General features: G+C 68.3%; 46 protein-coding genes and 1 pseudogene (1 of these 47 running past the window's edge). 29 read left to right on the forward strand and 18 right to left on the reverse strand.

Going from position 1 to position 46,320, the window contains the following annotated elements; translation table 11 throughout:
* Positions 1-831, forward strand: partial view of an LLM class flavin-dependent oxidoreductase gene (locus tag ACFU5M_RS10360; protein WP_379046966.1) — the 3' portion only. Its footprint begins 162 nt before the window's first position; only the last 831 of its 993 coding nucleotides appear in the window; the start codon falls outside the window, past its left edge; the stop codon is at positions 829-831.
* A gap of 6 nt (positions 832-837) precedes the next feature.
* On the opposite strand, the gene ACFU5M_RS10365 is transcribed toward ACFU5M_RS10360, so the two are convergent.
* Positions 838-1,665, reverse strand: coding sequence for an NADPH-dependent oxidoreductase (locus ACFU5M_RS10365; RefSeq protein ID WP_379046969.1), 828 nt, complete (start codon positions 1,663-1,665; stop codon positions 838-840).
* Between the two features lie 110 nt (positions 1,666-1,775).
* Here ACFU5M_RS10365 and ACFU5M_RS10370 point away from each other — a divergent pair, with 110 nt between their 5' ends.
* Entirely contained in the window at positions 1,776-2,531 is a 756-nt protein-coding gene (locus ACFU5M_RS10370; protein WP_379046972.1) for a siderophore-interacting protein, read from the forward strand.
* Positions 2,532-2,535: 4 nt separating this feature from the next.
* On the opposite strand, the gene ACFU5M_RS10375 is transcribed toward ACFU5M_RS10370, so the two are convergent.
* The 3 genes from ACFU5M_RS10375 to ACFU5M_RS10385 all read right to left on the reverse strand — a co-directional run bounded on the left by ACFU5M_RS10375 (position 2,536) and on the right by ACFU5M_RS10385 (position 5,605).
* Positions 2,536-3,267: an HD domain-containing protein gene (locus tag ACFU5M_RS10375; RefSeq protein ID WP_379046975.1), complete on the reverse strand. Its 732-nt coding sequence runs from the start codon at positions 3,265-3,267 to the stop codon at positions 2,536-2,538.
* Positions 3,268-3,297: 30 nt separating this feature from the next.
* On the reverse strand, positions 3,298-4,242 hold the full coding sequence (locus ACFU5M_RS10380; protein WP_379046978.1) for a GlxA family transcriptional regulator: 945 nt from the start codon (positions 4,240-4,242) through the stop codon (positions 3,298-3,300).
* Positions 4,243-4,366: 124 nt separating this feature from the next.
* On the reverse strand, positions 4,367-5,605 hold the full coding sequence (locus ACFU5M_RS10385) for a NupC/NupG family nucleoside CNT transporter (protein ID WP_379046981.1): 1,239 nt from the start codon (positions 5,603-5,605) through the stop codon (positions 4,367-4,369).
* Between the two features lie 297 nt (positions 5,606-5,902).
* On the opposite strand from ACFU5M_RS10385, the gene ACFU5M_RS10390 reads away from it, so the two are divergent.
* Positions 5,903-7,369, forward strand: coding sequence for an APC family permease (locus ACFU5M_RS10390; RefSeq protein WP_379046984.1), 1,467 nt, complete (start codon positions 5,903-5,905; stop codon positions 7,367-7,369).
* Positions 7,370-7,510: 141 nt separating this feature from the next.
* Here the strand turns inward: ACFU5M_RS10390 and ACFU5M_RS10395 are convergent, their stop codons facing one another.
* Genes ACFU5M_RS10395 through ACFU5M_RS10405 form a run of 3 tightly spaced genes read right to left on the reverse strand, consistent with a single transcriptional unit; the run spans position 7,511 to position 10,243 of the window.
* A complete protein-coding gene (locus ACFU5M_RS10395) occupies positions 7,511-8,560 on the reverse strand; it encodes an ABC transporter substrate-binding protein (RefSeq protein ID WP_379046987.1) in 1,050 nt (349 codons plus the stop codon).
* Positions 8,561-8,562: 2 nt separating this feature from the next.
* Positions 8,563-9,447: an ABC transporter permease gene (locus ACFU5M_RS10400; protein ID WP_379046990.1), complete on the reverse strand. Its 885-nt coding sequence runs from the start codon at positions 9,445-9,447 to the stop codon at positions 8,563-8,565.
* Positions 9,437-10,243: an ABC transporter ATP-binding protein gene (locus tag ACFU5M_RS10405; protein WP_379046993.1), complete on the reverse strand. Its 807-nt coding sequence runs from the start codon at positions 10,241-10,243 to the stop codon at positions 9,437-9,439. The genes ACFU5M_RS10400 and ACFU5M_RS10405 overlap by 11 nt, the downstream gene beginning before the upstream one ends.
* Positions 10,244-10,399: 156 nt before the next feature.
* On the opposite strand from ACFU5M_RS10405, the gene ACFU5M_RS10410 reads away from it, so the two are divergent.
* The 7 genes from ACFU5M_RS10410 to ACFU5M_RS10440 all read left to right on the forward strand — a co-directional run bounded on the left by ACFU5M_RS10410 (position 10,400) and on the right by ACFU5M_RS10440 (position 18,651).
* A complete protein-coding gene (locus tag ACFU5M_RS10410) occupies positions 10,400-12,088 on the forward strand; it encodes an ATP-binding protein (RefSeq protein WP_379046996.1) in 1,689 nt (562 codons plus the stop codon).
* Positions 12,070-12,741, forward strand: coding sequence for a response regulator (locus tag ACFU5M_RS10415; protein ID WP_379046999.1), 672 nt, complete (start codon positions 12,070-12,072; stop codon positions 12,739-12,741). Before ACFU5M_RS10410 ends, ACFU5M_RS10415 begins: the two co-directional genes overlap by 19 nt.
* 173 nt (positions 12,742-12,914) lie before the next feature.
* Positions 12,915-13,967, forward strand: coding sequence for a Gfo/Idh/MocA family oxidoreductase (locus ACFU5M_RS10420; protein WP_379047002.1), 1,053 nt, complete (start codon positions 12,915-12,917; stop codon positions 13,965-13,967).
* Between the two features lie 85 nt (positions 13,968-14,052).
* Positions 14,053-14,943, forward strand: coding sequence for a bile acid:sodium symporter family protein (locus ACFU5M_RS10425; protein ID WP_379047005.1), 891 nt, complete (start codon positions 14,053-14,055; stop codon positions 14,941-14,943).
* Between the two features lie 88 nt (positions 14,944-15,031).
* A complete protein-coding gene (locus tag ACFU5M_RS10430) occupies positions 15,032-16,702 on the forward strand; it encodes a serine/threonine-protein kinase (RefSeq protein WP_379047008.1) in 1,671 nt (556 codons plus the stop codon).
* Positions 16,703-16,786: 84 nt separating this feature from the next.
* Positions 16,787-17,581 carry a M50 family metallopeptidase gene (locus ACFU5M_RS10435; RefSeq protein WP_379047011.1) on the forward strand — a complete coding sequence of 265 codons (795 nt, stop codon included), beginning with the start codon at positions 16,787-16,789 and terminating at the stop codon, positions 17,579-17,581.
* A gap of 146 nt (positions 17,582-17,727) precedes the next feature.
* Positions 17,728-18,651 (forward strand): DUF5995 family protein, encoded by a 924-nt coding sequence (locus ACFU5M_RS10440; RefSeq protein ID WP_379047014.1) that lies wholly within the window; start codon positions 17,728-17,730, stop codon positions 18,649-18,651.
* Positions 18,652-18,675: 24 nt separating this feature from the next.
* Here ACFU5M_RS10440 and ACFU5M_RS10445 read toward each other — a convergent pair whose 3' ends face one another.
* On the reverse strand, positions 18,676-19,149 hold the full coding sequence (locus ACFU5M_RS10445; protein ID WP_379047108.1) for a gluconokinase: 474 nt from the start codon (positions 19,147-19,149) through the stop codon (positions 18,676-18,678).
* A gap of 762 nt (positions 19,150-19,911) precedes the next feature.
* Here ACFU5M_RS10445 and ACFU5M_RS10450 point away from each other — a divergent pair.
* Entirely contained in the window at positions 19,912-20,832 is a 921-nt protein-coding gene (locus ACFU5M_RS10450) for an LLM class F420-dependent oxidoreductase (RefSeq protein ID WP_379047017.1), read from the forward strand.
* A gap of 40 nt (positions 20,833-20,872) precedes the next feature.
* Here ACFU5M_RS10450 and ACFU5M_RS10455 read toward each other — a convergent pair whose 3' ends face one another.
* The gene (locus tag ACFU5M_RS10455) at positions 20,873-22,894 is read right to left on the reverse strand and encodes a CocE/NonD family hydrolase (protein WP_379047021.1); all 2,022 of its coding nucleotides are present in this window, start codon (positions 22,892-22,894) and stop codon (positions 20,873-20,875) included.
* A 196-nt stretch (positions 22,895-23,090) separates the two neighbouring features.
* Here ACFU5M_RS10455 and ACFU5M_RS10460 point away from each other — a divergent pair, with 196 nt between their 5' ends.
* The 5 genes from ACFU5M_RS10460 to ACFU5M_RS10480 all read left to right on the forward strand — a co-directional run bounded on the left by ACFU5M_RS10460 (position 23,091) and on the right by ACFU5M_RS10480 (position 27,181).
* Positions 23,091-23,990, forward strand: a complete 900-nt coding sequence (locus tag ACFU5M_RS10460; RefSeq protein WP_379047024.1) for a dienelactone hydrolase family protein — start codon at positions 23,091-23,093, stop codon at positions 23,988-23,990.
* Positions 23,990-25,189 (forward strand): PQQ-dependent sugar dehydrogenase, encoded by a 1,200-nt coding sequence (locus ACFU5M_RS10465; RefSeq protein WP_379047027.1) that lies wholly within the window; start codon positions 23,990-23,992, stop codon positions 25,187-25,189. Before ACFU5M_RS10460 ends, ACFU5M_RS10465 begins: the two co-directional genes overlap by 1 nt.
* 117 nt (positions 25,190-25,306) lie before the next feature.
* Positions 25,307-25,753, forward strand: a complete 447-nt coding sequence (locus ACFU5M_RS10470; RefSeq protein ID WP_379047030.1) for a MarR family winged helix-turn-helix transcriptional regulator — start codon at positions 25,307-25,309, stop codon at positions 25,751-25,753.
* Positions 25,754-25,755: 2 nt separating this feature from the next.
* Positions 25,756-26,178: an organic hydroperoxide resistance protein gene (locus tag ACFU5M_RS10475; protein ID WP_379047033.1), complete on the forward strand. Its 423-nt coding sequence runs from the start codon at positions 25,756-25,758 to the stop codon at positions 26,176-26,178.
* 16 nt (positions 26,179-26,194) lie between these two features.
* The gene (locus tag ACFU5M_RS10480) at positions 26,195-27,181 is read left to right on the forward strand and encodes a zinc-binding dehydrogenase (protein WP_379047036.1); all 987 of its coding nucleotides are present in this window, start codon (positions 26,195-26,197) and stop codon (positions 27,179-27,181) included.
* Here the strand turns inward: ACFU5M_RS10480 and ACFU5M_RS10485 are convergent.
* Both ACFU5M_RS10485 and ACFU5M_RS10490 read right to left on the reverse strand, forming a co-directional pair.
* Positions 27,169-28,728, reverse strand: a complete 1,560-nt coding sequence (locus ACFU5M_RS10485) for a phytoene desaturase family protein (protein WP_379047039.1) — start codon at positions 28,726-28,728, stop codon at positions 27,169-27,171. The genes ACFU5M_RS10480 and ACFU5M_RS10485 overlap by 13 nt on opposite strands.
* A 103-nt stretch (positions 28,729-28,831) precedes the next feature.
* Positions 28,832-29,413 (reverse strand): TetR/AcrR family transcriptional regulator, encoded by a 582-nt coding sequence (locus ACFU5M_RS10490; RefSeq protein WP_379047042.1) that lies wholly within the window; start codon positions 29,411-29,413, stop codon positions 28,832-28,834.
* A gap of 157 nt (positions 29,414-29,570) precedes the next feature.
* On the opposite strand from ACFU5M_RS10490, the gene ACFU5M_RS10495 reads away from it, so the two are divergent.
* A complete protein-coding gene (locus tag ACFU5M_RS10495; protein WP_379047046.1) occupies positions 29,571-30,242 on the forward strand; it encodes an alpha/beta fold hydrolase in 672 nt (223 codons plus the stop codon).
* A gap of 36 nt (positions 30,243-30,278) precedes the next feature.
* Here the strand turns inward: ACFU5M_RS10495 and ACFU5M_RS10500 are convergent, their stop codons facing one another.
* From ACFU5M_RS10500 to ACFU5M_RS10510, 3 genes and pseudogenes are all read right to left on the reverse strand, one after another.
* Positions 30,279-31,223, reverse strand: a complete 945-nt coding sequence (locus ACFU5M_RS10500; RefSeq protein ID WP_379047111.1) for a transcriptional regulator — start codon at positions 31,221-31,223, stop codon at positions 30,279-30,281.
* 27 nt (positions 31,224-31,250) lie between these two features.
* A pseudogene (locus ACFU5M_RS10505) lies at positions 31,251-31,448 on the reverse strand (helix-turn-helix domain-containing protein); the annotation flags it as partial.
* Positions 31,449-31,450: 2 nt separating this feature from the next.
* A complete protein-coding gene (locus ACFU5M_RS10510; protein WP_379047049.1) occupies positions 31,451-32,416 on the reverse strand; it encodes a hypothetical protein in 966 nt (321 codons plus the stop codon).
* Positions 32,417-32,902: 486 nt separating this feature from the next.
* Here ACFU5M_RS10510 and ACFU5M_RS10515 point away from each other — a divergent pair, with 486 nt between their 5' ends.
* From ACFU5M_RS10515 to ACFU5M_RS10530, 4 genes are all read left to right on the forward strand, one after another.
* Positions 32,903-33,391 carry a DNA-directed RNA polymerase subunit beta gene (locus ACFU5M_RS10515; RefSeq protein ID WP_379047052.1) on the forward strand — a complete coding sequence of 163 codons (489 nt, stop codon included), beginning with the start codon at positions 32,903-32,905 and terminating at the stop codon, positions 33,389-33,391.
* A gap of 104 nt (positions 33,392-33,495) precedes the next feature.
* Positions 33,496-33,810, forward strand: a complete 315-nt coding sequence (locus ACFU5M_RS10520) for a hypothetical protein (protein ID WP_379047055.1) — start codon at positions 33,496-33,498, stop codon at positions 33,808-33,810.
* A 320-nt stretch (positions 33,811-34,130) separates the two neighbouring features.
* Complete coding sequence (locus ACFU5M_RS10525) at positions 34,131-34,421, forward strand: hypothetical protein (protein ID WP_379047058.1); 291 nt, start codon at positions 34,131-34,133, stop codon at positions 34,419-34,421.
* 324 nt (positions 34,422-34,745) lie between these two features.
* Positions 34,746-35,276 carry a class IV adenylate cyclase gene (locus ACFU5M_RS10530; RefSeq protein WP_379047061.1) on the forward strand — a complete coding sequence of 177 codons (531 nt, stop codon included), beginning with the start codon at positions 34,746-34,748 and terminating at the stop codon, positions 35,274-35,276.
* Positions 35,277-35,662: 386 nt separating this feature from the next.
* Here ACFU5M_RS10530 and ACFU5M_RS10535 read toward each other — a convergent pair whose 3' ends face one another.
* Together ACFU5M_RS10535 and ACFU5M_RS10540 are read right to left on the reverse strand one after the other, a co-directional pair.
* Complete coding sequence (locus ACFU5M_RS10535; RefSeq protein WP_379047064.1) at positions 35,663-36,358, reverse strand: hypothetical protein; 696 nt, start codon at positions 36,356-36,358, stop codon at positions 35,663-35,665.
* A gap of 82 nt (positions 36,359-36,440) precedes the next feature.
* Positions 36,441-37,373, reverse strand: coding sequence for a PDR/VanB family oxidoreductase (locus tag ACFU5M_RS10540; RefSeq protein ID WP_379047067.1), 933 nt, complete (start codon positions 37,371-37,373; stop codon positions 36,441-36,443).
* A 146-nt stretch (positions 37,374-37,519) separates the two neighbouring features.
* Here ACFU5M_RS10540 and ACFU5M_RS10545 point away from each other — a divergent pair, with 146 nt between their 5' ends.
* Genes ACFU5M_RS10545 through ACFU5M_RS10580 form a run of 8 tightly spaced genes read left to right on the forward strand, consistent with a single transcriptional unit; the run spans position 37,520 to position 45,266 of the window.
* Positions 37,520-38,680 carry an acyl-CoA dehydrogenase family protein gene (locus ACFU5M_RS10545; RefSeq protein ID WP_379047070.1) on the forward strand — a complete coding sequence of 387 codons (1,161 nt, stop codon included), beginning with the start codon at positions 37,520-37,522 and terminating at the stop codon, positions 38,678-38,680.
* 10 nt (positions 38,681-38,690) lie between these two features.
* A complete protein-coding gene (locus ACFU5M_RS10550; RefSeq protein ID WP_379047073.1) occupies positions 38,691-39,215 on the forward strand; it encodes a YiiD C-terminal domain-containing protein in 525 nt (174 codons plus the stop codon).
* A complete protein-coding gene (locus ACFU5M_RS10555) occupies positions 39,212-40,105 on the forward strand; it encodes an alpha/beta fold hydrolase (protein ID WP_379047076.1) in 894 nt (297 codons plus the stop codon). Before ACFU5M_RS10550 ends, ACFU5M_RS10555 begins: the two co-directional genes overlap by 4 nt.
* Positions 40,106-40,114: 9 nt before the next feature.
* The gene (locus tag ACFU5M_RS10560; RefSeq protein ID WP_379047079.1) at positions 40,115-41,248 is read left to right on the forward strand and encodes an ABC transporter ATP-binding protein; all 1,134 of its coding nucleotides are present in this window, start codon (positions 40,115-40,117) and stop codon (positions 41,246-41,248) included.
* A gap of 33 nt (positions 41,249-41,281) precedes the next feature.
* Positions 41,282-42,655, forward strand: coding sequence for an ABC transporter substrate-binding protein (locus ACFU5M_RS10565; RefSeq protein ID WP_379047082.1), 1,374 nt, complete (start codon positions 41,282-41,284; stop codon positions 42,653-42,655).
* Complete coding sequence (locus ACFU5M_RS10570) at positions 42,652-43,509, forward strand: metallophosphoesterase (protein ID WP_379047085.1); 858 nt, start codon at positions 42,652-42,654, stop codon at positions 43,507-43,509. Before ACFU5M_RS10565 ends, ACFU5M_RS10570 begins: the two co-directional genes overlap by 4 nt.
* A gap of 4 nt (positions 43,510-43,513) precedes the next feature.
* Complete coding sequence (locus ACFU5M_RS10575; RefSeq protein WP_379047088.1) at positions 43,514-44,464, forward strand: carbohydrate ABC transporter permease; 951 nt, start codon at positions 43,514-43,516, stop codon at positions 44,462-44,464.
* On the forward strand, positions 44,454-45,266 hold the full coding sequence (locus ACFU5M_RS10580; RefSeq protein WP_379047091.1) for a carbohydrate ABC transporter permease: 813 nt from the start codon (positions 44,454-44,456) through the stop codon (positions 45,264-45,266). The genes ACFU5M_RS10575 and ACFU5M_RS10580 overlap by 11 nt, the downstream gene beginning before the upstream one ends.
* A 16-nt stretch (positions 45,267-45,282) precedes the next feature.
* Here the strand turns inward: ACFU5M_RS10580 and ACFU5M_RS10585 are convergent, their stop codons facing one another.
* Together ACFU5M_RS10585 and ACFU5M_RS10590 are read right to left on the reverse strand one after the other, a co-directional pair.
* A complete protein-coding gene (locus ACFU5M_RS10585) occupies positions 45,283-45,759 on the reverse strand; it encodes a DUF3237 domain-containing protein (RefSeq protein ID WP_379047094.1) in 477 nt (158 codons plus the stop codon).
* A 2-nt stretch (positions 45,760-45,761) separates the two neighbouring features.
* The gene (locus ACFU5M_RS10590; RefSeq protein WP_379047097.1) at positions 45,762-46,208 is read right to left on the reverse strand and encodes an ester cyclase; all 447 of its coding nucleotides are present in this window, start codon (positions 46,206-46,208) and stop codon (positions 45,762-45,764) included.
* Positions 46,209-46,320 lie beyond the last annotated feature (112 nt).

Here is a 46,320-nt window from a genome sequence, read left to right on the forward strand (position 1 = left end):
AGCTCGGCGCCGAGCGTGCTGCTGGCCCACTTGGCCGCCGCGACCTCGACCATCCGGGTCGGCTCCGGCGGGGTGATGCTGCCCAACCACGCGCCGCTCGTGGTCGCCGAGCAGTTCGGCACCCTGCACGCGCTGCATCCCGGCCGGATCGACCTGGGCATCGGACGCGCGCCGGGCACCGACCAGGCGACCGCCCGCGCGCTGCGGCGGAGCGCGGACGGACTGTCGGCGGAATCGTTTCCCCAGGAACTGGCCGCTTTGCTGGGCTTCTTCCGCGGCGCCGATCCCGGCGGCATCGCCGCGACGCCGGGTCGCGGTGAGGAACCGGAGATCTGGCTGCTGGGTTCCAGCGGCTACAGCGCCCAGGTGGCCGCGGTGCTCGGGCTCTCGTTCGCCTTCGCGCATCACATCAGCCCCGACAGCACCGAGCAGGCGCTCGCGCTCTACCGCGAGCATTTCCGGCCTTCGGAGCGCCTGGAGCGCCCGCACGCGATGGTGGCGGTCGCGGCGATCTGCGCCGACACCGACGAGCGCGCCGAGGCCCTCGCCGGTCCGCGCGACCTGGCCTTCCTGAATCTGGTGCGCGGCACGCCGCAGGCGCTGGCCACGCCGGAGGAAGCGGCCGCGTTCCGCCCGTCGGAGCACGAGCGAACGTTCATCCGGCAGCGCCGGGCCGGGCAACTGCTCGGCTCGCCGGAGACGGTGCGCGGCCAGCTCGTAGACCTGCTGGAGCGCACGCGGGCCGACGAGCTGATGATCAACACGCTGGTCTACGACATCGATGACCGCGCCCGATCGTTCGAGCTGCTCACCGAGAAGGTCACCGCGTGAGGCGGGTCAGTGCAACCGGAAGCCGTGGTTGGTCAGCGATTCGCGCAGCCGGTGCCTGCCGTTGAGCGCCGCCGCCGAGGCCAGCCGGGCCAGCACACGGTCGGTCCAGGAATGCGCGAGCTGTTGCTCCGCGTAGAAGTCCGCGATCCGGGTCTCGTACTCGGCCACGTGCGCCCGCTGCGCGTCCAGATCGTAGGTCTCCCGGTGCAGGACGGCCTCCTGCGGCAGGCGCGGCTTCACCCGTGCGTCCTCGGCCGGGTCGGGGTGGCCGACCACCAAGCCGAAGACGGCGAAGACCTGCGGCGGCAGGCCCAGCTCGGCGGCGACTTCTTCCGGCTTGTTGCGCAGCGCGCCGATGTAGACGGTGCCGAGTCCGAGCGATTCCGCCGCCACGACCGCGTTCTGCGCCGCGAGCGCGGCGTCGATGAAGCCGACGTAGCTCGATTCGAGGTAGTCCGCGCCCTCCAGCGGCGCGCTCCGGTCTTCGGCGAGCTGGCGCAGGCGGGCGAAATCAGCCGTCCAGACCAGCAGCACCGGCGCTTGCACGATGTGGGCCTGGTCGCCCGCGAGCGCCGCCAAACGTGCCTTGCGCTGCGGGTCGCGCACCGCGATGACGCTCCAGACCTGCAGATTCGAGGAGGTCGGCGCGGACTGCGCCGCGGAGATCAGCAGCCGCAGCGTGGCATCGGGCACCTGGTCGGACAGGTAGCGGCGCACCGAGCGATGTTCGTGCAGCACTTGCAGGACCTGGTTCCACTGCGCGGGCTCGACCGGTCGAGGGTCGCGGTAGCGCTGCTGCACGGCGTGGGTCGGTGTCGGCACGGACTGCGTCATGGGCATCATCCTTTCGTCCGCGCGGCGCGCCGTCAGCGGTTGGCCGCACCCTGAGCCGAACACGAGTAGGGTAAGTAAGGCAATCCTAATAACATTTATCGGAGGTTCTCTTGGCACGTCCCCGCACCACCCTCACGGTGCAGCGCACGGAATGGCTGACCCCGCACCTGATCCGGGTGCACCTCGGCGGCCCCGGCTTCGCCGCGTTCCGGCCCAGCGAGTTCACCGACTCGTATGTGAAGTTCATCTTCCCGCAGGACGGGGACGAGGTGGTCCGCACATACACCGTCCGATCCGTGGACACCGTCGCCGGGGAGATCGCGGCGGACTTCGTCTACCACGGCGCGGAGGGCATCGCGGGTCCGTGGGCGGCCGCGGTCGAGCCCGGCGAAACCATCGACCTGTATGGCCCCGGCGGCGCATACTCTCCGCGCCCGGACGCCGACTGGCATCTGCTGGCCGGTGACGAGGCGGCACTGCCCGCCATCGCCGCAGCGCTCGAGGCTATGCCCGGTGCGGCGACCGGGCTGGCGTTCGTCGAGGTCGCCGGTCCGGACGACGAGTTGCCGTTGAAGAAGCCGGACGGCATCGAGCTGACCTGGCTGCACCGCGGCGTCCGGCCACCCGGCGAAGTGCTCGCCGAAACCGTCCGTGCGGCGCCGTGGGCGCCCGGACAGGTTCAGGTGTTCATCCACGGCGAAGCGCAGGCGGTCATGCAGGATCTGCGCCGCTATGTCCGCAAGGAGCGCGGCGTTCCGGCCGAGTGGGCGTCGTCGATCTCCGGGTACTGGCGCCGCGGCCGCACCGAGGAGGGCTTCCGGCAATGGAAGGCCGAACTGCGGGCGGCCGAGGAAGCCACCGGCTGAACCGTCAGTCGCCCCACCCGCTCATCGCCACGATGGCGTCCCAGGTGAGCGTCGGGAGTTCGGGGTGGCGCTGCTGGACGATCACACCGGCGAGGCTCGCGGGTGGCGCTTTCCGCGGATTCGCCAAGGCCTGGGTTTCGATCGCCGCGCCGAGCGCGCGGCTACCGCCCAGCCGCGGATACGCGGCGTGCACCAGGTCGGCGAAGCCGGGCGGTAGGTCGGCGGGCGCGCCGCCCACGTCGACGCCGATCCCGTCCACCGCGATCCAGGTTTCCGGCGGCCTGCGGCGGCGCCAGACCGGCGAGTCGGTGAACCCGGTGGTGTGCGCGGCGATGGCGTCCCAGATCGTGTCCACCCTGGCGTCGGTGACGCCGTTGTCCTCGAGGAATCGCGCGGCGCGATCGGCGCCGTCGACCTCGAACCTCTGGTCGTCGCCCGCGTTGTCGGCCAAACCGAGGTCGTGCAGTGCGCAGATGAGATACATGGTCTCCTCGTCGTAGTCGGCGCCGGGCCGCAGCCCTTGTCGCTCGGCGACCGCACGTCCGAAGAGGAAGCCACGCACGCTGTGGTTGCGCAGCATCGGGGAGAGTTCGGCGGCGATGAGTTGATTCGCTCTCTCCGCCAATGAGGTAGACGGAAAGTTCACTTGAAAATTCTGTGCCGCAGCCGGTTTCGACGCGACGTAAGCGCTCGCGGCAATGCCCGCGCCCAGCGCGGAACGACGAGACATGGACATGGTCGTACTCCTGGTGAGTGAAGGGTGCGATCAGCTCGCGGACGCGCGAAAGCGCCTGCGATAGTCGCTCGGCGAGGTGCCGAGCAGGTCGAGGAAGGTGCGGCGCATCGTCTCCTCGGACCCGAATCCGCTGCGCCGGGCGACCGCCGTCATCGGTTCGTCGCCGGATTCGAGCAGCGCCTGCGCGGCTTCCAGCCGGGCCTGCTTGACGTAACGCCCTGGTGTCATGCCGATCTCCTGCCGGAACAAGCGGCTGAGATGGCGTTCGCTCAGTGCGGCGCGGGCGGCCATGGCCGCCAGGCTGTGGTCGGCGCACAGGTCGGCGATCACCGCGTCGACCACCTGGCGCAGACCGTCGGCGCGCGGCGTCGGAATGCTCGTGCGCACGCTGAACTGCGACTGGCCGCCGGGCCGGTGCAGGAACACGACGAGATGTTTCGCCAGCGTGCGCGCGAGTTCGGCACCGTGCTCCTCCTCCACCAGCGCCAGTGCCATATCGATACCCGCGGTGACGCCCGCCGAGGTGGTGATCGGGCCGTCGCGCAGATAGATGGCGTCGGCGTCGACCCGCACGAGCGGAAACCGCTGAGCCAGTGCGGCACACGCCAGCCAATGCGTGGTGGCGCGCCGCCCGTCCAGCAATCCGGCCTCGGCCAGCACGAACGCGCCGGTACACACCGAGGCCACCCGACGCGCCGCGCCGCCGACCGCGCGCACCGCGTCCACCAGCGCGGCCGGAACGTCGTCCTCCGGCGGATATCCCGGCACCAGCAGGGTGTCGACCGAGCCGGTCAGCTCGCCCAGCGCACCGTCGACACCGAGCGGTACCCCGACGTCGGTGCGCACCGGAGTTCCGTCGGGCGAGGCGAAGCGAATCCGGCGCCCGGCCCAGTGCAGCACCTGCACCGGTCCGGCGACGTCGAGCATCAGCACCCCGTCCGATACCGCGACCACGACGTCACCGCTTGCCTTCATGAACCCAGTCTCGAGCCGCCGGGCCGAGTCCGCAAGGACACGTAACCCACAGATCCGGCCAGACGTACCGCGAAGGCGCAGACGCGAAAGAATCGGGACGGACGACGGTCTCGGTGCTGTGGCCCTAGGCCAGGAAGCCCACGATGGTGGCGGACAGGAAGCTGACCAAAGTGGCGCCGTAGAGCAGGCGAAGTCCGTTGCGGGCGATGACACTGCCCTGTTTCTCGCTGAGGCTGCGGACCGCGCCGGTGACGATGGCGATGGTGGAGAAATTCGCGAACGACACCAGGTAGGTGGACACGATCGCGACAGTGCGGTCGGACAGCTCCCCGTGTTGCCGGTTCAACTCCTGCATGGCGACCACTTCGTTGGACACCAGCTTGGTGCCCATGAATCGGCCCGCGGCCGCCGCCTCGTCCCACGGAACGCCGGTCAGCCACGCGCCGGGGGCGAAGATGTGCCCCATCAGATCCTGGAACGTGGTGCCGTGGAAGAGCGCGGCGAAGATCCCGTTGATCATGGCCAGCAGAGCGATGAATCCGATCAGCATCGCCGCGACGGTGAAGGCGACCTTGAAACCCACCAGGATGTACTCGGTGAGCATCTCGAAGAACGATTGCGCCTTGCGGCTGTCGGCGATCTCCTCGCCGAGCAGCCTGGCATCGTCGGCGGCGGTGACCACGTAGGGGTTGATCAGCGAGCACACCACGAAAGCGCCCAGCATGTTCAGCATGATGGCCGCGATCACGTATTTCGGGTCGATGAGCAGCATGTAGGCGCCGAGGATGCCCGCCGACACCGTCGACATCGCCGAGGCCGCCAGGGTGTACATCCGCTGCGGCGGGATGTCGTCGAGCATGGCGCGCAGCGAGATGAACACCTCGGATTGACCGAGGATGGCGGAGGCGACCGCGTTGAAGGATTCGATCTTGCCGAAGCCGCTCACCCACGCCAGCAGCAGGCCGAGGTACTTGATGATGAACGGCAGCACCCGCAGGTGCTGCAAGATGCCGATCAGCGCGGAGACGAGCACGATCGGCATCAGCACCGCGAACAGGAATGCGGGTCCGCTGCTGCCGACGCTGGGCAGGTCGCCGAACACGAACCGCGTGCCCTGGGCGGCATAGCCGAGGATGTGGGCGAAGGTGTCGCTGACCGCGCGGATCACGGTGGCCCCGATCCCGGTTCTCAGCAGTAGGAAACCGAGCGCGATCTGCACGATCAGCAGGACAGCGATTCGCGGCAGCCGTCCGGCGGCGGCACGGCGGTCGGTACTGGGCAACCATGCCAGCAGCAGGAAGCACATCAGCCCGACGAACCCGATCAGATAATGCACGCGCACCCCGGCCGCCGTGGCGTACATGAAGTTGTGGGACCACCTCTCATGTCGGTCTATGGTGCGGTGTCTCCACAGTTGAGAAGCACATCGGCTTCCTACGTCCGCCCGATCCGCCCAGGTATCACCCGCGAATCGGGTGTCGGCACCACTTCGCCGGGTAACAGGTGTAGCGGAATTTAGTCGCGCGAAGGAGCAGTGACATCGCGCAGGTGAGGAGGGATGATCATGGTGCAGACCGGTCGCCACAATTTCTGATCCCGATGAGCTTCCCGATCGACTCCAGGGTCGGTGCACCCCTTTGATCGAAGGTGAGGTGGCGCAGTGGCGCGAGCTTCGGCACAGACCCCCGCCGGCGAGGATTCCGTCCAGCTCGGTGGCTACCAGCAGGAGTTGAGCCGGACACTCGGCTCCTTCCAAGTGTTCGCGATCTCGTTCGCGTTCATCTCGGTGGCGGTCGGCATCTTCGCGACCTACGACGATGTGTTGCAGAACGCGGGTCCGGTGGGGATCTGGCTCTGGATCATCGCGGCGGTGGGGCAGGCTCTGGTGGCGTTGGTGGTGGCGCAGTTCGCGGCTCGCATCCCGCTCAGCGGCTCTTCCTACCAGTGGGCCTCGCGACTGGCCAACCCGAAGGTCGGCTGGTGGTTCGGCTGGGTGACCTTCTGCTATCTGGCGATCGCCGTGGTGGCGGTCGACAACGCGCTGGCGAGTCAGGCCTTCATGCCACTGGCGGGCATCGAGCCGGATGAAGGCACCGCCCGGATGATCACGCTCGTGGTGCTGTTCATCCAGGCCGTGCTGGCCATCGCGTCGACGCGCATCGTCAGCGTGATAAACACCAGCGCGGTGGGGCTCGAACTCGGGCTCGTGGTGGTGCTGGCGATCGCGCTCGTCGTCGCGGTGGTGATCACGGGTAACGGCGACCCAGGCAACCTCGCCTCGCGCGGTATCACCGAGAACGCTCCCGATTACTTCGTCGTGGGCGGTGGATTGATGCTCGCGATGCTCATGGGCCTGGGCACGCTGGTCGGCTTCGACGCGGCCGCAAACCTCGCCGAGGAAGCCGAGGACCCGCATCGCAGCGTCCCGCGCGCGATCGTGGGATCGGTCGTGGCCGCCGGGTTGCTGGGGCTGCTGTTCCTGATCGCGCTCACCGTCGCCATCGACGACATTCCCCGGATCACCGCCAGTGGCTCGCCGGTCGCGGCGATCATGCGCGATCAGTTCGGTCCGGTGATGGAACGGACACTGCTGGCGGCGATCACGTTCGCGTTCTTCGGCGCCGGAATGGTGGTGCTGGCCGCGTGCTCACGGCTGGTATTCGCGATGTCGCGCGACGCGCGCTTCCCCGCCCACCGGCTGATGCGCCGGGTCGACCCGCGCACGCATACGCCGGTCCCGGCGACGATCCTGATCTTCCTCTTGGGCGTGGTCCTGATGATCGCCCTGCCCGGTGACGCATTGCTGGAGCTGATCACGGCCTCGACGATCCTCCCTGCCCTCATCTACGCCTCGACGGTCGTCCTCTACCTGGCGGTGCGCCGACGATTGGACCGCAGGAAAGGAGCGTTCGACCTCGGGCGCTTCGAGTTGCCGGTCGCCGTCGGCGCGCTGGTGTGGTCTGCCGTCGCACTGTTCGTCCTGGTGACGCCCGAGGATGCGGTGATCCCGGTGGTGATCGTGGCCGCATTGCTTCTCGTGGGCGGTCTGTTCTTCCTCGCCCTGCTGAAATTCGACCGGCAGGCGCTCGAGACCGAACCCGGCGACGTGAGCGTCTTCGAGCATTGACCCCGCAGCGGCGAGCGTATGGCTGCCGCTTCTCCTGTCCCCTGCTGATCCGGCCGGACAGCCCACCGACGGGCGGCCGGCCGCGAGCCGCCCGAGAACGTCTGGGTCCCGGGCGGCTCGGACGTGGCGACGACTCGCGCGCTACTGTCGCGGCGTGCGCAACGCCTCCTCCACGAACTGCGTGGTGTAGGTCTCGGACAGGTCGATGCGGTCGCGCACGGGACGCACGTTCTTCGAGTACTTGCCGAGAATATTCAGCACGTTCTGTGCGCCTTCGGGTTTCATCAAGCCGTCACCGTTGAACATGCCGATGGAGTCGCGGATCGACTGGACGTAGAGGTCCTTGCCCGCGCTCGCGTACTGCGGCGGCATCTTCGCGGCGATCTCCTCGGGCGTATGCGTCCGAATCCATTGCAGCGTCTGCACGAACGCGGCGGCGAGTTTGCGCACGATGTCCGGGTGGGCGTCGATCGTCGCGCAGTTCATGTACAGCGACGTCGCCGGGTACAGTCCGCCGAGCGCGGCCCTGGTACCCGCCTCGGTGCGCATGTCGACCAGGATCCGCGCCTCGCCGGAGTTCACCATCTGCGCCACGGTGGGATCGGTGGTCATGCCCGCGTCGATGCCGTCGTGGTTCATGCCCGCGATGAAGGTCTGTCCGGCACCGACTTTCACCCGGGTGTACTCGGCGGTGGTCATACCCTCCTGGCCGGTGAGTGCCTGGGTGAGGAAGTCGGTCGAGGAACCGAGCGAGGTCACGCCCAGTTTCCTGCCGCGCAGGTCGGCGACCGAAGTGATGTCCGTGTCCGCCTTCGACACCAGTTCCACCTCACCCGGCACATCGGACATCTGCACCACCGAGCGGATGCACTGGTCCTTGGCCTGCAAGTCGATGGTGTGGTCGTAGAACCCCACCACACCCTGCACATCGCCGGTGAGCAACGCGGTCTCGGCGGTGGCGCCGGACTGCTCGCCGAGCAGTTGCACGTCGATGTCGTTGCGCTCGAAGAAGCCGAGTTGCCGGGTGAGCACAGCGGGCAGGTAGATCACCTTCTCCAGTCCGCCCACCATGATGGTGATCTGCGGCCGGCCGTCGGCCATCGGAATGGTGCGCGAGTCCCGGCATCCGGTGGCCGTCAGCAGTGCGGCGATCGCGACGGCGACGAGCGCCAGTTGTTTGCGATACCTCATGATCAGATCCCGTGGTTCGACGTGGTTTGCGAGGGCCGCCATTTCAGCAACCGGTTCTCCGCCGTGCCGATCCCCCACTCGGCGATCAACGCGATCACGGTGATCACGATCATGCCCGCGTAGATGCCCGCCGAGTCGAACGTGCCTTGCGCGTTGCTGATCAACAGGCCGATACCTTTGCTAGCGCCGGCGTATTCGCCCACGACCGCACCGATCAGCGCGAAGCCGAAGGCGGTGTGCAGGCTGGACAAGATCCAGGTGGTCGCGCTCGGCAGGACGATCGACAACAGCACCTGCCTGCGGCTCGCGCCGAGGATGCGGGCGTTGTCGATCACGTTGCCGTCGACCTCACGCGCACCGGTGAACGCGTTGAAGAACACCGCGAAGAACACCAGCACCACCACCGTGGCGACCTTCGAGCTCAACCCGAGGCCGAACCAGATGATGAACAGCGAGGCCAGCACGATGCGCGGAACGGCATTGAGCGCCTTGATGAACGGCGCGAGCACTTCGGCCCAGTACCGGCTGCGGCCGAGCAGCACGCCCAGCACGACGCCCGCCACCGTGCCGATCACGAAGCCGAGCACGGCCTCCTGCACGGTGGTGTAGATCTGCAGCCAGATCGAGCCGAATTGGGTTCCTTCGGTGAACCATTCGACCAGTCGCGCCCAGATCAGCGAGGGCTTGGAGTAGAAGAACGGATCGATCCAGAGCGTGGCGGTGAGTTCCCACGCGCCCAGCCACAGCGCCACCAGCGCGGCGCGCAGGCCCCAGGTACGGATCCGTGCGCGACGCGCGGTGGTCCGCACCCTGGCCAGGATCTGCTCCTCGGTCTCGTTCTCCACCACGGGCGCGGCGGTGTCGGGCGCCAGTACGTCATGCGACACGGGAGGCTCCCTTCGCGCGGGCCGCTTCGACCTGATCGCGCAGCGTCTGCCAGATCTCTTGGTAGATGTCGCGGAACTCGGTCGTCAGCCGCACTTCTTCGACACTGCGCGGCCGCGCCAAGCCGACGGTGAAGTCACCGCAGACGGTGGCGGGGCTCGCGGTCATGACGACCACCCGGTCGGCGAGCACGATCGCCTCCTCCAGATCGTGCGTGACGAAGATGACCGCCGCGTTGGTCCCCGCCCATACCCGCAGCAGCTCGTCCTGCATGAGCTGGCGGGTCTGCACGTCCAGCGCGCTGAACGGCTCGTCCATCAGCAGGATCTCCGGCTCGTTGACCAGTGTCTGCGCCAGCGCGACGCGCTTGCGCATGCCGCCGGACAGCTGGTGCGGGTAGTAGCTCTCGAACCCGGTCAGGCCGACCTTGCGCACCCACCCCGCCGCCTTCGCGCGCGCCTCGGCTTTCGACGCGCCACGCAGGCGCGGGCCGAGCGCGACGTTGTCCAGCACGCTCTTCCACGGCAGTACCGCGTCCTGCTGGAACATGTAACCGATGCCGTCCGGGATGCCGTCGACGTCCTTGCCGCGCACCAGCGTCCGTCCGGCCGAGGCCGGTTCCAGCCCGGACACCAGCGACAGCGTGGTGGACTTGCCGCATCCGGTCGGGCCGACGACGGCGACGAATTCGCCGGGGCCCACCGTGAGGTTCAGATTGCGCACGGCGGTGTGGATGCCACCGCCGGTGCCGGGGAAGCGCTTGGTCGCGCTCCGCAGCTCGATGAGAGATTGCGTCATTGCTTCCTACTCCTGCGAGATCGGGTAGGGCGAACGTACGTGGCGGCGGTCACACACCGGAGCTTGTGCGCACAACGGCCACAAACGCGGGATTCGCGGGTTTTGCGCATTCTGCTCGAGCTCCCGTATGCCGTGGTCTGCGCCTATGCTGCGCCCATGGCCACTGAGGGCGCGCGGGCCGTGCGATTGCGGACCCAGGTTCTGTTGTCGCAGATCCTGGTCGTCGCGCTGACCCTCGGTGTCGCGTTCGCGGTGTTCGGTTACCTCAGCGACCAGCGGCTGCGCGACGCCTACGGCCAGCGCGCGCTGGCCGTGGCGCGCACCGTCGCCGCCGACCCGGTGGTGCGTGCCGAGGTGGCCGGGTACGCGCCGGGCATGGTCGCCGACGATCCCGTGGTGCGCCGGGATCTCGCCGCGGGCCCCCTCGAGCGTGTCGCGGTGGACGCGACGCAGCGCAACGGTGCGCTGTTCGTGGTGATCACCGATGACGCGGGCATCCGTCTCGCGCATCCGGACGCCGGACGGCTCGCCGAGCACGTCAGCACGGATCCCTCCGAAGCGCTCGCGGGCCGCGAGTCGATCACCGAAGAACGCGGCACGCTCGGCGACTCGGTTCGCGCGAAGGTCCCGGTTCTGGCTCCCGGTTCCGACCGTGTGATCGGTGCGGTCAGCGTCGGCATCGCCACCGACGCGGTGCACGATCAACTGCTCGGCGATCTGCGCACCGCGGGCGGGCTGGTCGCGGTGGCGCTCGCGGTCGGCATCGCCGGATCCATCCTGCTCGCCCGCCGGTGGCGCGGGCTGACGCTCGGCCTGGAACCGGACGAACTGGCCGAATTGGTTCGCGGCCAGGCCGCGGTGCTGCACGGTATCGGCGGCGGCGTGCTCGCGGTCGACGCGTCGTGGCGCACCACCTTCGTCAACGACGAGGCACGCAGGCTGCTCGGCGTCGCGCCGGAGATCGGGCATCCGGTGGACGAGCTCGGACTGACGCCCCGCGTGCTGGAAGTATTCCGCGACCTCGACGAACAACCCACGTCGGCGACGGTCGGCGCGAACGTCGTCATCCTCTCGGCGCGCCGGGTCGGCCGGGACGGACGCGATCTCGGCGCGGTGCTCACGGTGCGCGACCGCACCGACGTGGAATCGCTGACCCGGCAACTGGACGCGGTGCAGTCGATGAGCACGGTGCTGCGCGCGCAGCGCCACGAGTTCTCCAACAAAATGCACCTGATCAGCGGGCTGCTGCACGGTGGGCGGGTCGAGGAGGCGGCGCGGTCCATCGACGAACTGATCGGGGCGGGCCCGCTCGGTCCGGCGACACCGGGCATCGACGCCATCCACGACGCGTACCTGCAGGCATTCCTCGCCGCCAAGGCCGCGCACGCCAGGGAGAACGGAGTGGAACTCGTGCTCGGGCCCAACACCTGGGTCGAGGGCAGTCTCACCGATCCGGTGGACGTGACCACCGTGCTCGGCAACCTGCTGGACAATGCCATGGAGGCCGTGCGCACCGGGGACCGGATCGAGCGGAAGGTGGAAGTCGAACTGCTGCAGGAGGATTCGACCTTGCACATCATCGTTGCCGACAGTGGCGACGGTGTCGCCCCCGACCTGGTGGACACGCTGTTCACCGAAGGGGTCTCGACCCGTGACGACCGCGGCGTCCCCGGAGGGCGCGGCGTCGGCCTCGCCCTGATCCGCCAGATCGTCCGCGCCCACGGCGGCGACGTGCGCCTGTCGAGTCCCGGCGGCGGTGAGCCGCCACTCACCGGCGCCGAATTCATCGCCCGCATCCCCGGAGTGCTCGTGGAAAGCGAGGTGGCATGGCCGCGCCGACCCTGACCGTCCTTGTCGTCGACGACGACTTCCGGGTGGCGAACCTGCACGCCGGAATCGTGCGATCCATCCCGGGTTTCACGGTGGCGGGCACCGCCAACACGCTCGCGGCCGCACGGGAACTCGTCGCGGCGGAGCCGGTCGACCTGGCGCTGGTGGATGTCTATCTGCCGGACGGATCAGGCATCGATTTCGTCCGGGAGATCCGCTGCGACGCGATGATGCTCACCGCGTCGACGGAGAGCGACGCCGTGCGAGCCGCGATCACGGCGGGCGCGCTGGCCTACCTCGTCAAGCCGTTTCCGCACACCGACCTGGCCGCCCGGCTGGCCGCCTACGGCCGGTACCGGCGCATTCTCGCGGTGCCGCAGGCCGACAACGCCCGGGTGTCCGCCGCACTGCACGCACTGCGTCCCGCGGCCACCGCGAGCCCATCGGCAACCGTATCCTCCCCCACCAAAGACGCTGTGCTGCAAGCGATTCTCGCCGCGGATACCCCTCTGTCCGCAGGCGAGGTGGCCGGCGCCATCGGCGTCTCCCGGGCCACCGCGCAGCGCTACCTGGCCGGGCTCGTGGCGGGCGGCACGGTGCGCATGAGCCTGCGCTACGGCACCACGGGAAGGCCCGAACAGGAGTACTCCGCCGCACCGCAGCGCTGAGCGGCCGCTATCCGGTACGGGCTTTCACCCCTCACGGCAGGCACGAGCCACATACGGCGCGGTTCGCCCTCCGTGATGCGGCACCGCTGCGCGAATCGGAGTCGCTCACGCTCGGCGGACCGGTGCGTACGTCGTGCTGCCGGGCGCAATCACCGGCGCGGTAGCGTCGGGGCATGAGCATCATCGACGTCGCCGTGCTCGGCTACGGCTTGGCCGGGTCGGTCTTCCACGCTCCGCTGATCGCGGCGGAGCCGCGGATGCGAGTCGCGGCGGTGGTCACCTCCTCGGCCGAGCGGGCCGAACGCGCACGCGCCGAGCACCCCGGTGTGCGCGTGGTGCCGCAGGCCGAGGAGCTGTTCGCCACACCGGGTGACATCGATCTGGCCGTGATCGCGACGCCCAACCGCACGCACGCGCCGCTGGCCCGGCAAGCCCTCGAGGCCGGGCTGCCGGTGGTCGTCGACAAGCCGTTCGCGGTCACGGTGGACGACGCCGAGGATCTCGTCGCGCGCGCGGAACGCGCCGGTCTGGCGCTGTCGGTCTTCCAGAACCGGCGCTGGGACGGCGACTTCCGGACGGTGCGCGAGCTGCTCGAGACCGGGAAGCTGGGCCGGGTGCGGCGTTTCGAGTCGCGGTTCGAGCGGTGGCGTCCGGTGTCCAAGGGCGGCTGGCGGGAGGTCGGCACGGACGAGGACGGCGCGGGCATCCTGCTCGATCTCGGCAGCCACCTGGTGGATCAAGCCGTGACCTTGTTCGGCCCGGTGGCTTCGGTGTACTGCGAGCTGGACCGGCGGCGCGAGGGGATCACCACCGACGACGACGCGTTCGTCGCGTTGACCCACACCGGTGGTGTCCGCTCCCACCTGTGGATGAGCGCCGTCGCCTCGCACCTCGGACCACGCTTCCGGGTGCTCGGGTCGGAAGCCGGGTATGTCACCTATGGGCTGGACCCACAGGAGGACGCGCTACGGGCCGGTCGCCGTCCGGATCAGGATTCGTCGTGGGGCACAGTCGATGCCGACCGCTGGGGCGTACTGGGCGCGGAACCCGACTTCGCCCCGGTGCCGACGGCGCCCGGCGCATACCCCGCCTTCTACTCCGCCATGGCCGCCGCGCTCCTCGACGGCGCGCCTGTTCCCGTCGACCCGTGCGACGCGGTCACCACCGCGCGCCTGCTGACCAGAGCACGGGAGTCGGCGGCCCGGGGTGTGACCCTCACCGCCTGACATGGGCTGGCCACCGTCGCCGCGAGTCGATAACGTCGGTCCCCGGGATCGGCCGGCCCGGCCGCTCGGCGGAGAGGAGACCCGCATGGGTGCAACGGTTTTCGCGGTGCTGCTGCCGATGGCATTGGCCTTGGTGATGTTCGGGCTCGGATTGACCCTGACGACAGAGGATTTCGCGCGCGTGCTGCGGTATCCGAAAGCGGCGGTGATCGCGCTGGTGTGTCAGATGATCCTGCTGCCCGCGGTGTGCCTGGGCCTGATCCGCCTGTTCGGTCTCGACGGCGCGCTGGCCGCGGGCATGCTGTTGCTCGCCGCGTCGCCGGGCGGAGCGTCGGCGAACCTGTTCAGTCACATCGCCGGGGGCAACGTGGCGCTGAACATCACGCTCACCGCGATCAATTCGGTGCTCGCGGTGTTCACCATGCCGGTGGTGGTGGCGCTGTCCTACGCCATGTTCCTGGACGGAGCGGGCTCGGTCGGACTGCGACCGGACAAATTCGCTCAAGTCTTCGCCATCGTGCTCGTGCCCGTCGCGATCGGCATGGCGGTGCACCGGCGGTTCCCGGAGTGGTCGCGCCGGATGCGCGGTGCGGTCAAGATCCTTTCGGTCGTGGTACTCGCGCTGGTGATCGCGGCCGGCGTGGGCTCGAATCTGGACACGCTGTCGGAGCACATCGGAAAGCTGTCCGCGATCTGCCTGTCCTTCGCCGTGATCAGTTTGGCCGTCGGCTACTTCGTGCCCCGGCTCGCGCGAGTGGAAACCGATCAGGCGATCGCCTCGGCCATGGAGATCGGCGTGCACAACGCGGCGCTGGCGATCGCCGTCGCCGCTTCGGTGCTGGACAACGAGACGATGGCCGTGCCCGGCGCGGTCTACGGCGTTCTGATGAACATCCCGGCGGCGCTGGCGGCATATCTGCTGGCCAGGCGGGCGCGACGGGAGCAACCCGCCCCCGCGCCCAGTATGGCCGGTTAGCCCGGGGCAGCGCGCTGTGCGGATACGCGGGACCCGGTGAGTAGCCTCTCGGAGGGTCGGACGCCATGAGAAGGGAGCCAGCTGCGCGATGCAACCGCTCGGCACGAACGATCCGGTCAGGATCGGGGACTATCGTCTGCTCGGCGTGCTCGGCGCGGGTGGCATGGGCCGCGTCTACCTCGGAAGGAACGCGGGCGGCCGCACCGTCGCGGTCAAGGTCATCCGCCCCGACATGATCGACGCGGAATTCCGCATGCGCTTCCGGCGCGAGGTCGCGGCGGCGCGCCGGGTCGGCGGACGGTTCACCGCGCCGGTGCTCGACGCCGACGTGGATGCCGATCCTCCGTGGCTTGCCACCGGTTACGTGGCCGGGCCCTCGCTGGCCGACGCGGTGGAACGGTACGGGCCGTTCACCGAGAACGCGCTGCTCGTGCTGGCACACGGACTGATCGAGGCCTTGACAGCGGTCCACGGGGCCGGGGTGGTGCACCGCGACCTCAAGCCGTCGAATGTCCTCTTGGCGCTCGACGGACCCAAGGTGATCGATTTCGGCATCGCCCGCGCCGTCGAGGACAGCAGGCTCACCACCACCGGAAAGGTCATCGGCTCTCCGGGATTCATGTGCCCGGAGCAGGTGACCGGCGATCCGGTCGGCTCGCCCGCGGACGTGTTCGCCCTGGGCGGGGTCCTCGTGTTCGCGGCGACCGGCCATGGACCGTTCGGCGTCGGCGATTCGGTGCAGATGCTGTGGCGGGTGGTGTACGAGGAGCCGCAGCTCGACGACCTGCCCGAACGGCTGCGCCCGCTGGTGGCGGCCTGCCTGACCAAAGACGCGGCGGCACGCCCGACCCCGGACCAGCTGCTCGACCACCTCACCGCCCTCGGCATCCCCGAGCGCGGAGGCTGGCTGCCCGCCCCGGTGCTCGAGGAGGTGAGCCACCGCGCCGTGGAGCTGCTGAACCTGGACTCCGGCCCGTTCGACCGCCCGTATTTTGCCACCCCCACCGATCCGGCGCGCACCGCCGACACCATGGTCCATTCGGCTTCACCTGCGCACCTGCACAGCGACCCCGGACGATCGTTGCCCATGCACCTGCGGCATCCGGGCCCGTCGCAGGCGGCTCCCACGTACACCGGACACCAGACGTACCCGCCCGCGCACCAGGGTGCGCCCCGGTTCGATGCGGTCGCCGCCGCACCTCCTCCGCGCCGCCCCCGCCGTGCCTTGCTCATCGCAGGTGCGCTCGTCGTCTGCGTCGCCGTCGCCGTAGCGACGTTCGTGGTCGGTGCACAGCTACGGAACGACGATTCGAACGATTCGATCGCGCAGACCACCCAAGCCGCCAGCAAACCCTTCACCGCTACCTCCACGCAGGCCCCTGCCACGAATCCGACGACAACCAGCAGTTCCTCCGGCACCAGCGTTCCGACGGCTTTTCTCGGCGAGTGGAAAGGCGTCGCCCGTGACGTCCTCGCGTCGTTCGACATCGTTTTGACCATCCGGGACGGCGCGATCGGCGAAGAAGTCGCGCAGTCGTCGAACACCGGCAAGCTGTCGGGTGAGCGCTGTGAGCGCACGGAGACGCTCACCGGCGCCACCGAGACCGAGCTGTCTTTTGTCGCGCGACTCTCCGGCGGCTCTCCCACCTGCTTCGACAACGGCTCGACCTCGACGGTCAGATTGCAACCGGACGGCTCGGTGGCCTACAGCCTCTCCGGCATTCTCGGCAACATCGAAGGGGTCCTGCGCAAGAGCTGAGGGGCGGACGCCGCCTTCGCTCCGTGCCGCGAACGGGAACGCATGCCCCGAGCGCGGGCGTCCGCGGGCGGTTAAGGTGCGGCGGTGGACAGAGCGGAATTCTTCGAGCGCGGCGCCTCCATCGCCGATCGTCTGACGACGACGCAAGCGCAACCGCCGTGGTGGCTGGTGGTGGCAGCCGCGGTGGCGGCGCTCGTGCTGGTGGGTTACACCCCGATCTGGCGGCTCACCCGCAATATCGTCACCATCGCGCACGAAGGCGGGCACGCCCTGGTCGCGCTGCTCACCGGCCGCAAACTCAACAGCATCCGGTTGCATTCGGACACCTCGGGACTCACGGTGTCGAGCGGAAAACCCTACGGCCTGGGAATGATCCTCACCACGATGGCGGGCTACCCCGCGCCGCCGCTGCTCGGTCTCGGGTTCGCGGCGCTGCTGGGCGCGAGCCGGATCACGCTGATGCTGTGGACCGCCATCGTCCTGCTCGCCGCGCTCATGATCAAGATCAGGAATGTCTACGGCGGCATCACCGTGCTCGGACTCGGCGCGGTGGTCTTCGTCGTCTCCTGGTTCGGAACCGACACGCTGCAAGCGGGTTTCGCGTATCTGGGCGCGTGGTTCCTGCTGTTCGCCGGAGCGCGTCCGGTGCTGGAGCTGCAAAGAGGTCGTTCCCGGCAGCAGCGGGCCCGCTATCACGAGGTCGACTCCGACGCGGATCAACTCGCCAGGCTCACCCGGTTGCCCGGCCTGCTCTGGGTTTTCGTGTTCGGCGCCATCGCCGTGGGTTCGCTACTGGTCGGCGCGTGGTTGCTGGTCGCCGCCATCGCCGAGATCTGCCTGCCGGGCGCGCCTTCCGGCTCCTGCTTCGCGGCGCGCTGACGCCGCGCTGCGGGACGCGACCGGCTCGGGTTAGGCTTCGATCCCGCCCTGTGTCACCGCTCCACCTACCGCGGTGACGCTTCGCCGAGTTCACCCACTTCGGCCGTCCCGGTGCGGGATCGCGATTCACGACCCCTGGAGCCGGCATGGCGAACATCCTCACGCGCACGCCGAGTACTGCTGCGCGGCACTTTTATTCAGCACTGACCTCGGCCGTCACGGTGCTGCTTCTCACGATCTCGCTCGGTCCGGCGATCGCCTCCGCCGCACCGGTGGACACGGCCTGCGGCACGCCGTTGGCGCCCGCCGAAACGGCCGAGATCGCGGAACTGTCCGACACCGGGACGCTGACCGGTTCGGCACTGTGGCAGCTGGAGGAGGCCGTCGACCGGCACCGGCGCATCACCGAGATCCTGGTCGCCCACCGCGACCTGCGCGGGGTGTTCGGCCTCGGGCTCGACGCGGTCGAACGAGCCGCCGTCCTGCCGCTGCAACGCGACCCCGCCTCGTTCGACGACCCGGAATGGGCGCATCGGATCAGCCTCGAACTGTTGTCGCGTTTCCTGCGCACGGTGCACGCCGAATTCACCGGCGCACCCGTCGACCCGCACTGGGGGCACTACTTCGCGCTGACCCGCCGCTGCGAGCTGTCTCCCGCACGCGTGGCGATGGCCGGGTACAACGCGCATCTGAGCGTCGACCTGTCCTATTCCGTCGCCGCGGTCGGCAGCACCGCGGCCAACGCGGGCGACTATTTCCGCATCGTCGACGCGATCGCCCAGCGCGGCGCGCTGATCGTCGCGGTGACCAAAGCGGTCTACGGCGGCGACCTCGGGCCGCTGTGGCGGTTCTACTTCGTCGGTGAGGGCTTGGACCTGGTGCTCGGGCGCGGCGTGGCGACCGGTCCCCTGCTCCGTCTGGCCGACGCGAGCGCCAACGTCGTCATTCTCGCGAACGGATTGGCCATGCAGGATCCGGCCGCGGCGCCCGTCGTCACCGCCGAGATCGACACGCTGTGGCGCGGTCTCGATCTCGCTTTCGACGTCTTGTCCGATCTCGGCGGCCTCTGATGGGCGAACCCTGACGCGCGGCACTCACCTGTCCAGCGCTGCCACGGCTTGCCGGACCACCTCTTCGGGCGGCCGTGCCGCGTCGACGGTGCTGCCGTTCTCGCCGGAATCGAGCGGCTCCAGGGTGGCAAGCTGTGAATCGAGCAGGATCGGCGGCATGAAATGTCCTCGACGTCCGGCCACGCGCCGCTCGAGTTCGGTGCGTGGCACGTTCAGATGCAGGAAGAACGCATCAGGGGCTGAGGCGCGCAGCCGGTGGCGGTAGATCCGTTTGAGAGCCGAGCACGTGACGACGGCGCCCCGCCCGGAGCGCTCGGCCATCCAGGCGGCCAAGGCGTCGAGCCAGGGTGCGCGGTCGGCATCGTCCAGTGGCGTCCCCGCCGCCATCTTCGCGACGTTCGCGGACGGGTGGAAGTCGTCGCCTTCGGCGTACTCGACCCCCAGTACGTCGGCCAGCCGGACGCCGACCGTCGTCTTTCCCGAACCCGAGACGCCCATCACGACGATCACCGGTACCTCGTGCACTCGAACCTCCTTCCCCTGTCACGGCGGATCTATCGGGTGCGCGGACTTGTCATCGGCAACAACCTAGCGGTTGAGCACTTCGTCGACCCGTGCAGTGACGATCCGCGCCGCTGCGGCCAGATTTCGAGGAACGAGACTCTGGCGCGCCGATTTCGTTCTGCATCGCCGATTTCGTTCTGCATCAAGGAATTCGAACTCCGCGCGGACTACCGGATGGGAAGTACCGAATGTTTGCGATGACGCAATGCACGGACCTGGTCCGACATCCGAGCCGCCACCGCACGCGCGACCTACCAGCGACCCGCGGCGGGGGCGGAGCCTGAGCAGCGGCATGGCACCCCCACGCAGCACCGCCACAGCGGCCGCCGAACTCGTCTCGGCCACCGAACACATCGTGCGGCATCTGCTCGACATCATCCCCCGGCGGCATGTCGAGCGAGGAAATGCGCTGCGGGAGGAGATCCGCGCGACCGTCACGCACTGCCTCGACCTGGTCGCGTCCGTCGATACCGAGCAACCGGCGCGCACGGTCCGCATATTCGAGGCCGCCACCCGGTGGGCCGGCGTCGGGGTCGCCATGGATACCGTCCAGCATCTCGTCCACGAGGGGTTCCGTCTCTGTCTCGACGATCACCTGCGGCGTGCCCGCACCACTCCCGGCACACCAGCCCCGGGCTTTCCCGCTCGTGCACATGGCGCGATCGGCCCATGCGCCGAGCGACTAGGGTCATCGACATGGAACTACGCATCTTCACCGAGCCGCAGCAGGGTGCGAGCTACGACACGCTGCTCACCGTTGCCAAAGCCACCGAGGACTTGGGATTCGACGCGTTCTTCCGCTCCGACCACTACCTGAGCATGGGTGGCGCCGCCGGTCTGCCCGGCCCCACCGATGCCTGGATCACCCTCGCCGGACTGGCCAGGGAGACCAAGCGGATCCGCCTGGGCACCTTGGTCACCGCCGCCACCTTCCGGCTGCCCGGCCCGCTCGCCATCCAGGTGGCGCAGGTGGATCAGATGTCCGGCGGCCGGGTCGAATTCGGTCTGGGCAGCGGCTGGTTCGCCGAGGAGCACGCCGCGTACGGCATTCCGTTCCCCGCCGACAAATTCGCCCGGCTGGAAGAACAGCTGGCCGTCATCACCGGGCTCTGGGCGACCAAGCCCGGCGACACCTTCAGCTACGACGGCAAGCACTACCAGCTCACCGATTCACCCGCCCTGCCCAAACCGGTGCAGGACCCGATACCGGTGCTGATCGGCGGACAGGGCGCCACCCGCACGCCGCGGCTGGCCGCGCGGTACGCGAGCGAGTTCAACATGCCGTTCTCCTCGCTCGAGGACAGTGCGCGGCAGTTCGACCGGGTGCGCGCCGCCGCGGAAGCGTACGGCCGCGCGGCTGACGACCTGGTCTACTCCAACGCGCTTGTGGTCTGCGTCGGCGCGAACGACGCCGAGGTGGCGCGCCGGGCGGCGGCGATCGGACGCGAGGTGGACGAGCTGAAGACCAACGGCCTGGCCGGCTCACCCGCCGAGGTGGTGGACAAGATCGGGCGGTACACCGAGATCGGCACCAGCCGCATCTACTTGCAGGTGCTGGACCTGACCGATCTCGAGCATCTCGAGCTGATCTCCGCGCAGGTGCAGTCGCAATTGTGAGTTCGGGTGGGTCGCCCGGCCGTGGCGGCCCACCCGGTGCTCAGCCCAGCGGACGGTTGGTCGGCACGATCACGAAGCTCGGCGCCGACGGATCGAGCGCGAGGTGCTGGGGCTTCAGTTCGGTGTTGTTGAGCATGGGCCGGAAGGCCAGCGCCTTCGGCGAGTTGCCCGCGAAGACATCGATGCGCAGCCGGTGGCCGGGTTGCAGCACCGCCTGGGTGGGGATCACCGCGATGTCCAGCGCCACGGGCTCACCGGGAACGACCGGTTGCAAACTGTCCAGGGTGAGTGGATTGAACGGTTCGGTCAGGTCACCGGCCGGTGTCCGGCTGCTCTTCTGCTCGTCGACCGCGCGCAGTGAGGCGGTCAGCTGCCCCGTGGTCAGCACCTTGGACGACCCGTCGGGCGCCACATCGTTCATCGTGACGCTCCAGTAGCCGTCGGCGGCGTCGTGCACGGTGTTGAGGTGCACGTTCACCGGCCCCGAGATGACCGTGCGCTCGGTCATCGGCGCACTGGTGAAGGTCAGCGCGTTGCGCTCGGCGATACGCGAGTCCTTCGCGCACACGTCCACCACCGCGGCCATGCCGGCCGAGCCCTGCGCGGTGTCTCGCGAACACGCCGTGGCGAGGCCGGGGGCCACCGTCAAGGTATGCCGCTCATCGGGGACGGTCATCGTCAACGACCCGTCGTAGACTGCCTTTCCGGCGGTGCCGCTCGGCGTGGCCGAGAGATACACGCGGCGATGGTTGAGGTCCTTCTGCGGGAATTGCCCGAGGGTGATCCAGCCGCCGCCCTGTTCCCACACGGTCACCGGCCCGAAGTCGTCCAAGCCGTGGTCGACGTCCTTCAACCACTTGTCGAACCACACCCGCTGCAACACGTCCAGCCGCGGTGGCGCGCCCGGAATGCCCGTTCCCGCACCGGGATTCGCGTGATAGGTGTCGCCGACGATCAATTGCTTCCGGCCCGCGGGCAGCGGGATCGCGTTGTACAGCTTGGTCGCGCTGTTGGCGAAGATGTCGTGCCAGCCGCCATAGACGAAGGTCGGCACCGTGATGTGCTCCGGGTGGCCCTCGATGCCGCGCCGGAAGTAACTGTCCTCGTCCAGCGCGTCGGCCAGCGCGGGCGGCACGTGGTCGAGCGACGGCGTGAGCAGCGCCTGGGCCAGCAGATCGACGTTGCTGGCCGGATCCGACATCCGTTCGTGCAGCCACCCCCAGTCGAAGGTGCCGTTCAACATCGACTGCACGTCGGGAATCAGTTTCAACTGATTGACGGTGTTGAGCCACATCGGCAGGAACGTCGTCCCCACCCCGCCGCCCGGCGCGACGACGTCGCGCATCAGATCGCTCCCCGGTTCCACCGGGAAGATCGCCTGCAGCGGCGCCGGGGCGTTCTCGGCGGCGCGCAACTGGTTGATCCCCGAATACGAGCCGCCGCTCATCCCGATCCGGCCGTTCGACCACGGCTGCGCGGCCGCCCAGTCGATCACCTCGCGGGTGTCGAGCTGTTCGCGCTCGCCGAGGGTGTCCCACGCCCCCTGGGAAAAGCCGGTACCGCGTACGTCGACGATGACCTGGGTGTATCCGGCGCGGATCAGGTTGCGATCGAGACCGAGCATCGTCTGCACGGTGCCGCCGTCCACCGCGTGCAACAGATCGCCGAAACCACTGACCGGTGTACGGGCCAGATTCATGCGGTTGACCAGCCGCACGGTCAGCGGCTGCAAGCCGGGCACCGCGAGCGCCGTATCGATCAGATTGGTCATGAGCTTGGTGTAGGGGGTCAGATTCACGATGGTCGGCAGCGGTTGCTCCGCCACCTCACCGCCCCGCTTCACCGGTCGGTAGACGTTGGCCTTCAGCACGACGCCGTCGCTCATCCGGATCGGGACATCCCAATCGATGTGCACGTCGGCATATGGCTGGGGACCATCATGCAATACGGTCCATCCCACGCTGTGCGACTCGGCGGAGGGGTCCGCGACCGCGGGCACCGACACGAATCCCACGGCCGACAGCACCGCGACCGTCACCACCATCCGGATCGCCCTGCTCATCGTTCGTCTTCTGTCACGCCCCGCTGCCATCTCGCTCCCTCGACCGGTGTGCGGACCGACCATCGATCGCCCGATTGAGCGAAACGTAGCAACCGACTGGCGAATGCCGTGGGATGCGCGGTCGGGCCGGTTTGTCGTGGACGAACCGACGATGAACGCCGCGCACCCGCGAACGATCCGGCTTATCGTGGGGCGCATGACGCCGCTGCAGCGCTACATCGCCGAGGAGATCGCGGCCGATCACGCCGACGGCCTGCTCCCCCGGCGGGAGGCACTGCGCAGGCTGGGGCTGCTCGGACTCGGCGGCACCGCCGCCACCGCCCTGCTCGCCGCCTGCGCGAGCACCGGCACCGAGAACACCGATTCCGCGCCCTCCCCCGCGGCGCCGTCGACGCCACCGGGTTCCGCCGACGCCCTCCCGACCGCCGCGGTGACCTTCGCCGGACCGGGCGGGACGCCACTGCAAGCCGCGTGGGCAGCGGCGGCGCAGCCGCGGGGCGGGGTGCTGGTCGTCCATGAGAACAAGGGCCTCACCGATCACATCCGTTCGGTGGCAGGCCGTTTCGCGGGCGCCGGATACTCCGCGCTCGCGGTCGATCTGCTGTCCGCGCGAGGCGGCACCGCCGCGTTCACCGATCCGGCCGCCGCGACCGCCGAGCTGAGCCGTATCCCGCAGGAGCAGCTCGTCGCCGACCTGCGTGCCGGGCTCGACGAACTTCGGCGCCGGGTCGAGGGAAAGAAACTCGGCGCCACCGGTTTCTGCTTCGGCGGTGGCTTGACCTGGCTACTGCTGGCCTCCGGACCGTCCCCGCTGGCCGCGGCGACGCCCTTCTACGGACCGTTCCCGGACAACGGCGATCTGTCCGCGTCGAAAGCCGCGGTGCTCGGTGTCTACGCGGCGGCCGACGCCCGCGTGAACGCCTCCCGCCCCGCCGCGGAAGCCGCACTCGCCCGCTCGGGCAACCCGAACCAGATCTTCACCGCACCCGACGCCGACCACGCCTTCTTCAACGACACCGGTCAGCGGTACAACGCCGCGGCGGCCACCGAAGCCTGGCGCCGGGTATTGGACTGGTACGGCACGTATCTCGGCTGATGGCACACCGATCAGGCCGTTTCCTCGTCATCCCGGCGCCTTCGGGCGGCGCGGGTGCCGACCGAGCCCGCGCCCTCGGCAACGAACGCGCGGCGGCCCACGCGCCGCGCTTGCTCGCGGTGATCGCCTTGCTCTCGGCCGTGGCGGCGATCGGGGCCTGCGGCGGCGAGCAACCGCCCGCTCCGAGCAGCGTCTCGTCTACGGCAGGCACTGTGGCACCGAGCAACCCGGCGGGACGACCCGACCTCGAGGCCGCCGAAGAAGTCGCCGGCGACATCGAGGTCCCGTGGGGCTTGGCGTTCCTGCCCGACGGCGCCGCGCTGGTCGCCGAGCGGGATTCCGGACGGATCGTGCGAGTCGCCGTGGGTCGCGCGCCGGAACAGGTGTACGAACTGTCCGACGTCGCCGCACGTGGCGAGGGCGGTTTGCTCGGACTCGCCGTCGCGCCGGACTACACCGAAAGCCGTTACGTCTACGCCTATTTCACCTCCGAGACGGACAATCGGATCGTCCGGTTCCGGCTCGACGGCCGGCCGGAGGTGCTGGTCACCGGGATCGCCGAGGCCGGGAATCACAACGGCGGCCGGATCGCGTTCGGGCCGGACGGCATGCTGTACGCCGGGACCGGCGACGCGGGAGAATCCGCGCGGTCGCAGGATCCGGCGAGCCTCAACGGAAAGATCCTCCGGTTCACTCCCGAAGGCCGCCCGGCTCCGGGCAATCCGTATCCCGGCTCGCCGGTCTACAGTCTCGGCCACCGCAACGTGCAGGGACTGGCGTGGGATCGAGCCGGTCGCCTGTTCGCGGCGGAGTTCGGGCAGAACCGGCTCGACGAGATCAACCTGATCGAGCCGGGCCGCAACTACGGCTGGCCCGGTGTGGAGGGCACGGGCGGGACCGACCGCGGCTTCACCGATCCATTGCTGACCTGGACCACCGCGGAAGCCTCGCCTTCGGGCATCGCCATCACCGCGGACACCCTCTACGTCGCGGCGCTGCGCGGTGAGCGCCTGTGGACCGTGCCGCTCGAGGACGGACGCGTGGGCGGCCCTCGAGCCGAACTGCGCGACCGATACGGCCGGTTGCGCACCGTCGAAGTCGCGCCGGATGGAGCGTTGTGGCTCACCACCTCCAACACCGACGGTCGAGGCGACCCCGCGACCGGCGACGATCGCGTCCTTCGCTTCCCGGCACGCTGAGTTACACACCGGCCACCGCGCCGGTCGACATCGCCGCTCATAGTCTCCGATCGCTGAGACGGGCGCCACATAGCATTTATATTGCACACAACCGAATTGCTCACTACATTATTGCTCATGACCGATCACCTCACCCTCGACGAGCAGCTCTGCTTCCCGCTGTACGCGGCGTCTCGGGCGATGACGGCGGTCTACCGCCCGAAGCTGGAACGGCTCGGGCTCACCTACCCGCAGTACCTGGTGATGCTGGCGCTGTGGGAACGCGACGAACGCAGTGTCGGCGATGTCTGCCATGCGCTCGACCTGGATTCCGGCACGCTTTCCCCGCTGCTCAAGCGGCTGGAGACGGCGGGCCTGGTCGAGCGGCGGCGGTCGGCCGCCGACGAACGCCGCGTCGATATCCGGCTCACCGAACGCGGGCGGGCTCTGCGCGCCGAGGCGGGCGACATCCCGGCCCAGATGGCCGAGGCCAGTGGCCTGTCCATGGATGACGTCGTGGCGTTGCGCGGGATCCTGCACCGACTTACCGAGGCGCTGAAGTCTCAACTGGACGAAGGAGAGTAGACATGCGAATCCTCTACACCGCCGAGGCCCTGGCCAGCGGCGACGGTCGTGACGGCCACGCGCGCACCACCGACGGCAAGATCGACGTGAACCTGTCGATTCCTAAGGAAATGGGCGGCAACGGCGAGGGCACGAACCCCGAACAGCTGTTCGCGGCGGGCTACGCGGCGTGCTTCCATTCGGCCCTGCGCCTGGTCGGCAAGCAGACCTCGTCGAATGTCGACGACTCCGCCGTCGGCGCGAAGGTCGGTATCGGCCCGAACGACGCCGGCGGCTTCGGCCTGGCCGTTACGCTGGAGGTCTCGCTTCCCCACCTGTCCCGCGCGGACGCGCAGGCGCTCGCCGACAAAGCCCATCAGGTGTGCCCGTATTCCAACGCGACCCGCGGCAATATCGACGTCCAGGTCCTCGTTGCCGACGACTGATCGAGAAGGAGCGGTTATGCGTGCCGTAGTCATCGAACGATTCGGCGAACCGAAGGACGTGCTGACCACCGCCGAACGCCCGGTGCCCGAGCCAGGGCCGGGCGAAGTGCGGCTCGCGCTGATCTTGTCGCCGATCCACAACCACGATCTGGCCATCGTGCGCGGCGTGTACGGCTACCGTCCGGAGTTGCCTGCGATTCCCGGCAGCGAGGCGGTCGCACGGGTCGACGCGGTGGGTCCCGAGGTCGGCGACCTGTTGGTCGGGCAGCGGGTGACGGTGTCCGGCGCGCAGAACGTGTGGGCCGAGTATTTCGTCGTCCCGGCCGGGCAGGTGATTCCGCTGCCCGACGCGGTCTCCGACGAGACCGCCGCCCAACTGCTGGCCATGCCGTTGAGCGCGCTGATGCTGATCGAGGACCTCGAACTGTCCTCCGGCGACTGGCTGGCGATCAATGCCGCCAACGGCGCGGTCGGCAGGCTCGTGAACGTCTTCGCCCGGCAGCGTGGTCTGAACGTGCTGAATCTCGTGCGCGGTCCCGCCTCGGTCGCGGCGCTGCGCGAACTCGGCTACGAGCCGGTGCTCGACACCGAGAGCGAGGGCTGGCGCGACCAGGTGGAAGCGGCCACCTCGGGTGCGCCGATCCGCCGGGCCGTCGATCAGGTGGGCGGCCGGGCCGCGGCCGCCGAGCTGGCATTGCTCGCGCCGGGCGGGCAGCTGATCTCCTTCGGTGCGCTCTCGGGGCAGCCGCTGTCGCTCGACCCGGGCGCGCTGATCTTCAAACAGGTGGTGATCAAGGGCTTCTGGGGCGCCAAGCGGATCGAGGAAATCGGCGCGGAGCATCGCGGGCGGCTCATCCGCGAGCTGATCGGCCACGCGGCCGGCGGCACTCTGCGGCTGGACATCGAAGCCGCCTATCCGCTGGAGGCGGCGGCCGACGCCGCGGTCGCCACCGAGACACCGGGCCGCGCCGCCAAGGTCGCGCTGCGGGGTCAGCCGGCCTGATCGGCGTCGAGCACGGCCATCGCGGCGTTGTGCCCGGGGATGCCGCTGACCCCGCCGCCCCGGATGGCGCCCGCACCGCACAGGAACACGTTGCGGTGGCCGGTCGCCACGCCCCACCGGGCGGCGGGATCGGCGGGATCGGCGTCCTCCGGGAGGTATGGGAAGGCCAGATCCCGGTGGAAGATGTGTCCACCGGGCAGGCCGACCTCGCGCTCCAGTTCGATCGGGGTCTTCGCCTCGAGGCAGGGCGCGCCGTTCTCGTCCGTCGCCAAGCAGTCCGCGATCGGCTCGGCGAGTACTGAATCCAGTTGCGCGAGAGTAGCTTGCACCACCTCGTCTTTCGCCGCCGCATGGTCTGTGGTGAAGAGCTTTCCGCGAGCATGCAGACCGAACAGCGTCAGAGTGTGCGCCCCCTGCGCGGCCAGTTCCGGTGCCAGGATCGTCGGATCGGTCAGTGTGTGGCAATAGATCTCGGCGGGTGGCGCGGACGGGATACGGCCGATCGCGGCCTCGCCGTAGGCTCGGTCGAGCTGGGCGTACGACTCCCCGATGTGGAGAGTTCCCGCGAAGGCCTCCCATGGATCGGCTTCGGCGTCACGCAAGCGTGGCAGACGCCGCAGCAACATGTTCATCTTCAGCTGCGCGCCTTCGGGTTTCGGCGGCAAGGGCTCGCCGAGCAACGCCGCGAGCGTATACGGTGCGACGTTCGCCAGGACGTGGCGCGCTCCGGTTCTGCCCTCCGCGTGCACGACTTCCGCTGCGCTGCCGTCGGTTTCGATGCCCGTCACCGCACAGCCGGTGACGATTTCCGCTCCGGCCGATCGGGCGGCCTCGGCCAGTGCGTCGGTGAGCGCGCCCATGCCGCCGATCGGCACGTCCCAGTCGCCGGTACCCCCGCCGATCACGTGATAGAGGAAGCAGCGATTCTGCCGCAGCGACGGATCGTGCGCCTGGGTGAAGGTGCCGATCAGTGCGTCGGTGAGCACCACGCCGCGCACCGTGTCATCGTCGAAGGTGGACTCGATCGTCTCGCCGAGCGGCCGCTCGAACAGCGACTCCCAGATGGACGCGTCGTCGACGATGTGCCGCAGCGCCTCCTTCGACGGAAGCGGCCGGGTCAGCGTCGGGAAAACCCGCCGGGCCAGCTGGTTCGTGGACGCGTAGAACCGCTGCCACGCGCCGAACTCCCGGTCAGACCCGGTCAGCCGTGCGAAACTCGCCGCCGTGCGCGCCTGCTGGGACGAGACGAGCAGACCCCCGTCGCCGACCGGCGTGTAGGACGAGACCACCCGCCGCCGCGTCTCGAACCGCAGGCCCAGGTCTTGGACGATCGATCGTGGCAGCAGGCTCACCAGATACGAGTACCGCGAAAGCCGCGCATCGACCCCCGCGAAGACCCTCGCGGACACCGCCGCGCCGCCGGTGTGCGGCTGCCGCTCCAGCACCAGCACCGATCGCCCGGCCCGCGCCAGATACGCGGCGGCCACCAAACCGTTGTGACCGCCGCCGACGATCACGACATCGTAGGAGGAGCGCCTCGGCGTCATTCGTCCTCGATAGCACGGATCGGCACCGGACGACAGCACCCTGGCCGATAGGCCCTGGCCAGGTCGCGGGAGCGTCGCGCTGGAACGGGGGGACCAAGGCCGTTCAGGTGGCCGCGGCGAGCAGAGCCGCGGCGGCGGCGCGAGCCTGCCCACCGACACCCGCCGCGCCGTGCATCGTCGCGACGACGGTCGCCCCCTCCACCAGCATGAGCAATTGCCGGCCCAGGACGGCCGGATCCTCTGCCCCACCGCGGGCGGCGATGCCGGTGAAGAGGTCGAGATAGCGATGCAGGTGCCGCGCGGTGATGGCCCGCACCTGCTCGTCGTAGTGCTGGGCCGCCGCGTTCACCATCGCGCAACCGCGAAAGGCCGGTTGCGCGTACCACTCCCCCAGCGCGTCGAAAACCGCGGCCAGCTGTGCGGCGGGATCGTCACCGGCCGACTCGACCGCGCTCGCCAGCCACGCACCCACCTTTTCACTGCGCGCTTCGAGCATCGCTCGCACGAGCCCCTCCTTGGTACCGAAGTGCCGGTACAGGGTCTCCTTGGACACCCCGAACCGTGTGCACAGTTCGGCCACACCGACCCCGTCGAGCCCACGCTCGTACAGCAGCGGTTGCGCCGCTTCGAGGATGGCGGCACGGGTGCGCGCCGGGTCGATCGTCGAGCCTTTGGCCACGGGCATACCTAGATGGTAACGAACGGTTCGATCTACTGCTAGCATCTTAGGTCGTACTGATCGGTTCGATCCAAATCGCGTCCATGAAGTGGGCATAGCAAGCCGCGGGCCGCGATCGCTGCCACCCGGTTCACTCGCGACCTGAACGAGACGGAGAACGACGATGACGACTTTCGTCCTGATTCCCGGCATGTGCCACGGCGGCTGGTGCTTCGAGCAGCTCACCGAGCAGCTGCGAGCCCACGGTCATCGCGTGTTCCCGCTGACGCTGAGCGGAGTCGGTGAGCGCGTCCATCTGCGCCACGGAGTGAATCTGGATACCCACATCCAAGACGTCACCGCGATGCTGTCGGCCGAGAACATCACCGACGCGGTCCTGGTCGGCCACAGTTACGGCGGCATGGTGATCACCGGCGCCGCCGACCGCGCGGCGGCCCGGGTCGGCGCATTGGTGTACCTCGATGCCGTGGTGCCCGGCCCAGGTGATTCCTGCTACGCGCTTGTTTCGGACGAAGAGCGACGGTGGTACCTGGACGTGGTCGACACCGGTGACGCCGTACGCCCGCTGCCCTTCTTCGATCCACGAGCCACACCGCACCCACTCGCGTCGGTCCTCCAACCACTCACGCTCACCGGAGATCTCACCCACATCCAGCGCAAGGACTACATCTACGCCGCCGGATGGGAAACCCCCTCGCCGTTCACCGATATCTACCAGCGATTGCGGGACGACGCAGAGTGGACGACCCACGCGGTCGACGGCGGGCACAACCTGATGCGAGACGCTCCGGAAGACCTGCTGCGGATACTGCTCGACGTCGCCGAACCCCGCTGACCCCGAAGCCGTGCGCCGACCGCGCCAGGAACCTGCTCACGAACGGCTCGAGTCGACTGGGATCACACCCCCGGCGTCAGCGCTGGATTCGGCGATCTCGTCCATCAGCATCCGCAGCGTCAGCGAGTGCTTCTCCGGTGGCAGCGCATCCATCGCACCCCGCGCCGTCCGGATCCCTTCGGCTCGATCGCCCGCTCGGACCAGCATCAGGCCGCGATGCATCTCCAGATGCGTTGCGAAGCGCGGCAACTCGGCCGGAAGTTCCCTTCGCGCCTGCTCTTGCGAGGCGACCGCCGACTTCTCTTCTCCGAGACGTGCCGCCAGTAGGGAGAGGAAGACGTTCATGCGCCACCATGGGACCGCGTAGTCGGAGGTCTGCTCGTAGGAGCCGACTTTGTCGAACACTCTGCGGCCCTCTTCCACGAGTGCGCGGCCCGTCTCGTGATCGCCGCGCAGCACCGCCGCGTGGGCCTTGCCCATGATCGCGTTGAGACGCCCCAAGCTCGGTTTGTCCGACAGCGCCAATGCCTGGTCGGCGAAGAGGTCCGCGACTCGCAGCGCCGCACCTTCGTAGCCCAGAGCGATGGCCGCCCTTCCCCGCACCCAGACTCGAGTCTGTTCATCCTCGGAACGATCCGCGGCCTCGGCCGCCATGCGGTACCAGTTGACCGCCTTGGTGCCGTCGGAGCCGGGAAATGTCTTCGCATACAGCGTCATCAGCCGAGCCGCCGCTGCCCACATCCGCGGACTGTCCAGCTGTTGTTGCAGAATCGCCAAGTCGACAGCCAGGCGCCGCTGGATATCCGCCGCACCCAGTGACATGTAATCGGTGCCATACGCACTGAGCTTCGCCTGCCACGCCTCGACGCTCGGCCCGGCACGATCCAGCCGCGCCGAGAACCCCGCCGCCAGCAGATCGGATGCCACTACCGGCGCGATACTGGTCGCGGCCACCTGGGCCAGAAACTGTCGTCTGTGCATGCCATCGTCCTCGAAAACAGCCAGAGGCACGTCCAGTACCGCCGATAGATGGCGTAGCCAGAACCGGCTGGGCACCGTGTCCCCGTTCTCCCAACGCCTCGAGATGTACTCCCGAGAGATACTCGCCCCCGAATGAGCCGCCAGCTCGTCCGCCAGCCGCCCCTGCGACCATCCGCGCGCTTTTCTGAGCGCACAAATCAACTCGCCCACGAGGTACGGCGTCACCGCTACAGCACATCAACAGCTATCGAGTCCAGCCTCCGAACCGCACTCGATCGTGCCCACGGGGCGAGCGCAGCACGCGTGTTGATGTAGACCTCCCGCAGGCGTGGGGACGTGTTGATCTTCGACAGCTCGATAGCACGTTCGGCTGCCCGGCATGCCCGATCGAGGTCCTCGCGGACGGTCAGTTTTGCCAGGTGAAGCAGTGCAAGCGCGCGGTCTCGCACGTCGGTCTGCGGAATGCGATCTATCGATGCTTCGATTGTGTCCACCGCTGCGCGCGTCTCCCCCGCCATTTCCAGGCTCTTGCTCGTCAGTAGCCCGGTGAGCCAGTCGCTCATGTAGTAGGCATACGAGATGTCAGGGGTTGTCGGATTGGCGTGCTTACCTGAGATTCGATTCAGAAGCGGCCACGCTTCACGTGACCGCCCCGCGTACGCATACGCCTGTGCCGATTGCAGCAGAACGTAATCGGCCATCCTCGGATCGGTGACCGGTAGTCTCATCGACGCATCTGCCAAGTCTGCCGCCACCTGGTAGCGATGGGTCCAGATCGCAAGCTGAGTTCGATGGCAGAGCATCCCAACCGCTACATCGTCATCGCCCGCGTCCGTTGCATGGTCGTACGCAGCAACGAAAAGTCGATCAGATCTCTCGTATCGACCCTGGTCCCATGCTGCCCAGGCGTTGCTTGCGGTCGCTTCGCTGGTGAGAGATTGAAGCTCCGGACGAAGTCTCGACGGGCAGTCCCGCAGCAGCGCCGTACAGGCGCGCGCTTGGGCCTGAATGATGGGCTGCGCCGCGTTCGAGCCCAACTGATCATCCAACAGCATCGCCGAGTGGATCGTTGTTCGCAGATGCCCGATCGCATCCGGGGTGACTATCGGTACGTCATCGCCGCGCAGCGCAGACGCACCTACCACCACGCCTGTTGCGGCAAAAAATTCTCGCCGATTCACGTCGTCTCCCATCAACTTCCGGAACCGATCTTGTGCCCCATGGTCCGCGTCGGCCAGTAGTCTGTCCAGACCTGCCTGGTGGGCGATACCCACTTGCGCCGACGGACGCCCCTCCCAGAAACTGACAGTTCGCTGACTGCACCGCAGCGCCTCAGCGAGTTCATTCTGAGTGAGTCTGCAAGCAGTCCGGAGCACCTTCACATCCGCGCCAGTCCACACGGTCACGCCGGTCACCATGCCCCCTGTCGATTGTGTTCGTATCGATTGGTAAAACCTGCGCATCTCTTACCTTCCACCCCGAATCTTGCCCCGGCAACCTTTGATAGGTATCCGGAACCGGGAAAGCCTCTCGCGCAACACCAAACGGCATGTGTGAGAGGGCACCTGATGCGGCCACGGGGTGTCGTCTCGGGTGGCGAACGTCCCGCCCCGGTTCCGGGTGCACCAACCAGCCAGGCATGGAACCAAACGCCCATAGTCGAGCGAGGGGAGACGCTTGTGGATTCACCGAAACAGTTCGGAGACACCCCTTTGGCGGTGTGCCACTTCTACCGCCAGGTGTGTGATTTGCCCGCCGAAGTAGACCCCCCACACCTGGGGCGCATCACGCTGCGAGCAGGCCGGGTATGCGGGTTGATGATGCCCGCATTCATCGGTTCGGAAGTCAAAGCATCGATGCGACGTGCGGGCCACCCGGCCGGGCCGGTAATGACGCATCCTCGGTCGCAGCGCTGGACGTTCCTGACCGGACCCGATCTGCCCGAGGACATCCGGTTGTTCGCGGAGATGTCGCGGTTGAACGTGTCCATCCTGCGCGCCGGCGTCATCGCCTTGCCTGGTCCGGGTCAGCGCCCCGGCTTGTTCCGGGCCTGGGTGCAACCACCCCATGACGCCTACCGCCCACCGGGGCGAATCGTCATCCAAGCGATACGGGATTGCGCCGCTCAGCACATGCGGCAGCGTCGGCGGGTGATGGCATATGCCTGAATTCAGCACAGCCTGTGCTCTCCCGCTCGGGTGCGAGGACACCGGTTCCCCGCCGTCATCCCGCGCGTTGTCCCCACACCGGTTCGACCACCGCAGGCCTTCCGATGACCGGTGACCAGGACGCCGAGCGCGCGGCCGCCGAACTCGACGTTCTCACCGAGGTGATCGACATACTGGTGACCACCACTGCCGAGGCCATACCCGACGGGATGCCCGAGGCGGCCCGCGCACATGTGATGGCGAAGGTGATCTATGTTCTGATCACCAGCGCCCGCACCGCCGCCGCACCCCACACTGGGCGACTGTACGCAGCCGCGGTACTCGATCCGATCATCGAGAACATCGCCACCGCCGACGAGATCACCCTCCTCGACCTGCTGATACCCGCGATCATCGGCCAGCACATCGGCGGTGCCTAGACCACCGCGACGGCCCTGCACGTCGCGTTCCTGCCACCGCGCTGCGACTAGAAGCGCGAAGCGCACAATACGTTGCGCCACACGCACATTCATTCCATACACTCATTCCGAGAGGCACCACATTGCAGCCTGACACGGCTCGGCAACAGCACGTATCAGCAGCACACACGGTGTTGCTGCCGAAATGCGCCGTCGCGGTACTCCGCGACGGCATTCTCACCAACATGCCGGTCACATGCCGCGAAACCCACTGCCGTGCCGGCGCCCCAACAGCCGGTGGGGTGATCGGCTTCCACCTCCACCCACCGGAACAATCCCCGATGACCGGCGTTCATGTCAGCGACAACCAACCAGCACTTCCCTTCCGCGCCGACGATCCAGCAGGAACGACCGCGCCCGCGCACCAATCGCCGCGCCCACAGGAGCCGGACGTGCACCTGACCATCTTCTTGCAGCAAATGCGATTCGACTTCACCGCGTGTCTGAGCGCCGCCCTGGAGTTCGTACACGAGCAGCAGACCCACCACTACGCCGACGATGTGACCGTCGACCTGCACGACACCCGCCGATACCCGCGCCTACCGAACGAACGACTCTTCCTGCGACCCTGACCTGACACGCTCACCAGATCCCGGCGCCGACGAGAGGACAGCCACCATGGGCGCGGACCGGCCCCACATCGAAGCCGAATTCGGCCGGACCACGGCAGATCAGCGAGATCCGAAGTGGCGGGAATGGTTGGGCAGATGGCAGAGCGTATCGACTACTTCCTGAACGTCACAGTGCCCGACATGCCCGAAATTCGTGGTCCGCCGCGAGCCGGGCGCCTGGGAAGTGGTGGGGCTGACCGAGAGTACTTTGCTCGACGGGAAGTACCAGCGGCTCGCCGGCCGGCGTGCCGGACAAGCCCGTCCGAACCCGAACAGGAGCCAGCAGTGCCTATCGAGCACGAAGCCAAGATCCTCGACATCGACCCCGGTACTGTCGAACGACTCATCGTGGACAAGGGTGGCCGGAAGCTCGGCGAGCGATTCATGCGCCGCTACGTCTACGACATCGCGCCGGGCGATCGATCGAAGTGGATCAGGCTGCGTGACAACGGGAATGGGACCACTCTAGCCGTCAAGCAGATCACCAGCGACGCCATCGACGGTACCGACGAAGTCGAGGTGGGTGTCGACGACTTCAGCGGCGCCAACGCCCTGCTCGAGCTGTTGGGCTTTACCGCGAAGTCCTACCAGGAAACGAAGCGGATCAGTTTCGTACTCGACGGCGCACAGCTCGAGATCGACACCTGGCCGCGGATTCCTCCGTACCTGGAGATCGAAGCCGCGAACAAAGATGAAGTGATCCGGATCGCCGAGCTACTCGGCTATGCCGAAGCCGACCTCACCGGTGAGAACACGATCAAGATCTACGCTCGGCACGGCATCGACCTCGATACCGTCCGGGAACTGCGGTTCTGAGCCGCACGCGACAGAGCCGTATGTCCGCTGATCCTCTGTAAGGGAACGAGATTCGCCCCTTCGCGCTTGAATAGCCCGAGTCATCAGGAGATAGATACGATCCCAGGGCGCGTCCCGAAGCCGAAGACGCGCCCGCGTGATCAGGAAGCAATGCCGCTGAGTACCGCGCCCCCGATCACATCGCAGGGTTGGGCCACTGGCGGCGGCTGAAGGGGGTGTGCACCCCGTTGACCGAAGCCGCCGCCTGGCCGATCTACTACTGTGACCGACATCGGATTTACAACCGCTGACCGTCCGTCCTCGAACGGAGAAGACCCCGCCCGGCGTGTGGCCGGACGGGGTCGGGTGTCCCCCAACGAACGAGACGTCGGGTTCTTCGCCGCTATCTACTTCGCCTGGACAGGAGGCTGGTTGATAGTGGTGAAGTACTGGATGGCGGCGCCGATGGCGACCGGGGCGGTGACCAGGATCTGGCCTGCGATGGTGCCGAGGGCGCCGATCGCGATGATGCCGCCCAGGCAGCCGATGGCCGCCGCCGGGATGAACGCGCCGAACAGGCCGACGATCGCGGCCGAGGCGACGGTGGCGCCCGCGATGCCGCCGAGCACGCAACCGACGGCGCCGCCGCCGATGCCGCCGACCAGGGTGCCGATGGTGGCGCCCATGGTGATGGTGCTGGTCATGCGGGACCAAGCGGCCTGCTCACGGTCGTATTCGGTCTTCCACGGCGCCTTGTCCTCGAACGGCAGGGCGACCGGCTTGTAGGCCGCGTGCGCCAGGTCGAACTGCGGGGTCAGCGTCGCGGTGCGACCGGCGATGTCGGCCACGATCGGGAACTCGAAGTCGTCGACCCGGAACCGCAGCGGCATGCCGGTGAGCACGGTGCCGTTGGCGGCCTTGACCTTGAAGACATCGCCCTCGACGACCATCGAGCCGGCATCGGTCGTGACGATGGACTGGGTGTCGGTGGCGTAGGCGGTGAAGTCGACAGCGTCGTCGCTGCCGGGCTGCGCACCGGCGGAACCGGAAACGATCCCGACTGCGGCGACCAGCCCCGCGGCCACCGCAACGATTTTCCTCATCCTTGGTTCTTTCCTCTCGGTTTTCTCGGGGAAGCGGCCGCGCCGAGCGCGCCGCGCGCCTGCCGCGAGCGCGGCGGGCAGGTCAGAGGTCGAGGACGAGCGGGCCGGACCTGGCCCGCGAGACGCACAGCATCATCGTGTCGCCCCGCGCCCGCTCCTCGTCGGTGAGCAGTTCGTCCCGGTGCTCGACGTCGCCGGACAGCACCGTGGTTTCGCAGCTGCCGCAGGTGCCTTCGCGGCACGAGGTGACGATGCCGATTCCGGCGGCTTCCAGGACGTCGGCGATGGATTGGTTCGCCCCGATCCGGAAGGTTTTGCCGCTTACCGCCAAGCGCACCTCGAACGGCTCGTTCGGGGCGAACCGCAGCTGCCGCGGCACGAAACGCTCCACGTGCACCGGCACTCCGCTTCGTGCGCCTTCGTCCTCCGCGGCGGCCAGCAGCGGCTCCGGTCCGCAGCAGTACACGGGGGTGTCGCCGAGGTCGGTGAAGATCTCGCGCAGCGGCAGCAACCCGTGCTCGTCCTGCGGAAGCAGATTCGCCCGGGGGTAACGCTCGGCGATGACTCCGGCGAACGCCATGTGCCCTCTGGTTCGACCGCCGTAATACAGCGACCAGCGTGCACCCGCGGCGTCCGCGGCGGCCACCATGGGCAGGATGGGCGTGATCCCGATCCCTCCGGCCAGGAAGACATATCTGTTCCTGCCGATCAGTTCGAAGTTGTTGCGCGGCATGGACACTCGCAGCACCGATCCGGGTTGCGCGGCACGGTGCAGATAGGCCGAACCACCGCGCCCGTCCGGTTCGTGCAGCACCGCGATGCGCCAGCGACCCCGGTCGGCCGGGTCGCCGCACAACGAGTACTGCCGCACGCCGGCCGCGCCTACCGCGACATCGATGTGGGCTCCCGGTGTCCACGACGGCAGTTCGCCGCCGTCGACCGGGACCAGCTCCAGCGAGAACACGCCCGCGGCCTCGTCGCGGCGGCGCCAGACTCGTACCGCTCTGTCAGTCATATCCGTCCCCTAGCCCGGCAACGTCTCCGCGATCACCGTCGCCGAGATACGCCGCCCCCGCAGCGAACGAATGGGCAGTCGATTCGCACAATCGACGTTGACTATCGCCCCCTCCCCCGAAGGCACGCCGCCCCGAGACTGACGCCATGACCACTGTGGGGCAATTGGTGGACAAGACCACCCAGTTCATTCGAGACCAGGTCGTTCCGGTGGAACGCGAGGTCGTCGTGGACGGGCGGGTGATGGACGACGCGCTGCGGCTCGAGCTGCAGAAGAAGGCCAAGGAGGCCGGCGTCTTCGGCCCGCTGTCGGATCCGCGATACGGCGGCCTCGGCCTGGACACCCGCGCCCAGGCGCAGGTGCTCGAAGCCGCGGGCGCCAGTCTGCTCGGCCCGATCGCGGTGAACGCGTGGGCGCCGGACGACGGCAACATCCACCTGCTCGCGCACGTCGCGAACGAGGAGCAAAAGCAGCGCTACCTCGCGCCACTGGCCGCGGGCGACATTCGTTCCGCGATCGCGATGACCGAACCGGCCCCCGGCGCCGGATCCGACCCCGCGATGCTGCGGACCGTGGCCGAGGAAACCGATTCCGGCTGGGTCATCAACGGCGCCAAGCATTTCACCACGGGCGCGCAGGGCGCGGCGTTCACCATCTGCGTGGCGCGCACCGGTGACGGCCCCACGATGTTCTTGGTCGACCAGGACAATCCCGGCATGCGGGTGGGCCGCCGTATGCCGACGCTCGACCACACCAGCGCGCCCGGCGGCCACTGCGAGGTGACTTTCGACGACTGCGAGGTGCCCGAGTCCGCCGTGCTGGGCCAGGTCGGCCAGGGTCTGGCGCTCGCGCAGGTGCGGCTGGCGCCTTCGCGGCTGGTGTTCTGCATGAACTGGCTCGGGCTGGCGGTGCGGGCGCACCAGCTGACCATCGAGCACATCGGCACGCGCACGTCGTTCGGCGTCCCCATCGCCGAGCACGGCATGGCCCAGGGGCACGTCGCCGACAACGAGATCGACATCGCCGCCGCGCGCGGTGTGATCCGCACCGCCGCGGAGACCATCGACGCGCAGGGCCCGACCTCCTCGCAGGCGCGGCACGAAGCATCGATCGCCAAGACCTTCGTGTCCGAGGCGGTCTGGCGGGTGCTCGACCGCGCGGTCCAGTTGCACGGCGGGCTCGGTGTCTGCGAGGACCACCTGGTGGCTCGATTCCTGGTCGAAGCCAGAGCTTTTCGGATCTACGAGGGCCCCTCGGAAGTCCTGCGCTGGTCCATCGCCCGCCGCGCTCTGCGCACGAAACGCTGAAGGAGACGTCATGACCACGCGTGAGATCGCCGGCTTCGCGGCCGCCTACCCCGAACTCGACTGCGACGCCGTCGATTACGAGTACCTGCGGGCCGTATCGCAGGAGATGGTTCCGTTCGGCCGCCATGTCGGCACACTGATCACCGAGATCGGGCCGCAACGCGCCGTCGTCGAGATCCCCGCCGTCGGCATGGTCGGCAATCACATGGGCACGGTGCACGCGGGCGCGCTGTTCACCGCCGCCGACATCGGCGGAGCCGCCGCGTTCGTCGGTGCCGCGGCCACCCGCCTGCGCACCGTCGAGCGACTGGTGTTGCGCGGCGGCAGCGCTTCCTACCGCAAACCCGCCGTCGGCCGGATCCGCGCCGTCGCGACCGTCGACCAGCGCGAGCTCGCCGAGGTGCTCGCCGCGACGGCCTCCCAGCGCTTCGAGCTGTCCGGCAAGGCCACCTTGCTCGACGACGCCGATGTCGTCGTCGCGAAGTTCACCTTCGACTACGTCTGCGACATCACCCTCGCGGAGGGCGACCGATGACCACCGCGGCACCGCAGAACCGTTCCGCGTTCACCACCCTGGAATCGACCACGGTGCAGACCGCCGACGGTGTGACCTTCACCGTCCGCTTCCTGGCGTCGAAGAAGCCGGGCGCACCCGTCGTTCTCATCCTGCCCGCCATGGCGATGAAGGCGAAGAATTATCTGGCGCTCGCGAAAGAACTGCATGCGCAGGGTCTTTCGGTGGCGACATCCGACCTGCGGGCACACGGTGAGGCCGAACCCGCGCTGGGGCTGCACCGTGACTTCGGCTACCGCGAGATGATCGAGACGGACCTGCCCGCACTTGTCACGGCGGTGCGCGAGCGTTTTCCCGAGGCGCCGATCCATCTGTTCGGGCACAGCCTGGGCGGGCAGCTGGCACTGCTGTTCACCGCGGCCGAACCGGAGCGGATCGCGGGCGTCACCGTCATCGGCACCGGCACCGTCTTCTGGTGGGCCTTCGGCGTCCGACGCTGGTGGGAAGCGCTGAGCCAGATCCAGTGGATCGGGCTGGTCGCCCGGTGGAAGGGTTACTGGCCCGGCGGTGTGCTCATCCCCGCCCCGATGCCCGGCGGTGTTATGCGTGACTGGTCGCTGCACTCGCTGACCAGCTATTACCGCCCCAAGGGCAGCAAGCGCCGGTACAACACCCTGCTGCGGGATCTGACCGCGCCGGTGCTGGCGATCTCGTTGTCCGACGACGTGCTCGGCCCGAAGTCCAACGTCGACTTCCTGGTCTCCAGGATGCCGAACGCCCGGGTGACCCACTGGCACATCGATGCGGACTCGCCGGTGCGGCATCGCGACCATTTCCTGTGGCTGAAGGACTCACCCGCGATCGCGGCCAGGGTGGCGACCTGGATCGTCGCCGGCGAGTTGCCGGGCTGAGGGGCAGCGATGGCACGACTGCGAATCGAAGCGGTGTCGAAGCGATTCGGCGCCGCCCACGCGGTGCGCGAGGTGAGCCTCGACATCGCCGACGGCGAATTCATGGTGCTGCTCGGCCCCAGCGGCTGCGGCAAATCCACGCTCCTGCGCATGATCGCCGGCCTGGAAGATCCTTCCGACGGACGAATCATGCTGGACGACAACGACATCACGCACGACGCGCCGCAGCAGCGCGACTTGGCCATGGTCTTCCAGAGCTATGCGCTCTACCCGCACCTGACCGTCGCGAAGAACATCGGGTTCCCGCTGCGCGCCCGGCGCACCCCACGGGCGGAGATCGCCGAGCGGGTATCGGAAGTCGCCGGGGTACTCGGCCTGAGCGCGCTGCTGCGCCGCAAGCCGTCCGCGCTGTCGGGCGGACAGCGGCAGCGCGTCGCCTTGGCGCGCGCCATGGTGCGCGACCCCGGCGCGTTCCTGATGGACGAACCGCTGTCGAACCTGGACGCGAAGCTGCGCAGCGCGACGCGGGCCGAACTGATCGGGCTGCATCAGCGGCTGGGCGCGACGTTCCTGTATGTGACCCACGACCAGGTCGAGGCGATGACCATGGCCGACCGGATCGCGCTGCTCAATGAGGGCCGGGTGGAGCAGGTGGGCACGCCGACCGAGCTCTACGACCATCCCCGGTCGACTTTCGTCGCCGGATTCCTCGGCGCACCGCCGATGAACCTGTTCCCCGCCGTCGTCACCGATCGGGAGGGTTCACTGCGCGTGGTGGCCGCTGGCATCGATACCGAATTGGCCATCGACGTCACGGATTTCGATGAGGACCTCGAGGTGGTCGCGGGCATCCGCCCGGAACAGCTGCGCCTGGATCCGACCGGCGCCGACATTCGCGGCCGGGTCACGATGGTGGAGAACCTCGGCAGCGAGGAACTGATCCACTTCAGCACCGGCGATCGCACCCTGTGCGCCCGAGCACCGCGGCCGGCGGGCGTCGCGGTCGACGACAGCATCGCGCTGCGGGTCGACCCGGCGCACATCCATCTCTTCCATGCCACCTCCGGGTTGCGCCTGACCTGGCAGGAGACGCCACAGGACGCCCGCATCGACAGCGCGGGCGAACCCGTCGCCGTCGCCTGAACCCGAACACCCCTACTCGATGAGGAGAACACCGTGAAACGCACCGCGCCCATTCTGGGCCTGGTGTTCGCAACCACCGTCGCGCTCAGCGCTTGCGGCGGACTCGGGAGCACCACCACCGACTCGAACGCCGACAGTGCGCAGATCCCGGCGCTTCAGCCGGACCAGCAGGTTTCCATCGTGTTCGAGTCCTACAACTACGGACTCGCCGGCGCCTGGACCGACACCTTCAACTCCTTGATCGCCGACTTCCGCACGAAGTTCCCGAACATCACGGTGACCGCGCAGAAGCCGCAAGGCAACAGCCCGAACCCGGCCACCGACACCATCTCCAGCATCCAGAATCAGATGGTCGCCGGCTCGCCGCCGGACGTCGCCCAGCTCGGCTTCAGCGACCTGGATTTCACCATTCACCAACTCGGCGCCAAGCCGCTGGACATCTTGGTCGGCAAACAGGACGTGCAGCGCAACTTCGACGGGGCGAAGCATCCCTTCGCGCCGAAGGCCCGCACGCTGACCGACTGGGACGGCCACACCTACGGGGTGCCGTTCGTGTTCTCCACGCCGGTGCTGTATTACAACGCCTCGCTGTTCGCCGAGGCGGGTCTGGATCCCGCGCACCCGCCGGCCACCTGGCAGCAGGTCGCCGAGACCGCGACGGCGATCGCCGGGAAGACCGGCAAGGGCGGGGTGTACATCGACTGCCTGACCAAGACCGCCAAGGACTGGTGCTTCCAGTCGATGGTGCGCTCCAACGGCGGCCGGGTGATCTCCGAGGACCGTACCGAGCTCACCTTCGCCGACGCTCCCGCGGTCGAGGTCGCGGCGATGAGCCAGCAATTGGTCAACTCCGGCGGCATGCCGAAGCTCAACCAGAAGCAGGGCTACGAGGCCTTCGCCCGCGGTGAGATCGGCATGATCTTGGAGACCAGCGCGATTCAGGGCACCTTCGTCACCGGCGCCAAGGACAAGTGGGATCTGCGCTCGGCGCCGATGCCGAGCTTCGCGGGCAAGCCGACCGTGCCGACGAATTCCGGCGCCTCGCTGCACATCCTGTCCGGCGATCCGGCCAAGCAGCGCGCCGCGTGGGAGCTGATCAAGTTCCTCACCAGCGAATCGGCCTACACCAAGATCTCGCAGGGCATCGGCTACCTGCCGCTGCGCACCGGGCTGATGGACGACCCGGACGGCTTGCAGGCCTGGTCGAAGCAAAATCCGCTGCTGGCGCCGAACGTCGCGCAGCTGGCGAACATGGAACCCTGGATCTCCATGCCCGGCACGAACTATCTGCAGATCCGCGACGGCATGATGGACGCGGTCGAGGCGATCGTTTTCCAGGGCAAGGATCCGCGGTCCACCCTCACCACCGCCCGCGACCAGGGCGCCGAACTCCTGCCCGCGTCATGAGCGAGGTGACGATCGTCCAGCTCACCGATACCCACATCCGGCCCGCCGGGGAATGGGTGCACGGCATGGTGGACACCTACGCCAACCTCACCTACGCGCTGCAGCAACTGCGCGCTTCGCGGCAGCGCATCGACGCGCTGGTGCTCTCGGGCGATCTGACCGACACCGGGTCGCCGGAGGCATACCAGCGGCTGCGCGGCGCGGTCGAACCGGTAGCCGAAGAACTCGGTGCGAAGACGGTGTACGTGATGGGCAATCACGACGAGCGCAACGCTTTCGCCACCGAACTGCTCGGAATCGATCCCGCCGCGGCCGATGGCGACACCACGCACGACCAAGTGGTCGACGTGGCGGGTCTGCGAGTGATCGCGCTGGACAGCACCACGCCGCGACGGCACGACGGACGGCTCGAGCAGCCGCAACTGGACTGGCTGGCCGAGCAACTGCGCGAACCCGCGCCGCGCGGCACGCTACTGGTGCTGCACCACCCACCGATCCCCTCGCCGGTCGCGGCCACCGAGTACCTGCGGCTGGAACGGCCCGAGCTGCTGGCCGAGGTGCTGGCCGATTCGGATGTGCGGCTGATCATCTGCGGGCACAACCATCTCACCGGCGCGGCGGCGCTGGCCGGCATCCCGGTCTGGATCGGCCCGGCGCTGGCCTACCGGATCGACACGATCGCACCGGCCGGACGTCATCGGGGGCTGATCGGATTCGGCTACAGCCGCATCGATCTGCTCGGCACGACGATGGTCGCCACCGCCATCGAGGCGACGCCCGCCGAGACCCTCTACGACCGGCCCGAGCAGGACGTGCTCGATCAACTCGCCGCGCTGGCCGCGGAGGCCGGGTAACTCGATGTTCGTCGTCGAACCCCCGCTCGCGACCGCGGAACAGACCGAACCGGTCACCTCGACGCATCGCCCCGCCCGGTTCCGCCGGGCGGGGCGGTTCGCCGTGCCGTACTTGTATCTGGCGCCCGCCCTGGTGCTGCTCGTCGTGTGGATCTACCGGCCGCTGGTCCAGGCGATCGAGCTGTCCACGTATTCGTGGAATCTACTGCCGACCTCTCCGATGAAGCCGGTGGACACCGGCAATTACGAACGGCTGCTCGATCTCCCGGCGTTCTGGAACTCGGTGGGCCGCACCGGGGTGTTGATCGCGGGCATGCTGCCGTTCACCGTGGTGCTTCCGCTGCTCATCGCGCTGGCCAGCCGACGGGTGCACGGCCGGGCGCGAACCGTCTACCACGCGTTCGTCTTCGTGCCTTTCCTCGTCGCGCCCGTCGCGGCGGCGGCGGTGTGGCGCTGGCTGCTGCACCCGGGTAGCGGCTTCGTCGATCAGGTCCTCGGCTCGGACCGCAACTGGGTCTACGACGTGGACACCGCGCACGGGGTGATCATCATGATCACCGGATGGCAGTTGCTCGGTTTCGCCGTACTGGTGATCTGGGCCGGGCTGGCGGGCATCAGCGGTGACTACGACGAGGCGGCCCGGGTGGACGGCGCGAGCGCCCGGCAGATCCGCCGGTGGATCACCCTGCCGCTGCTCTCACCGACGCTGCTGTTCCTGGTGCTGACCACGGTGTTGCTCAGCCCTACCCTGACTTTCCCGCTCATCGACTCGATGACGCAGGGCGGTCCGGCGCAGGCGACCACCAACATCTACTACCTGCTCTGGGACTACGCGTTCCACAGCTTCGACGCCGGGCTCAGCGCGGCCGCCGGGGTGCTGCTGTTCGCCGGGTTCGGGGTGATCGCCGGCATTCTGGTGTGGATCTCGGAAAAGGTTGCTATCCATGATGATTGACCGATTGCGCGGCGTGGGCAGCCATCTGCTGCTGGTCGTGACCGCCGTGCTGTGCGCGTTCCCGATCTACTGGCTGTTCGCCACGTCGCTGCGGCGGCCCGAGGACGTCACCTCGCTGTCGCCGATTCCGTGGCCGATCTCGTTCGCCAACTACGCCGACGCGGCCGACAAGGTCGACGTGGTGGGCCTGATCGGCAACACCTTTTTCGTCGCCGCGCTCTCGGCGGCCGGTCAGTTGCTGATCGCGCTGCTGGCCTCGTACGCGTTCGCGATGTACACCTTCGCGTTTCAGAAGCTGCTGTACCTGGCGTTCGTCGGCACCTGGCTGGTGCCGTTCCAGGTGACGATGCTGCCCAACTACGTCCTGCTGACCAAGCTCGGGCTGATCAATTCCCTGATCGGCGTCGTGCTGCCGACGCTGTGCTCGGCGCTGGCGGTGCTGCTGCTGCGCCAGCACATGGCGAGCTTCCCGAAGGAACTGGTGGCGGCGGCGAAAATCGACGGCCGGTCCTCCTGGTCCATCCTGTGGACCGTGGTCGTGCCGAATCTGCGCCCCGCGCTAGCGGCGTTGGGAATTCTGCTGTTCATCAACGCGTGGAACGAATACTTCTGGCCGGCGGTGGTGCTGCGCCGGTCGAATAGCGTGCTGCAACTGGGCCTGCGCAGTTTCATGGGCACCGAGGGCGACCAGTGGGGCCCGATGATGGCGGTGGCCAGCCTCGCCTGCCTCCCGGTGCTGCTGATGTACCTGCTGCTGCAACGTCACATCGTCAACGCGTTCGTGCGCTCGGGGTTGAAGTAGACCGCGGGCTTCGACGTCAGACGACCTCGAATACTCGGTAGGCGATGCCGCCCTCGACCGGATACCCCGACCCGACGCAGACGATGTCGTTTAGCCACAGATAATCGCGCGCGCCGGTTTCGAACACCGGTGTCGTACGGAAGTAGTAGCGCCCCGGATCGACGAGATGGCGCGTGGCCGGATCCCCGATCCGGTCGCGCACCTGCTCCGGTATGGTCCACCGGCCGCCGTAGGTCATCTGCACCAGGGCGTCGTCGTCGGTCCGCAAGGTGAGCCGGACATCGAGCATCATGCTCCCGTCCTGCCGGAACACCGCCCAGTCGCCGCCTCCCGGCACCACCACGCCGCGCAGCTTCGGCCCTTCGAACGACCCACCGGTGGCACCGAACAGCACCCGGCCGTTCCCGATGTGCAGCGGCGGCGCCAGATCCACCACAACGTCGAACAGCTGCCTGGTCTCGATCCCGGCGACATCCTCGACCCGTGCGTCCATGATCATCTCCCTCCGAACAACTTCTGTCGTACCGCGTCGGTGGATACGCCCGATTGGGCGCACAGCTCCGATAGATCGAAGTGGAAGTACTCCCCCGCGATCAGCCCGTCCGTGAACGCGAAGCGGAGGAACACCGGCAGCTCGGCCCGTCGGCCGTTCGGCTCCGCGCCGAATCGGTTACCGGTCAGGGTCATTCGCGCCGTTCCCCAGCAGACCAGCGTCTCCCCCTCGGCGGCGTGCCCGTCCAGCTCGACGTCATAGTCCGGAAAAGACGCGAAGAAAGCCCGCAGCGCGAACTCGTTCGCCTCCAACCCCCGCGCCACCGTCCCGAACGCCGGCGCTTCCAAGACCATCCCGCCGTGCATGAGCCGCAACGCCGCCGACACGTCCTGCCTGCTCTTCATCACCGCGAGCTCCGTCGCCAGGTCCATCATCCAGCCACTGTCCATGCAAACACTATACGGTCGACCGTATTTATTGTCTACGTGACAGCGGCCGGAGTCGAGCGCTCGACTCGCCCCGAAGACGACGAGGGCCCGGTCCGGACCGGGCCCTCGTGAG

This window comes from Nocardia sp. NPDC057455, assembly GCF_042802775.1.
Taxonomy (GTDB): Bacteria; Actinomycetota; Actinomycetes; order Mycobacteriales; family Mycobacteriaceae; genus Nocardia.

What these genes read in the sequence shown, in the direction of transcription:
- ACFU5M_RS10365 (WP_379046969.1), bottom strand. Translation starts at nt 1,665, where the DNA reads ATGACGCAGTCCGTGCCGACACCGACCCACGCCGTGCAGCAGCGCTAC.
- ACFU5M_RS10375 (WP_379046975.1), bottom strand. Translation starts at nt 3,267, where the DNA reads ATGTCCATGTCTCGTCGTTCCGCGCTGGGCGCGGGCATTGCCGCGAGC.
- ACFU5M_RS10380 (WP_379046978.1), bottom strand. Translation starts at nt 4,242, where the DNA reads ATGAAGGCAAGCGGTGACGTCGTGGTCGCGGTATCGGACGGGGTGCTG.
- ACFU5M_RS10385 (WP_379046981.1), bottom strand. Translation starts at nt 5,605, where the DNA reads ATGTACGCCACGGCGGCCGGGGTGCGCGTGCATTATCTGATCGGGTTC.
- ACFU5M_RS10395 (WP_379046987.1), bottom strand. Translation starts at nt 8,560, where the DNA reads ATGAGGTATCGCAAACAACTGGCGCTCGTCGCCGTCGCGATCGCCGCA.
- ACFU5M_RS10405 (WP_379046993.1), bottom strand. Translation starts at nt 10,243, where the DNA reads ATGACGCAATCTCTCATCGAGCTGCGGAGCGCGACCAAGCGCTTCCCC.
- ACFU5M_RS10410 (WP_379046996.1), top strand. Translation starts at nt 10,400, where the DNA reads ATGGCCACTGAGGGCGCGCGGGCCGTGCGATTGCGGACCCAGGTTCTG.
- ACFU5M_RS10415 (WP_379046999.1), top strand. Translation starts at nt 12,070, where the DNA reads ATGGCCGCGCCGACCCTGACCGTCCTTGTCGTCGACGACGACTTCCGG.
- ACFU5M_RS10420 (WP_379047002.1), top strand. Translation starts at nt 12,915, where the DNA reads ATGAGCATCATCGACGTCGCCGTGCTCGGCTACGGCTTGGCCGGGTCG.
- ACFU5M_RS10425 (WP_379047005.1), top strand. Translation starts at nt 14,053, where the DNA reads ATGGGTGCAACGGTTTTCGCGGTGCTGCTGCCGATGGCATTGGCCTTG.
- ACFU5M_RS10430 (WP_379047008.1), top strand. Translation starts at nt 15,032, where the DNA reads ATGCAACCGCTCGGCACGAACGATCCGGTCAGGATCGGGGACTATCGT.
- ACFU5M_RS10440 (WP_379047014.1), top strand. Translation starts at nt 17,728, where the DNA reads ATGGCGAACATCCTCACGCGCACGCCGAGTACTGCTGCGCGGCACTTT.
- ACFU5M_RS10445 (WP_379047108.1), bottom strand. Translation starts at nt 19,149, where the DNA reads ATGGGCGTCTCGGGTTCGGGAAAGACGACGGTCGGCGTCCGGCTGGCC.
- ACFU5M_RS10450 (WP_379047017.1), top strand. Translation starts at nt 19,912, where the DNA reads ATGGAACTACGCATCTTCACCGAGCCGCAGCAGGGTGCGAGCTACGAC.
- ACFU5M_RS10455 (WP_379047021.1), bottom strand. Translation starts at nt 22,894, where the DNA reads ATGAGCAGGGCGATCCGGATGGTGGTGACGGTCGCGGTGCTGTCGGCC.
- ACFU5M_RS10460 (WP_379047024.1), top strand. Translation starts at nt 23,091, where the DNA reads ATGACGCCGCTGCAGCGCTACATCGCCGAGGAGATCGCGGCCGATCAC.
- ACFU5M_RS10465 (WP_379047027.1), top strand. Translation starts at nt 23,990, where the DNA reads ATGGCACACCGATCAGGCCGTTTCCTCGTCATCCCGGCGCCTTCGGGC.
- ACFU5M_RS10470 (WP_379047030.1), top strand. Translation starts at nt 25,307, where the DNA reads ATGACCGATCACCTCACCCTCGACGAGCAGCTCTGCTTCCCGCTGTAC.
- ACFU5M_RS10475 (WP_379047033.1), top strand. Translation starts at nt 25,756, where the DNA reads ATGCGAATCCTCTACACCGCCGAGGCCCTGGCCAGCGGCGACGGTCGT.
- ACFU5M_RS10480 (WP_379047036.1), top strand. Translation starts at nt 26,195, where the DNA reads ATGCGTGCCGTAGTCATCGAACGATTCGGCGAACCGAAGGACGTGCTG.
- ACFU5M_RS10485 (WP_379047039.1), bottom strand. Translation starts at nt 28,728, where the DNA reads ATGACGCCGAGGCGCTCCTCCTACGATGTCGTGATCGTCGGCGGCGGT.
- ACFU5M_RS10490 (WP_379047042.1), bottom strand. Translation starts at nt 29,413, where the DNA reads ATGCCCGTGGCCAAAGGCTCGACGATCGACCCGGCGCGCACCCGTGCC.
- ACFU5M_RS10495 (WP_379047046.1), top strand. Translation starts at nt 29,571, where the DNA reads ATGACGACTTTCGTCCTGATTCCCGGCATGTGCCACGGCGGCTGGTGC.
- ACFU5M_RS10500 (WP_379047111.1), bottom strand. Translation starts at nt 31,223, where the DNA reads ATGCACAGACGACAGTTTCTGGCCCAGGTGGCCGCGACCAGTATCGCG.
- ACFU5M_RS10510 (WP_379047049.1), bottom strand. Translation starts at nt 32,416, where the DNA reads ATGGGAGACGACGTGAATCGGCGAGAATTTTTTGCCGCAACAGGCGTG.
- ACFU5M_RS10520 (WP_379047055.1), top strand. Translation starts at nt 33,496, where the DNA reads ATGACCGGTGACCAGGACGCCGAGCGCGCGGCCGCCGAACTCGACGTT.
- ACFU5M_RS10525 (WP_379047058.1), top strand. Translation starts at nt 34,131, where the DNA reads ATGACCGGCGTTCATGTCAGCGACAACCAACCAGCACTTCCCTTCCGC.
- ACFU5M_RS10535 (WP_379047064.1), bottom strand. Translation starts at nt 36,358, where the DNA reads ATGAGGAAAATCGTTGCGGTGGCCGCGGGGCTGGTCGCCGCAGTCGGG.
- ACFU5M_RS10540 (WP_379047067.1), bottom strand. Translation starts at nt 37,373, where the DNA reads ATGACTGACAGAGCGGTACGAGTCTGGCGCCGCCGCGACGAGGCCGCG.
- ACFU5M_RS10545 (WP_379047070.1), top strand. Translation starts at nt 37,520, where the DNA reads ATGACCACTGTGGGGCAATTGGTGGACAAGACCACCCAGTTCATTCGA.
- ACFU5M_RS10550 (WP_379047073.1), top strand. Translation starts at nt 38,691, where the DNA reads ATGACCACGCGTGAGATCGCCGGCTTCGCGGCCGCCTACCCCGAACTC.
- ACFU5M_RS10555 (WP_379047076.1), top strand. Translation starts at nt 39,212, where the DNA reads ATGACCACCGCGGCACCGCAGAACCGTTCCGCGTTCACCACCCTGGAA.
- ACFU5M_RS10560 (WP_379047079.1), top strand. Translation starts at nt 40,115, where the DNA reads ATGGCACGACTGCGAATCGAAGCGGTGTCGAAGCGATTCGGCGCCGCC.
- ACFU5M_RS10570 (WP_379047085.1), top strand. Translation starts at nt 42,652, where the DNA reads ATGAGCGAGGTGACGATCGTCCAGCTCACCGATACCCACATCCGGCCC.
- ACFU5M_RS10575 (WP_379047088.1), top strand. Translation starts at nt 43,514, where the DNA reads ATGTTCGTCGTCGAACCCCCGCTCGCGACCGCGGAACAGACCGAACCG.
- ACFU5M_RS10580 (WP_379047091.1), top strand. Translation starts at nt 44,454, where the DNA reads ATGATGATTGACCGATTGCGCGGCGTGGGCAGCCATCTGCTGCTGGTC.
- ACFU5M_RS10585 (WP_379047094.1), bottom strand. Translation starts at nt 45,759, where the DNA reads ATGGACGCACGGGTCGAGGATGTCGCCGGGATCGAGACCAGGCAGCTG.
- ACFU5M_RS10590 (WP_379047097.1), bottom strand. Translation starts at nt 46,208, where the DNA reads ATGGACAGTGGCTGGATGATGGACCTGGCGACGGAGCTCGCGGTGATG.